We start from the raw sequence: 57,088 nt of genomic DNA, 5'->3' as shown, positions 1-57,088 counted from the left end.
GGAATTGCTGTCGCCGATGGCGGATAAATCCCGCTACAGCGGCCACCTGATTGACTTCAACGTACGAGCTGAGCGCATGGGCTGGCTGCCGTCTGCGCCTCAGCTGGGCACCAACCCGCTGCGCATCGCGGAAGAGGCGAAGAAGGCGGGGATGTCGCCGGTGGATTACACCGTGAAATCACTGAAGGATGGCTCAATCCGTTTCGCGGCAGAACAGCCGGAAAACGGGAAAAACCATCCGCGTAACCTGTTTATCTGGCGCTCCAACCTGCTGGGCTCGTCCGGTAAAGGCCACGAGTACATGCTGAAATACCTGCTGGGTACCGAAAACGGCATTCAGGGGAAAGATCTCGGCAAGCAGGGCGGCGTGAAGCCGGAAGAGGTGGAGTGGAAAGACAACGGTCTCGACGGCAAGCTGGATCTGGTGGTAACCCTCGATTTCCGTCTCTCCAGCACCTGCCTGTATTCCGACATCGTGCTGCCTACCGCCACCTGGTACGAAAAAGACGACATGAATACTTCGGATATGCATCCGTTTATTCATCCGCTGTCTGCGGCCGTTGACCCGGCGTGGGAATCGAAAAGCGACTGGGATATCTACAAGGACATCGCGAAGAAATTCTCTGAGGTCTGCGTGGGGCACCTCGGCAAAGAGACCGACGTGGTGACGCTGCCAATCCAGCACGACTCCGCTGCTGAACTGGCGCAGCCGCTGGACGTGAAGGACTGGAAAAAAGGCGAGTGCGATCTGATCCCGGGCGTGACTGCGCCGCACATTATTCCGGTTGAACGTGATTACCCGGCAACGTACGAACGCTTTACCTCTATCGGCCCGCTGATGGAGAAAATCGGTAACGGCGGGAAAGGGATTGCCTGGAACACCCAGAGCGAAATGGATCTGCTGCGTAAGCTTAACTACACCAAAGCGGACGGCCCGGCGAAAGGCCAGCCCTGCCTTAACACGGCGATTGATGCCGCAGAGATGATCCTGACCCTGGCACCGGAAACCAACGGCCACGTCGCGGTGAAAGCCTGGGCGGCGCTGAGTGAGTTTACCGGTCGCGACCTTACGCACCTGGCGAAGAATAAAGAGGAAGAGAAAATCCGCTTCCGCGATATTCAGGCGCAGCCGCGCAAGATTATCTCCAGCCCGACCTGGTCTGGCCTCGAAGATGAGCATGTCTCTTACAACGCTGGCTACACCAACGTTCACGAGCTGATCCCATGGCGCACCCTCTCCGGTCGTCAGTCGCTGTATCAGGATCACCAGTGGATGCGCGACTTCGGTGAAAGCCTGCTGGTTTACCGTCCGCCAATCGACACCCGCTCCGTGAAAACCGTAATGGGTGCGAAATCGAACGGTAACCCGGAGAAGGCGCTGAACTTCCTGACACCGCACCAGAAGTGGGGGATCCACTCCACCTACAGCGACAACCTGCTGATGCTGACCCTGTCGCGCGGTGGTCCGATTGTCTGGATGAGCGAAACGGACGCCAAAGATCTGGGTATCGAAGATAACGACTGGATCGAAGTGTTCAACAGCAACGGTGCCCTGACGGCGCGTGCGGTGGTGAGCCAGCGCGTACCGGCCGGGATGACCATGATGTACCACGCGCAGGAGCGTATCGTGAACCTGCCGGGGTCAGAAATCACCGAGCAGCGCGGCGGGATCCACAACTCCGTGACCCGTATTACGCCGAAACCGACCCATATGATCGGTGGCTATGCCCAGCTGGCCTACGGCTTTAACTACTATGGCACCGTAGGTTCGAACCGCGATGAGTTCGTGGTGGTACGTAAGATGAAGAATATTAACTGGTTAGACGGCGAAGGTAATGACCAGGTACAGGAGAGCGTAAAATGAAAATTCGTTCACAAGTCGGCATGGTGCTGAATCTGGATAAATGCATCGGCTGTCATACCTGCTCGGTCACCTGTAAAAACGTCTGGACCAGCCGTGAAGGTATGGAGTATGCCTGGTTCAACAACGTGGAAAGTAAGCCGGGCACCGGCTTCCCGACCGACTGGGAAAACCAGGAGAAGTGGAAGGGCGGCTGGATCCGCAAAATCAACGGTAAGCTGCAGCCGCGCATGGGTAACCGCGCTTTGCTTCTGGGAAAAATCTTCGCTAACCCGCATCTGCCGGGCATTGAGGATTATTACGAGCCGTTTGACTACGACTACCAGAACCTGCACAACGCGCCGGAAAGCAAACACCAGCCTATCGCCCGTCCTCGCTCGCTGATCACCGGTCAGCGCATGGACAAAATTACCAGCGGTCCAAACTGGGAAGAGATCCTGGGCGGCGAGTTCGAAAAACGCGCCAAAGACCAGAATTTCGAGAACATGCAGAAGGCGATGTACGGCCAGTTCGAAAACACCTTCATGATGTATCTGCCGCGCCTGTGCGAGCACTGCCTCAACCCGGCGTGCGTGGCGACCTGCCCGAGTGGTGCCATCTACAAGCGTGAAGAAGACGGCATTGTCCTTATCGACCAGGACAAGTGCCGCGGCTGGCGGATGTGCATCACCGGCTGCCCGTACAAAAAAATCTACTTCAACTGGAAGAGCGGCAAGTCTGAGAAGTGCATCTTCTGCTACCCGCGTATTGAAGCCGGTATGCCGACCGTTTGCTCCGAGAGCTGCGTAGGCCGTATCCGCTACCTCGGCGTGCTGCTGTACGACGCGGACGCAATTGAAAACGCTGCCAGCACCGAGCACGAGAAAGATCTGTATCAGCGTCAGCTGGACGTGTTCCTCGACCCGAACGATCCGAAGGTGATTGAGCAGGCGCTGAAGGATGGCATTCCGCAGAGCGTGATTGACGCCGCGCAGCAGTCTCCGGTGTACAAAATGGCGATGGACTGGAAGCTGGCCCTGCCGCTGCACCCTGAATACCGCACGCTGCCGATGGTCTGGTACGTGCCGCCTCTGTCGCCGATTCAGTCAGCCGCGGATGCGGGCGAGCTGGGCAGTAACGGCATTCTGCCGGACGTGGAAAGCCTGCGTATCCCGGTTCAGTATCTGGCAAACCTGCTGACCGCAGGCGATACCCAGCCGGTACTGCTGGCGCTGAAACGTATGCTGGCGATGCGCCACTTCAAACGTGCCGAAACCGTGGACGGCGTGACCGATACCCGCGCGCTGGAAGAGGTCGGTCTGACCGAAGCGCAGGCGCAGGAAATGTACCGCTATCTGGCGATTGCCAACTACGAAGATCGTTTCGTGGTGCCGAGCAGCCACCGAGAACTGGCCCGCGAAGCCTTCCCGGAGAAAAATGGCTGTGGCTTTACCTTTGGCGACGGCTGCCACGGGTCAGACAGCAAATTCAATCTGTTCAACAGCCGCCGCATCGACGCCATGGATGTGACCAGTAAAACGGAGCCGCACTCATGATTGATCTCGTCATTGTTTCGCGTCTGCTGGAGTACCCGGATGCTGCGCTGGTGCAGCATCAGCAGGAGCTGTTTGATGCACTCGCGTCATCCGAAAACCTGGATAAAGAGGATGCCCAGCGGCTTGGGGTTTTCCTCCGCGACCTGTTAGCGCGCGATCTTCTCGATGCGCAGGCGGACTACAGCCAACTGTTTGACCGCGGGCGGGCAACCTCGCTGCTGCTGTTTGAACATGTTCACGGTGAGTCGCGCGACCGCGGTCAGGCGATGGTCGACCTGATGGCGCAGTACGAGCAGCACGGCCTGCAGCTCGACAGCCGCGAGCTGCCGGACCATCTGCCGCTCTATCTGGAATATCTGGCGCAGCTGCCGAAAGAGGAGGCGCTGGGTGGTCTGCAGGACATCGCGCCGATCCTGGCGCTGCTCGGCGCGCGGCTTCAGCAGCGCGAGAGCCGCTACGCGGTGCTGTTCGACCTGCTGGTGAAGCTGGCCAACGCGTCGGTCGACAGTGAAAAAGTGGCGGAGAAAATCGCCGATGAAGCCCGGGACGATACCCCGCAGGCGCTGGATGCCGTCTGGGAGGAAGAACAGGTGAAATTCTTTGCTGACCAGAGCTGTGGCGAGTCTGAAATCTCTGCTCACCAGCGTCGTTTTGCCGGTGCCGTTGCCCCGCAATATTTGAATATCTCTAACGGAGGACAGCAATAATGCACTTCCTGAATATGTTCTTCTTTGACATCTACCCGTATATCGCGGGCACCGTGTTCCTGGTGGGAAGTTGGCTGCGTTATGACTACGGCCAGTATACCTGGCGCGCTGGCTCCAGCCAGATGCTGGATCGTAAAGGGATGCATGTGGCCTCTAACCTGTTCCACATCGGTATTCTGGGCATTTTTGCCGGCCACTTCCTCGGCATGCTGACGCCGCACTGGATGTACGAAGCGTGGCTGCCCATTGAGGTGAAGCAGAAGATGGCGATGATCGCCGGGGGGGCCTGCGGGGTGATGACCCTGGTGGGGGGCCTGCTGTTGTTGAAACGTCGTCTGTTCAGCCCCCGCGTGCGGGCAACCACCACCGGGGCGGACATCCTGATCCTCTCCCTGCTGATGGTGCAGTGCGCGCTGGGTCTGCTGACCATTCCGTTCTCGGCGCAGCATATGGACGGCAGTGAAATGATGAAGCTGGTGGGCTGGGCGCAGTCTGTGGTGACTTTCCACGGTGGTGCATCTGAACATCTGGACGGCGTGGCGTTTATCTTCCGCGTTCACCTGGTGCTGGGGATGACGCTGTTTGTGTTATTCCCGTTCTCTCGCCTGGTGCACATCTGGAGCGCGCCGGTGGAATACCTGACGCGCAAATACCAGATTGTACGCGCCCGTCGCTAATTTGCCGTTTTGATACCAACCCCGCACTCGCGGGGTTTTTTTTCGCCCCAGCCCAGGTTATTGCCCGCTGCAGCAAACAGGATCAGCGCGCCGCCTGCCAGTTGTGTCAGGTTCAGCGAGTGTCCAAATACCAGATTATCAACAACGATCGCCACCACCGGATAGATAAACGACAGCGAGCCGGTAATGGGCGTCGGCAGCTTCTGAATCGCACTGTAGAGCAGTTGATACATAATGCCGGTATGGACAATGCCCAGCGTAAGCAAGATCGGCCAGGGGAAATCGGCGGACAATGACGGCATGCGGGCAAACGGCAGAAGCATGACGACGCCCGTCAGCACCTGGATGAAGGCAATGTGCTGCGGCGCAACCGATCGCAGCTTGCGGGCAATCATGGCCGTTACCGCATAGAAGAAGGCAGCGGCCATTGCCAGCCCGATCCCGGCGAGCCAGTCGGCGCCATGTGCGCTGGTCAATTCACTGGAGAGCAAAATGACCACGCCGCCAAAGGCGAGCACCAGCCAGCCCCATTTCACCAGGCTGACACGCTCGCCGAAAAGCATCCCCATCAATACCAGCATAAACGGCTGAGTGTTATACACCACGGTCGAAAGACCAATTGAGATCCGTTCATAGGCGGCGAAGAGCAGCAGCCAGTTCACCACTAATGCCGCTCCGCCGAGGATCGCCAGTAGCAGCGTCGTGCGGGTGAGGGGGCTAAACGGCTTTCGACTCATGCGAATAAAAATGAACAGTGCTACTGCCCCAATCAGGCAGCGCCAGAACACCACTTCCGTTACCGGCAGACCGGACAGTAAAACAAACGCGCCAATTGAGCCGGAAATTAACATCGCCAGGCTCATTTGCCAGACGCCTTTATGGAAATCACGCATCATTCACCTCCTGATTGATGACGTTATTGTCGAAAATGGCTGTCGTGTTTTACAGGGGTGATATAAGGTTGAAGAGGTAAATGACTTTTTAAAATTAGGTGAAAATGATGGAATGCCTTCTTGATGATATCGACCGACAAATCTTAGCCTGTCTGGTTGAGGATGCGCGTATGTCCCTGAAGGTGCTCAGCGGGCGTATCGGGCTGACGTCACCCAGCACGGCGGAGCGCCTGAAAAGGCTGGAAGAGCGCGGTGTGATTCAGGGGTATGGCGCGCGGGTGAACCTGGCGGCGTTAGGGTATACGCTGCAGGCGCTGGTGCGCGTACGGCCACTGCCGGGGCTGTTGCATAAAGTGGATAAGTACATTCAGGCAATGCCGGAGTGTATTGAGAGCGACAAAGTGACCGGGGAGGACTGCTTTGTTATCCGGCTGGTGGTGCGGTCTATCGAACAGCTTGATGCGCTGCTGGACGGGCTGGCGGAGCATGCCCAGTGCAATACGTCGATTGTGAAAAGCACGCCGGTGACGCGACGTTTGCCACCGATATAGCCATCTGTCGCCGGGTGGCGGCTGCGCCTTACCCGGCCTACAACGGATTCATATATCGAAAAATTGTGGAGCGTTAAGGTAAGGAAGATTTTACAGCGCATGGAAATGATGGTGGTGGGGGAAGGATTCGAACCTTCGAAGTCGATGACGGCAGATTTACAGTCTGCTCCCTTTGGCCGCTCGGGAACCCCACCAGGGGTAATTCAAATTTTGAGGTGATGCTGAGAGATGGTGGTGGGGGAAGGATTCGAACCTTCGAAGTCGATGACGGCAGATTTACAGTCTGCTCCCTTTGGCCGCTCGGGAACCCCACCACGGGGTAATGCTATTAACTGGCCTGCTTCCTGCTGGAAGCGGGGCGCATCATATCAAATGAGGCGCCCCTGTAAAGCATTCCTTTAGTGAAATGACGTCGTTTGCCTGCTTTTTATCCGTAAAGGTGCAAAGCTAATCAATTCATTTCCCTGGGATTAAAGAATAATGGTTCTGTTACCGTAAACGAATACCCGCTGCGCCAGCACCTGATACAGCGCACGACTGAGCACATTCTTCTCAACGTCGCGCCCGGCGCGCATCATGTCCTCAGCCGTGTAGGTGTGATCCACATGAATTACGTCCTGCATGATGATAGGACCTTCATCCAGGTTATCATTCACGTAGTGCGCCGTGGCTCCGATGATCTTCACGCCACGCTCATAGGCCTGATGGTAAGGACGCGCACCGATAAAGGCCGGCAGGAACGAGTGGTGAATGTTGATGATCTTATTCGGGAAGCGCGCCACGAAGGATGGCGTCAGCACGCGCATATATTTCGCCAGCACCACGTAGTCCGGGTTGTGGGCTTCAATGGCCTGCGCCATCAGGTTGTCGTGTTCTTCACGGGTGTGGCCTTCATGGCTGACCAGCTCGAACGGAATATCAAAACGCTCGACCAGCGTGCGCAGAGTCTCGTGGTTGCCGATAACGGCCGCAATTTCGACGTCCAGACCGCCGTAGTTGGCTTTCATCAGCAGATCGCCCAGGCAATGCGCCTCTTTGGTCACCAGAATCACGATGCGGCGTCGGCCTGCGGGGGTCAGTTCACGCACGGAGCCTTCCGGCAGCGCGCTGTCCAGATCGGCAAGCAGGGTGGTGTCGTTGAAAATACCTTCCAGTTCGGTACGCATGAAGAAACGTCCGGTACGGTGGTCAACGAACTCGTTGTTCTGCACGATATTCAGTTCATGTTTGTAACAAATGTTGGTAATTCGTGCGATCAGTCCTTTTTGATCGGGACAGATGGTGCGCAGAACTTTACGTTGTAGTGATTGCATCGCCGGGAAATCCTGTTTGTATTTGCGAAGTCTGGGTTGTCAGGCGTTACTGCCCGCAACACTTTTTAAATTTTTTACCTGAACCACACGGGCAGGGATCGTTACGACCAAATTGTGGGCGCGTTCCGTCAATATAATACCATTGCCCGCTTTCCTTTAAGAACCGGGAACGTTCGATTATGGCGCCAGGCTTATTATTCTCGGTAAAGCGGGCCACAAAGCTGACATAACCCTCATCAGCATGACTCCCGGTTGAGGATTCATAGACGGTAAGGCCAAGCCATTGCGTACTGGCGAACCCGGCTTCGATCTCCTGTCTGAATTCCGCCGCGTGGCAGGACGGGTGCCAGGTTTTAATCAGGTAGTCTGCGTCTTTGATCACAAAAGCAGTGTACCGTGAACGCATGAGGTGTGACGGGTCTGGTGCAACCTGATCGCCAGAAAGATATCGCTGGCAACATAGGCTATACTCCAGAGCGCTACCACAAGGGCAGAGTTGAGACACGATTCTCTTCCTGGAACAATAAATAAAGGCGTTAAACGCTTCGGGTAGCACTATGTTAACTGAGCTGTTGCGTTGATGCTATGTCAGGAATCCAGGGGACGTAAAACAGGGCTAATGAGAAAGGTTAAAATAGGACTGGCGCTGGGCTCAGGTGCAGCCCGCGGATGGTCACATATCGGCGTGATTAACGCGTTAAAACAGATGGGTGTTGACGTCGATATTGTTGCAGGGTGTTCAATCGGCTCGCTTGTCGGCTCCGCTTACGCGTGCGGGAAGCTGCCGGAGCTCGAGACCTGGGTGCGTTCCTTCAGTTACTGGGACGTGCTTCGTCTGATGGATCTCTCATGGCAGCGTGGCGGACTCTTACGCGGCGAACGCGTCTTTAACCAGTTCCGTCAGGTTATGCCTCTCGAAGACTTCACGGATTGCCAGATGCCGTTCGGCGCCGTCGCGACGAATCTTAGCACCGGTCGCGAGCTTTGGCTGACCGAAGGGGATATCCATCTTGCCGTTCGCGCCTCCTGCAGTATACCAGGCTTAATGGCGCCTGTGCCGCATAACGGCTACTGGCTTGTCGACGGTGGCGTCGTTAATCCGGTCCCCATCTCTCTGACGCGTGCCATGGGGGCAGACATCGTGATTGCCGTGGACCTGCAGCATGATGCCCACCTGATGCAACAGGATCTTATGCCGGTCAATCTGCAGAGCGACGAACCTGAGGGCGACAAACTGGCCTGGCATGAGCGCCTGCGTGGTCGACTTGGGCGTATGACTGCACGACGCGCGGTGGCGGCCCCGACAGCCATCGAAATCATGACCACCTCAATCCAGGTACTTGAGAACCGCCTCAAGCGAAATCGTATGGCCGGCGACCCGCCAGACATTCTTATTCAACCGTACTGTCCACAAATCTCTACCCTCGATTTCCATCGGGCTGAGGCCGCCATCGCAGCGGGCTCGTTAGCCGTCGAAAAGAAAATGAACGAACTGTTGCCTTTTGTGCGAACAGCACGTTAAGCACCTTTTTTTGACTACTTCAGCAAAATCTGACAGGCGATAGTGCCGATCGCATGCCACTATTTAGTTACTGTCAGCCAGGGGAGGAACCATGACGCAGCCATTGGCCGGAAAACATATTTTGATTGTAGAAGACGAGCCCGTTTTCCGATCGCTACTGGATTCGTGGTTGTCCTCACTGGGCGCTAACACGTCACTGGCTGAAGATGGCATCGACGCCCTGGAGAAAATGAACAGCATCACGCCCGATTTGATGATTTGCGACATTGCGATGCCGCGGATGAATGGGCTGAAGCTGGTTGAACATCTGCGTAACGAAGGCAACCAGACGCCGATTCTGGTGATATCCGCCACTGAGAATATGGCGGATATCGCGAAAGCGTTGCGTCTTGGGGTGCAGGATATTCTTCTTAAGCCGGTCAAGGATCTGAACCGGTTACGGGAAACGGTATTAGCCTGCCTTTATCCGAATATGTTTAATTCCCGGGTAGAGGAAGAGGAGCGTCTTTTCCAGGACTGGGATGCCCTGGTCAGCGATCCGCCCGCTGCGGCGAAGCTTTTACAAGAACTCCAGCCGCCCGTTCAGCAAACCATTTCGCATTGCCGTATCAATTATCGTCAGCTGGTGGCGGCAGACCAGCCTGGGCTGGTGCTGGATATTGCGCCACTGTCTGATGTCGATCTTGCGTTTTATTCCCTGGATGTCACCCGGGCGGGGGATAACGGCGTATTAGCGGCGTTACTCCTTCGTGCGTTATTTAACGGTTTGCTGCAGGAACAGTTATCGCATCAGGGACAACGGTTGCCGGAGTTAGGCAGTTTACTCAAACAAGTCAACCAGCTTTTTCGTCAGGCGAATTTACCCGGACAGTTTCCGCTGCTGGTCGGTTATTACCACAGCGGTTTAAAAAATCTTATCCTCGTTTCAGCCGGCCTCAACGCTTCACTGAATACCGGTGAGCACCATATTCAGGTGAGTAACGGTGTGCCGCTTGGGACATTGGGAACGGCGTATCTTAATCAAATAAGCCACCGCTGTTCCTCCTGGCAGTGCCAAATTTGGGGCGCCGGGGGACGGCTACGCTTAATGTTGTCCACGGAATAAGCAATTGGATCTTAATTTTAAGATTGCTTTACCTGTGTTTTACGGGGAGTGCTACTATCGCTGCCCAGATTCATGCGTATTTATCCTAATTGATCGGCAACGCGTTCTTTTCAGACCCGAACTGCGGGGCGAGACTGATATACTCAACGCGTTATTTATTGCATAAAAGTTCAAAACTTGAACAGCTCAGGAGAATTTGAATGGCTGCCCTAAATTCGAAAGTCAGAAAGGCCGTCATCCCGGTAGCGGGATTGGGGACCAGGATGTTACCAGCAACTAAGGCGATTCCTAAAGAGATGCTGCCTCTGGTTGATAAGCCATTAATCCAGTATGTCGTCAACGAATGTATCGCAGCCGGCATTACGGAAATTGTGCTGGTTACACATTCATCAAAAAACTCTATCGAAAACCATTTCGATACAAGCTTTGAACTTGAAGCCATGCTGGAAAAACGTGTTAAGCGTCAGCTGTTAGAGGAAGTTCAGTCTATTTGTCCTCCGCACGTTACTATTATGCAGGTTCGTCAGGGGCTGGCGAAAGGTCTGGGCCACGCCGTCATGTGTGCACACCCTGTTGTGGGTGACGAGCCTGTGGCGGTGATTCTGCCAGACGTAATTCTGGATGAATACGAATCCGATCTCTCTCAGGATAACCTTGCTGAGATGATCAAACGTTTCGACGAAACGGGCAGCAGCCAGATCATGGTTGAGCCGGTGGAAGACGTGACGGCTTACGGTGTGGTTGACTGCAAAGGCGTTAACCTTGAGCCGGGTGAAAGTGTGCCAATGGTTGGCGTCGTAGAGAAGCCTAAAGCCGACGTAGCGCCTTCAAACCTGGCTGTAGTGGGTCGCTATGTCCTGAGCGCCGAAATCTGGCCGCTGCTGGCGAAAACGCCTCCAGGAGCGGGTGATGAGATCCAGTTGACCGATGCCATTGATATGCTGATCGAGAAAGAGACCGTTGAGGCTTACCATATGAAAGGTAAGAGCCATGACTGCGGTAATAAGCTCGGTTATATGCAGGCATTCGTGGAATATGGCATTCGCCACAATACCCTTGGTGAAGAATTTAAAACCTGGCTCAAAGAGAGCGTAGGTATTAAGAAATAAGCCATAGTGGTAAATGTTCAAAACCGGTGAGGCCTGGCCCACCGGTTTTTTTATGCCTATAAGATCCAGAGACCAGCCGGGAGTAACTGCGGCGAAACAGGTGAATAACGCTTTATGACAGAGTGTAAGGGGATGTTTGCGACAAATTTTGGTTAAAAAAAATCCCGCATTATGCGGGATTTTTCTGAATGCGGCTTGATTAATCCTTGATCAGGAAGTCATCCAGCTGTTTACCTTGCTCATCCATGGCTTTCTTGATAACAGCAGGAGTACGACCCTGGCCAGTCCAGGTTTTAGTTTCGCCGTTCTCGTCAACATAGCTATATTTAGCAGGACGAGCAGCACGCTTAGCTTTAGTACCGGTTTTAGCTGCAGCCATGCTGTTCAGCAATTCATTTGGATCGATACCATCAGCAATCAGCATTTCACGATATTGCTGCAGTTTACGAGTACGTTCTTCGATTTCAGCAGCAGCAGCGCTTTCTTCTTCACGACGTTCATTAACTACAACTTCTAATTTTTCCAGCATTTCTTCAAGCGTTTCGAGGGTGCATTCTCTTGCCTGCGCACGAAGAGTACGGATGTTGTTCAGAATTTTAAGTGCTTCGCTCATTGTAGTAATCTCAAACTTATAATGGGGGGTGGTTTGTTGACCTAATAATAGAGCCATAAATTCAGATGTGCAATAGCCAGGAATGTAAGGAATTCAAAAAATACTAAATAATGCCGCTATTATTAATTACGCTAACTTAAATTTCATCGCCCGACAGTCTCGCTTGTTATCACGCAAACCAGCTTTACCCGGCCGCTCGCCTGTTTTTTTGTGACATTTACCGCAGGAATTATAGTTGCGGCGGAGAAATATCAGCCTTTCGTATTAGTTCCCGTCAGGGATGCTAAGACTGGAATAGTTAATAAATAGTGAATTTTAATGAACGATGATTCCACTATAAAAAGAAGTGTTATGTTTGGTTGAACTTATAACATATCAGCCGTGCTGAATGGGTTTACCTCCTGTTTTAACGCACTATTTTCGTCAACCGTCGTTCCTGAAAACCGCCCTCGACCGCAGGGGCTGTGCGCCGCATCGCGGATGACCAGACAAAATATGGTACAATCAATCATCGGGAATATTACACATTGATTAGGGTTTTACGGCCAATGGCACAACTTTATTTCTACTATTCGGCAATGAATGCCGGGAAATCCACCGCGTTGCTGCAATCCTCATACAATTACCAGGAACGAGGAATGCGTACCGTTGTTTATACGGCGGAAATTGACGACCGCTTTGGTGCAGGGAAAGTAAGCTCCAGAATAGGGCTCTCGTCGCCTGCGAGACTGTTTAACCCCAAAACGGACCTGTATGAGGACATTCGCACAGCTCATGCCGCGCAGCCCATTCACTGCGTTCTGGTAGATGAGAGTCAGTTTCTGACGCGTGAACAGGTTCATGCGCTTTCAGAGGTGGTGGATGAACTCGATATTCCCGTGCTTTGTTACGGGCTGCGTACGGATTTCCGCGGTGAACTCTTTGCCGGGAGCCAGTATTTGCTCGCCTGGTCGGATAAACTCGTTGAACTGAAGACTATCTGTTTTTGCGGTCGTAAAGCCAGCATGGTGCTTCGTCTCGACCAGGCCGGGAAACCTTATGCAGATGGTGAGCAGGTGGTGATAGGCGGGAATGAACGTTATGTATCGGTCTGCCGTAAGCACTATAAGGAAGCGCTGGCCGTAGGCTCGCTGACGGCGATTCAGCACGATAACAGAAAATAACGTCGGCCTTATCATTCAGACATAAAAAAACCCGCCATAAAGGCGGGTTTTTCATCAGCAGTCAATTAAGCGCTTTTCTTCGCTTTCTTGTCAGCTTTAATGACAGGCGCTTCTGTTTTCACAGCGGCAACGTCACCTTCTTTGAACTCACGACCGTAGTAGGTATCCAGCAGGATCTGTTTCAGCTCGGAGATCAGTGGGTAGCGTGGGTTAGCACCGGTACACTGGTCATCGAATGCATCTTCAGACAGCTTATCTACGTGAGCGAGGAAGTCAGCTTCCTGCACGCCCGCTTCACGGATTGATTTAGGAATACCCAGTTCAGCTTTCAGGCTTTCCAGCCATGCCAGCAGTTTCTCGATCTTAGCGGCAGTACGGTCGCCCGGTGCGCTCAGACCCAGGTGGTCTGCGATTTCAGCATAACGACGACGAGCTTGCGGACGGTCGTACTGGCTGAAAGCAGTCTGCTTGGTTGGGTTGTCGTTCGCGTTATAACGGATAACGTTGCTGATCAACAGGGCGTTCGCCAGGCCGTGAGGAATATGGAACTGTGAGCCCAGTTTGTGCGCCATTGAGTGACAAACACCCAGGAAGGCGTTAGCAAACGCGATACCGGCGATGGTTGCGGCACTGTGGACACGTTCACGAGCAACCGGGTTTTTAGAGCCTTCGTTGTAAGACGCTGGCAGGTTTTCTTTCAGCAGTTTAAGTGCCTGCAGAGCCTGACCGTCAGAGAACTCAGATGCCAGTACTGAAACATAAGCTTCCAGGGCGTGAGTCACGGCATCCAGACCACCGAACGCACACAGTGACTTCGGCATATCCATGACCAGGTTCGCATCAACGATAGCCATATCTGGCGTCAGCGCGTAGTCAGCCAGTGGGTATTTCTGACCGGTTGCATCGTCGGTAACAACCGCAAATGGGGTGACTTCTGAACCGGTACCGGAAGTGGTCGTTACCGCGATCATCTTCGCTTTCACGCCCATTTTCGGGAACTTGTAGATACGTTTACGGATGTCCATAAAGCGCAGCGCCAGTTCTTCGAAGTGGGTTTCCGGATGCTCGTACATCACCCACATGATTTTCGCGGCGTCCATTGGGGAACCACCACCCAGTGCGATAATCACATCAGGCTTGAAGGAGTTAGCCAGTTCAGCACCTTTACGTACTACGCTCAGGGTTGGGTCAGCTTCAACTTCAAAGAACACTTCAGTTTCAACGCCAGCTGCTTTCAGCACAGAGGTGATCTGGTCAGCGTAGCCGTTGTTGAACAGGAAACGGTCAGTCACGATGAGCGCACGTTTGTGGCCATCAGTAATCACTTCATCCAGCGCGATTGGCAGAGAGCCACGGCGGAAGTAGATAGATTTCGGAAGTTTGTGCCACAACATGTTTTCAGCTCGCTTAGCAACGGTTTTCTTGTTGATCAGATGTTTTGGACCAACGTTTTCAGAGATGGAGTTACCACCCCAGGAACCACAACCCAGAGTCAGGGAAGGTGCGAGTTTGAAGTTGTAAAGGTCACCGATACCACCCTGAGAAGCAGGGGTGTTGATCAGGATACGCGCCGTTTTCATCATCTGGCCGAAGTGAGCCACACGTTCTGGCTGGTTATCCTGGTCGGTGTACAGGCAAGAGGTGTGACCGATACCGCCCATAGCAACCAGTTTCTCGGCTTTCTCTACCGCGTCTTCGAAATCTTTCGCACGGTACATAGCAAGCGTAGGAGACAGTTTTTCGTGTGCAAACGGCTCGCTTTCGTCGACAACTTTCACTTCACCGATCAGGATTTTGGTGGTTGCCGGCACAGTAAAGCCTGCCAGTTCAGCGATTTTATACGCTGGCTGACCGACGATAGCGGCGTTCAGCGCGCCATTTTTCAGGATGATGTCCTGAACCGCTTTCAGCTCTTTACCCTGCAGCAGGTAGCCGCCGTGGCTGGCGAAACGTTCGCGAACGGCATCGTACACGGAGTCTACAACGACAACAGACTGTTCAGATGCGCAGATCACGCCGTTATCGAAGGTTTTAGACATCAGTACAGACGCAACAGCACGTTTAATATCAGCGGTTTCGTCGATGACTACAGGCGTGTTACCCGCACCCACACCGATAGCCGGTTTACCGGAGCTGTATGCTGCTTTAACCATGCCAGGACCACCGGTCGCGAGGATCAGGTTAATGTCAGGGTGATGCATCAGCGCGTTAGACAGCTCAACAGAAGGTTGGTCGATCCAGCCAATCAGATCTTTTGGTGCGCCCGCAGCGATAGCAGCCTGCAGAACAATATCCGCAGCTTTGTTGGTCGCGTCTTTCGCACGTGGGTGTGGAGAGAAGATGATTGCGTTACGGGTCTTCAGGCTGATCAGCGATTTGAAGATGGCAGTAGAGGTTGGGTTGGTTGTCGGAACAATACCGCAAATGATGCCGATAGGTTCGGCGATAGTGATAGTACCGAAGGTGTCGTCTTCGGACAGCACGCCACAGGTTTTCTCATCTTTATAGGCGTTGTAGATATACTCAGAAGCGAAGTGGTTTTTGATCACTTTATCTTCAACGATACCCATGCCGGATTCGGCAACGGCCATTTTAGCGAGAGGGATTCGAGCATCTGCAGCAGCCAGTGCGGCCGCGCGGAAGATTTTATCAACCTGTTCTTGGGTGAAATTGGCATATTCACGCTGGGCTTTTTTAACGCGCTCGACGAGGGCGTTCAGTTCAGCGATATTAGTAACAGCCATAATGCTCTCCTGATAATGTTTAAACTCTTTTAGTAAACCAGCGCTCGATACGTCACACAGTATAGACAGAGCCGAAACCACTTGCGTAACTTAAAATAAAACAAAGAGTTACTTTCTGCACCAGCACACTAATTTACTAAAAGAGCCTTACCTTAGCATCATCCTTTTTTGGCAGGTGACCTCCCTGGGGGCGTAACCAAGATTACTCACTTCTGAGTACGGAAATCATGATCTGCGTCAATTTTCCCCCAAGCTGATACCTTTCAGCAGGGTTATTTCGTTGAGATTTTTCCAGTGTTAAATAATTACGTAAGTATTGGAAGCGGCGCTATCATTGATTATACAAATGTTTAACATCCTGAAATGATAACGTTTTGGTACAGATTTCAAGTGAAGTATGCTGATAAAAAAGGTATCTTCAGCGCGATTTCTCACGACAATTTGTCAGTCCCGGGCATCTGTATAAGCGGAGCAAAACGTGATCCAAACGCTCTTTGATTTTCCAACGTATTTTAAATTTTTTATTGGTTTGTTTGCCCTGGTCAACCCGGTGGGGATCATTCCTGTCTTCATTAGTATGACGAGTTACCAGACGGCGGCGGCCAGGAATAAAACCAACCTGACCGCTAACCTGTCAGTGGCGATCATATTGCTGACCTCCCTTTTTCTCGGGGACACGATTCTTCAGCTGTTCGGGATTTCGATTGATTCTTTCCGCATAGCGGGTGGGATCCTGGTGGTGACCATCGCCATGTCTATGATCAGCGGAAAGCTGGGCGAGGATAAACAGAACAAACAGGAGAAGTCGGAAACCGCTATCAGAGAGAGCATTGGCGTGGTACCGCTGGCATTACCGCTGATGGCCGGTCCTGGTGCCATCAGTTCAACCATTGTCTGGGGCACGCGTTACCATAGCCTGATGCACCTGATTGGCTTTTCTGTCGCCATTGCCATTTTCGCGCTCTGCTGCTGGGGAGTATTCCGCATGGCCCCCTGGCTGGTACGCCTGCTGGGGCAGACGGGCATCAACGTCATTACCCGTATCATGGGCCTGTTGTTGATGGCGTTAGGCATTGAATTCATCGTTACGGGGATTAAAAGCATTTTCCCCGGCCTGTTACACTAATATTTCGTATGAAAGAACGGGGCGACGGCTCCGTTTTTTTACGTAATTATCAGCAAATCATATAACTAAAGTTGAAAAGCTCACATGTCATAATAAATTCTACTAATAATGTTCACTTCTTGTATTTCAATAAGTTATTAAACCCGCCTGACTTCCTCTGTGCAGAAAACCTGCGATCGCTCTGTTATTTTACTCACATGATACTCTGGGGCTTGCTGAGTGATAACCGAAATGATATTAGTAATTTCAACATTCCCTTAGAGGAATGTGCTAAATAATAACCAGTTGTTAAATTTTTGTACAAAACCACTCGTTGAGAGCGCAACGACGCGCTCGCAGAGAAAATTTTCTCTATCACATTGAATCTCTGATGTTTTTAAGGGTGTTCAATGTCTGGCAGGGCTGCCCACAAAGATACGGTGTTCACCGTAAAAGAGAATTGCTTAACAAATTTGCAAAATGTATTGGCGCGCGTTTACGCCATTTGATACTTTCCGGCCTAATATTTTGCAGCATAAAACAACCAGATGAGAATTATTTTCATATCGTTCTCTTCTCAGATATCCAACGCGGGTCTCAAACAGGGGAGGCCTGTAAAGAATCGACGCAAGACGGCCATACGAGCGGTCAGTAATAAAAAAGTCGGTGATAGCAAGCAGTAAAGAAGAACCTGACAGCAGCAAAAAAAACTCCTGCGCTGTACAGGCCCCAACAGGGGATTACACAGCTGGCGAAGGCCAGTAATTATAATGAGTGGAGTACCAACACAATGTCCATCATCACAAAAAAAAATCTGGTAGCGGCGGGGATTTTAACTGCGCTAATCGCGGGCAACGCTGCAATGGCTGCGGACGTTCCTGCAGGTGTTCAACTGGCTGAGAAGCAGACGCTGGTGCGTAACAACGGTGCGGAAGTTCAGTCCCTTGACCCGCACAAAATTGAAGGTGTTCCTGAGTCTAACGTTAACCGCGACCTGTTCGAAGGTCTGCTGGTCACCGACGTAGACGGCCACCCGGCTCCGGGCGTGGCAGAAAAATGGGAAAACAAAGATTTCAAAGTCTGGACTTTCCATCTGCGTAAAGATGCGAAATGGTCTGACGGTACGCCGGTAACGGCGGAAGATTTCGTTTATAGCTGGCAGCGTCTGGCGAATCCAACGACCGCCTCTCCGTATGCGAGCTACCTGCAATATGGCCACATCGCCAATATTGATGACATCATCGCGGGCAAAAAACCGGTAACCGAACTGGGCGTAAAAGCGATTGATGCCAATACTTTTGAAGTGACGTTGAGCGAACCTGTTCCGTACTTCTATAAGCTGCTGGTTCACCCGTCCGTCTCCCCGGTACCAAAATCCGCTGTGGAAAAATTTGGTGAAAAATGGACCCAGCCTGCCAATATCGTGACCAATGGTGCGTATAAACTGAAAGACTGGGTGGTCAACGAACGTATGGTCCTGGAGCGTAACCCGCAGTACTGGGACAACGCCAAAACCGTAATTAACCAGGTCACCTACCTGCCAATCTCTTCTGAAGTGACTGACGTAAACCGCTACCGCAGCGGCGAAATCGACATGACCTATAACAACATGCCGATTGAACTGTTCCAGAAACTGAAAAAAGAGATCCCGAAAGAAGTTCACGTCGATCCATACCTGTGCACCTATTACTATGAGATCAACAACCAGAAAGCACCGTTCACCGACGTACGTGTCCGTACTGCGCTGAAGCTGGCACTGGATCGCGACATCATCGTGAACAAAGTGAAAAACCAGGGCGATCTGCCGGCATACAGCTACACCCCGCCATACACCGATGGCGCAAAACTGACCGAGCCAGACTGGTTCAAACAGACGCAGGAACAGCGTAACGCGGAAGCGAAGAAACTGCTGGCCGAAGCAGGCTACACCGCGGACAAACCGCTGACCTTCAGCCTGCTGTACAACACCTCCGATCTGCACAAAAAACTGGCTATCGCTGTCGCCTCGATCTGGAAAAAGAACCTGGGCGCAAACGTGAAGCTGGAGAACCAGGAGTGGAAAACCTTCCTCGACAGCCGTCATCAGGGCACCTTTGATGTGGCGCGTGCAGGCTGGTGTGCGGACTATAACGAGCCGACTTCTTTCCTGAACACCATGCTGAGCGACAGCTCAAACAACACCGCGCACTATAAGAGCCCGGCGTTTGACAAGCTGATTGCCGACACGCTGAAAACCACTGACGAAGCACAACGTACTGAACTGTACTCTAAAGCTGAGCAGCAGCTGGATAAAGATTCCGCGATCGTTCCGGTTTACTACTACGTTAACGCCCGTCTGGTGAAACCGTGGGTAGGTGGCTACACCGGTAAAGACCCGATGGATAATATCTACGTTAAAAACTTGTATATTATCAAGCATTAATGGCAATGAGTGGGGCGAGCTTGCTCGCCCCACGGTGTCTAACCAACGTCACATTATATAGGCACACGCCAGAAGGTACGGGCAATGTTGAAATTTATCCTACGTCGCTGTCTTGAAGCGATTCCAACGTTATTTATTCTCATCACGATTTCCTTCTTCATGATGCGTCTTGCGCCGGGCAGTCCTTTTACCGGTGAACGTACGCTGCCGCCAGAAGTGATGGCGAATATCGAAGCGAAATACCACTTAAACGATCCTATCTCCACGCAGTACTTCAATTATCTGAAGCAGCTGGCTCACGGTGATTTTGGACCGTCATTTAAATATAAAGACTATTCCGTTAACGACCTGGTCGCGTCCAGCTTCCCGGTTTCAGCTAAGCTGGGTGCGGCCGCATTCATTCTGGCTATCGTTTTCGGGGTCACCGCCGGCGTTATCGCCGCGCTCAAACAAAATACCAAATGGGATTATGCCGTAATGGGGGTAGCAATGACCGGGGTAGTAATACCCAGCTTCGTTGTAGCGCCATTACTGGTGATGATATTTGCCATCACGCTGAAGTGGCTGCCGGGCGGCGGCTGGAACGGCGGGGCATTAAAGTTCATGATTTTGCCAATGGTGGCCTTATCTCTGGCGTATATCGCCAGCATCGCGCGTATCACCCGTGGTTCGATGATCGAAGTGCTGCACTCAAACTTCATTCGCACCGCGCGCGCTAAAGGACTGCCGATGCGCCGGATTATTTTCCGCCACGCGCTTAAACCGGCGCTGTTGCCAGTGCTCTCCTACATGGGACCGGCTTTTGTCGGGATCATCACCGGTTCAATGGTTATCGAAACGATCTACGGTCTGCCGGGGATTGGCCAGCTGTTCGTTAACGGCGCGCTCAACCGCGACTATTCGCTGGTGCTGAGCCTGACTATTCTCGTCGGTGCGCTGACCATCCTCTTTAACGCTATCGTCGATGTGCTGTACGCCGTCATCGATCCGAAAATCCGTTACTAACACTGGAGCACGCCATGATGTTGAGTAAGAAAAACAGCGAGGCGCTGGAAAACTTCAGTGAAAAACTGGAAGTAGAAGGTCGTAGCCTCTGGCAGGATGCGCGCCGTCGTTTTATGCACAACCGTGCTGCGGTTGCCAGCTTGATTGTTCTGGTAATCATCGCCCTGTTTGTGACCCTGGCGCCGATGCTGTCGCAATTTACCTATTTCGACACCGACTGGGGAATGATGTCCAGCGCGCCGGATATGGAATCCGGCCACTATTTTGGCACGGACTCTTCCGGTCGTGACCTGCTGGTACGCGTCGCCATCGGTGGCCGTATCTCGCTGATGGTGGGTATCGCGGCGGCGCTGGTGGCGGTGATCGTGGGGACGCTCTACGGCTCACTTTCCGGCTACCTTGGCGGCAAAGTGGACTCAGTAATGATGCGTCTGCTGGAAATTCTGAACTCCTTCCCGTTTATGTTCTTCGTGATCCTGCTGGTGACCTTCTTCGGCCAGAATATCCTGTTGATCTTCGTGGCCATCGGGATGGTGTCATGGCTGGATATGGCGCGAATTGTTCGCGGCCAGACGCTGAGCCTCAAACGCAAAGAATTCATCGAAGCTGCGCAGGTGGGTGGCGTATCGACCGGAAATATCGTGGTTCGCCATATCGTACCTAACGTGCTGGGCGTAGTGGTGGTCTATGCCTCACTGCTGGTGCCAAGCATGATCCTGTTTGAATCCTTCCTGAGCTTCCTCGGTCTGGGTACGCAAGAGCCGCTGAGCAGCTGGGGTGCGCTGCTGAGTGACGGGGCAAACTCAATGGAAGTTTCACCGTGGCTGCTGTTGTATCCGGCTGGCTTCCTGGTCGTTACCCTGTTTTGTTTTAACTTTATCGGCGATGGCCTGCGTGATGCCCTCGACCCGAAAGACCGTTAAGGAGCGCCGTGATGACAATAATTGAAACGGCAACAGCGCCACAGGCGCAACAGCGCAGCGACCTTCTGCTGGATGTAAAAGATCTCCGCGTCACCTTTAAGACGCCGGACGGGGATGTGACCGCCGTAAACGATCTCAACTTCAACCTGCGTGCCGGTGAAACGCTGGGCATCGTGGGCGAATCGGGTTCCGGGAAATCGCAAACGGCCTTCGCGCTGATGGGACTACTGGCGGCTAACGGGGTGATTGGCGGTTCCGCCAGGTTCAACGGCCGTGAGATCCTCAACCTGCCAGAGCATGAGCTGAACAAGCTGCGTGCCGAGCAGATTTCGATGATTTTCCAGGATCCGATGACCTCGCTTAACCCTTACATGCGCGTGGGTGAGCAGCTGATGGAAGTGCTGATGCTGCACAAAGGCCTGAGCAAAGCCGAAGCCTTTGAAGAGTCCGTTAAAATGCTCGATGCGGTAAAAATGCCGGAAGCGCGTAAGCGTATGCGCATGTTCCCGCATGAGTTCTCTGGCGGTATGCGCCAGCGTGTGATGATTGCGATGGCGCTGCTGTGTCGGCCAAAACTGCTGATTGCTGATGAACCAACCACTGCGCTGGACGTGACCGTACAGGCGCAAATCATGACCCTGTTAAACGAGCTGAAGCGTGAGTTCAACACGGCGATTATCATGATCACCCACGATCTGGGGGTAGTGGCGGGCATCTGTGACAAGGTGCTGGTGATGTATGCCGGTCGTACCATGGAATATGGCAAAGCGCGCGATGTCTTCTATCACCCCGCGCATCCGTACTCGATTGGCCTGTTGAATGCGGTTCCGCGCCTCGATGCGGAAGGGGAATCCCTGCTGACCATTCCGGGCAACCCGCCGAACCTGCTGCGTCTGCCGAAAGGCTGTCCGTTCCAGCCGCGTTGTCCGCACGCGATGGAGATCTGCAACAGCGCGCCGCCGCTGGAAGAGTTTGCACCAGGCCGTCTGCGCGCCTGCTTTAAGCCGCAGGAGGAGCTGGTATGAACGCATTAGATGAAAAACGCAACGTGCTGCTCGAAATCGCCGATCTTAAAGTGCATTTCGACATCAAAGATGGCAAACAGTGGTTCTGGCAGCCGCCTAAAACCCTGAAAGCGGTGGATGGTGTTACGCTTCGTCTGTATGAAGGGGAAACCCTGGGCGTGGTGGGCGAGTCTGGCTGCGGCAAATCGACCTTCGCGCGTGCCATTATCGGTCTGGTGAAAGCGACCGGCGGTAAAGTGGCGTGGCTGGGCAAAGATCTGCTGGGCATGAAACCCGACGAGTGGCGCGACGTGCGCAGCGATATCCAGATGATTTTCCAGGATCCGCTGGCGTCATTAAACCCGCGTATGACCATCGGTGAAATCATTGCCGAGCCGCTGCGCACCTATCACCCGAAGATGCCGCGCCAGGAAGTCCGCGATCGTGTTAAAGCGATGATGATGAAGGTGGGGCTGTTACCCAACCTCATCAACCGTTATCCGCACGAGTTCTCCGGCGGTCAGTGCCAGCGTATTGGTATTGCGCGTGCGCTGATCCTCGAGCCGAAACTGATCATCTGCGATGAGCCGGTTTCCGCGCTGGACGTGTCCATTCAGGCGCAGGTAGTGAACCTGCTGCAGAAGCTGCAGCGCGAGATGGGGCTGTCGCTGATCTTCATTGCGCACGACCTGGCCGTGGTGAAACATATCTCTGACCGCGTGCTGGTGATGTATCTGGGTCATGCCGTGGAGCTGGGCACCTACGATGAGGTGTACCATAATCCGCTGCACCCCTACACCAAAGCACTGATGTCGGCAGTGCCGATCCCCGATCCCGATCTGGAAAAGAATAAAACCATTCAGCTTCTGGAAGGGGAATTACCTTCACCGATCAACCCACCATCGGGCTGCGTGTTCCGTACGCGGTGCCCAATGGCCGGGCCGGAATGCGCCAAAACGCGACCGGTTCTGGAAGGCAGTTTCCGACATGCGGTTTCCTGCCTGAAAGTAGACCCGTTATAATCGCAAGGGCTGACATGATGTCAGCCCTTATTTTTTGCGAGGTCACTGTGTCGCGTATATTCACGTCAGCCCGTCGGCGGCTCTATCATTTATTATTCGATCCTGAAACGCTGTCCGGACGACGCGTCGAAGGGCTCTGCGGATTATTTGCGCTCCTCAGCGTGATTGTCATCTTTATAGAGTCCGGTGCCGGAACGCAATATCACCTGACGTTTGACGAATGGCATATCTTTGTCTGGCTTGAACTGATAATAACCCTGGTCTTTACCGCGGAATATCTTCTCAGAGTGATTGCCTGGCCCAACCCGGCCCGATATGTTTTCAGCTTTTGGGGATTTATCGATTTAGCCACAATTCTGCCTCTCTATGTGATGTGGCTGTGGCCGGAAATCAGCCTGAGCTATGTCTTTGCCTGGCGAGCGATGCGCGTTATTCGGGTATTACGCATCCTGAAATTACTGCGTTTTATGCCGTCTCTGCACATATTCTGGAGCGCGATCGTCAGCGCCCGCCATCAGCTTATTCTCTTCTACTCGTTTATTGCCATCGTCATGATTGTTTTCGGTGCGCTGATGTACCTGATAGAAGGACCTAAATATGGTTTCACGACGCTCAACGCCTCTGTCTACTGGGCAATTGTTACCGTCACGACGGTGGGGTATGGGGATATCACACCGCATACGCCGCTGGGACGTATTGTCGCATCGGTACTGATACTGATTGGATATTCGGTGATTGCCATTCCAACAGGGCTGATTACCACGCACATGAGCAGTGCCTTTCAGACCCGCAAGCAACAGCGTAAATGCCCGCGCTGCCACCAGGCGGAACATGAGCTTAACGCCCGGTTCTGCAACCGGTGCGGAAATGAATTAGCGGATTAAATAAAAAAGGCTGCAATCGCAGCCTTTTTTATTATTCGCGCCAGAGAATATGGCACAGCTTGTGGTTTTTTTCGCGACACAGCAGGACGCGGGCGAAGATATCGTTAATTTCGCCGCCGTCTTCATCGGCCAGTCCAATCACCACTTCAGCAAAGAAGTCCGGATTGAGGTCGAAATCCACATGCTCGGCCCAGTCTTCAGCAGGATCGAACAACTCGGCGCCGCCGCGCTCTTCGAACTGCAGATTAAAGAGGATCACGTCCGCGGGATCGAGGTTATCAACCGCCAGTTCGAGAAAAATGTCATAGGCCTGCTCGAGCGTTTCGTCTTCGGTCAGGCGATTGTTCAGATCCATTTCCATGATGACTACCTGTTTAACATCGTTGGGCACGTTTTACAGCAACGGACTAAAGAAGTAAAACAGTCGTTCGGCAATTCTCTGCCACAGCGGACGTTTTACCCACAGTCTGGCATCCAGCAGGCGGGAGCGGGAGATATAATCATCCTGCACCGCCGCGAGGTCGCCGCCAAAGCCGGCATCATCAATCACCAGCGTGATTTCAAAGTTTAGCCACAGGCTGCGCATATCCAGGTTCACCGTTCCCACCAGGCTCAGTTCGCCGTCCACCAGCACGCTCTTGGTATGCAGCAGCCCGCCCTCAAACTGGTAAATTTTTACCCCTGCAGCCAGCAGTTCGCTAAAGAAGGCGCGGCTGGCCCAGCCCACCAGAAGCGAGTCATTTTTGCGCGGCAAAATGATGCTCACATCAACACCGCGCTGCGCTGCGGTACAGATCGCGTGCAGGAGATCGTCGCTGGGGACAAAGTAGGGCGTGGTCATGATCAGGTATTCACGCGCGGAGTACGTAGCCGTCAGCAGCGCCTGATGGATCAAATCTTCCGGGAAGCCCGGGCCAGAGGCAATGGTATGAATGGTGTGACCGCTGGCCTCTTCGAACGGCATTATATTGCCGTCGGGCGGCGGCGGCAGGATACGCTTACCGGTCTCGATCTCCCAGTCACAGGAGTAGACGATGCCCATCGAGGTGGCAATTGGCCCCTCCATGCGCGCCATCAAATCCACCCACTGGCCCACGCCCGAGTCCTGTTTGAAGAAACGGGGGTCAACCATGTTCATGCTGCCGGTATAGGCAATATAGTTATCGATCATGACCATCTTGCGGTGCTGGCGGAGATCCATCCGGCGCAGAAACACACGCAGCAGATTGACCTTCAGCGCCTCAACCACCTCGATGCCGGCATTACGCATCATGCCTGCCCAGGGGCTACGGAAGAAGGCCACGCTGCCTGCGGAGTCGAGCATCAGGCGGCAATGAATACCGCGTCGCGCGGCGGCCATTAGCGATTCGGCCACCTGGTCGGCCATGCCGCCGGGTTGCCAGATATAAAACACCATCTCGATATTGTGCCGGGCCAGCTGGATATCGCGGATCAGCGCCTGCATGACGTCATCGGAGGAGGTCAGCAGCTGGAGCTGGTTGCCTTTTACGCCGCCAATCCCCTGACGGCGCTCGCAAAGCTTAAACAGCGAGGAGGCTACGCTGCTGTTCTCCTCGGCAAAGATGTGTTTGCAGGCTTTAAGGTCGTGGAGCCACTTCGCGGTCGAAGGCCACATGGCGCGGGCCCGCTCGGCGCGGCGTTTCCCCAGATGAAGCTCACCGAAAGAGAGATAGGCAATAATTCCTACCAGCGGCAGGATGTAGATTATCAGAAGCCAGGCCATGGCAGAGGGTACGGCTCTGCGCTTCATCAGGATGCGTAATGTCACACCCGCGATTAACAGCCAGTATCCCAGAATGACCAGCCAACTCACCACGGTGTAGAAGGTTGTCATGAGTAAAAAATCCTTTTGAAAGCGTATTGTTATGAGTGTACGCATCAGGAATCATCTGGCAAATAAAAACGCCAGCTAAAAGCGCTGGTTTGCTGCGGGGTTGGGTTTATAATGGCCTTTCTTTTAGAGAAAAAGTGTTAGAGAAAGAGTTGTAGACATGAAGCGCAGTAGAACAGAAGTAGGGCGCTGGCGCATGTTGCGACAGGTGAGTCGTCGCAAGGCTCGTTGGCTGGAAGCACAATCCCGCCGCAATATGCGTATTCACGCCATCAGGAAATGTGGGATGACCCGGCACCGCAACGCGTTGTTGTTCGCCGTCCAGGATTTCTGAGAACCATGAGGGCACCGTAATGGTGCCCACTGTTTTTATAGCGTCTTTTTTTTGGAATAGCGTATTTGCAGCGCTGTTCCTGTTGTGTTCAGCAAAAGGAGGGAGAAGTGTTTGCGGAGTTTGGTGTACTGAATTTCTGGACGTACGTGGTCGGCGCATTTTTTATCGTGCTGGTGCCAGGACCCAATACCCTGTTTGTACTGAAAACCGGAATAGGCCACGGCGTGAAAAAAGGCTATCTCGCCGCGACAGGGGTATTTATCGGTGATGCGGTACTGATGTTTCTGGCCTGGGCGGGTGTTGCTGCATTAATTCAGACTACCCCGGTGCTGTTTAATATCGTGCGTTATCTCGGCGCGTTTTATCTGCTGTGGCTGGGGGGCAAAATGCTCTGGTCGGTGGTGAACCGTCAGAATAATGCTCAGGAGAGCGGCCCTGAGCCAGCCAGTATGATCATGAAGCGCGCGCTGGTATTAAGCCTGACGAACCCCAAGGCGATTCTGTTCTACGTCTCGTTCTTCGTTCAGTTCATTGACGTGAATGCGAAAAACACCGGAACCTCTTTCCTGATCCTCGCGACCACGCTTGAGTTGATTAGCTTTATCTATATGAGCTTCCTGATCTTCTCCGGCGCGTTTGTCACGCGTTATCTGAAAACCAAAAAGAAACTGGCAAAGCTGGGCAATGGCCTGATCGGGCTGCTGTTTGTCGGGTTTGCGGCGAGGTTAGCGTCGCTGCATTGATTGAATGTAAGGCTCCCGCGGGAGCCTTTTTAATTTGATTGACAACCCCTCATCATTTAGTTGTATAGTACAACTAAATGATGAGGGCATACTATGCACAGCGAAACCCCTGTAGTCAGCGTTATCCGTCGTTCCTCGCGTCTGATGGTGAGAGAGTTGGGCTTTATGGCTTCCACTCTGGCCTCTACCCCTTATTCGCCCTCGGCCGTTCACACGCTCGTCGAAATCGCCTTGCGCAAAGAGATGACCGCAGGTCAACTGGTGCAACTGCTGGGGCTGGAAAAATCCAGCGTTAGCCGGATGCTGGCTCGCCTGATTGCCGCGGGTGAACTTGAAGAGGTGGTGTCCACTGACGATGCCAGATCAAAATGCCTCAGGCTGACGGCGAAAGGCCATGACACGGTCCATAAAATTAATACTTTCAGCAACGCGCGCGTCGTATCAGCGATAAAGTCTCTGGCACCCGCGCAGCAGGAAACCATCTCCCGGGGATTGTCCCTGTACGCCGACGCGCTGCTGGCGTGTCGGGAGAAGGGTGTTGCTATGCCCCCTGATGAGCTTAAGATCGTGCAGGGCTACCTTCCCGGCATGATTGGCCGCATCGCAGAGATGCACGGATGCTATTACGCGCGCGAGCATCATTTCGGCCGCTTCTTTGAGGCCAAAGTGGCCTCCGGTCTGGCAGAGTTTAGTGGCCGGCTGGATAAACCCTGTAACCAGGTCTGGCTGGCGGTGATGAACGACAGGATTGTCGGGTCAGTGGCAATCGATGGTGAGGATTTAGAACAGGGCGAAGCCCACCTGCGCTGGTTTATTATCGACGACGGCTGCCGGGGCCATGGCGCTGGAAAAAAATTACTCACCGAAGCGATGCGTTTTTGCGACGACGTCGGGTTTTCAGCCGTACATCTCTGGACATTCAATGAGCTGACCACCGCCCGGCGCCTGTATGAATCGTTTGGTTTTACGCTGGTTAAAGAGTGGGAAGGCGACCAGTGGGGCAGCCTCATAACGGAGCAGCAGTTTACTCGACGACGGGACGCGTAGCCGCCATGATAAAAAAGGCTCCTTTCGGAGCCGATTTTGTCTCAGAACACTTTCTTATACGGGCGAACCGTCACTTTCGCATACACACCCGCGGCAACGTACGGGTCTGCATCAGCCCAGGCCTGAGCGGCTTCCTGGGATTCAAACTCAGCAATGACCGTGGAACCCGAAAAACCGGCGGCGCCCGGGTCGTTGCTGTCTACCGCAGGCATGGGGCCCGCGGTCAGTAAGCGGCCCTCATCCTGGAGCAACTGCAAACGTGCCAGATGAGCAGGGCGTACAGACTGACGTTTATCGAGGGAATCAGCAACATCTTCAGAGTAAATCACGTAAAACACGGCGAAGCTCCTTAACCGGTAAAAGTGTCAGTTACGTTATGTGAAAGGGCATACGACTGCAATGTAAAATAAAAACAATGTTAATGCCCTGATCTGAATGCGCCTTTTTTGGCCTCTCATGCGCTAAAGTTGCGCCAGGACAAAGTGTCTTATTGAATATGATTGCTATTTGCATTTAAAATCAGGGTTCGGTTTTTTAACGTTGATGACTATGACTTCGATGACCCTTGATTTACCTCGCCGCTTTCCCTGGCCGACGCTGCTTTCTGTCGTGATTCACGGTGCTGTTGTGGCGGGTTTGCTCTATACCTCGGTTCATCAGGTTATTGAAATGCCCGCGCCCGCGCAGCCGATCTCGGTGACGATGGTATCGCCTGCGGATCTCGAACCCCCGCAGGTTGCACCGCCGCCGCCACAGCCGGTTGCTGAACCGGAGCCAGAACCCGAGCCTGTTCCGGAGCCACCGAAAGAAGCGCCGGTGGTGATCCACAAACCTGAACCAAAACCGAAACCTAAGCCGAAGCCCAAACAGGTGAAGAAGGTCGAGGAGCGTCCGAAACGCGAAGAGCGTCCGGTTGAACCACGCGCAACCCAGCCGGTAGAAAATGCAGCCCCTTCACGTCCGGTGATGAACAATACGGCAACGACCACCAAACCAACGGTCGCCGCACCAGCGGGCCCGCGTGCCGTGAGCCGCAGTCAACCGCAGTATCCGCCTCGCGCTCGTATGTTGCGTATTGAAGGCCGCGTGCGGGTAAAATTTGACGTCACGGCAGATGGGCGCGTTGATAACGTGGAGATCCTGTCAGCGCAGCCTTCGAATATGTTTGAGCGCGACGTGAAAGCGGCAATGCGCAAATGGCGTTATGAGCCAGGCAAACCGGGTAGTGGGTTGGTCATTAATATTGTTTTCCGCCTGAACGGCGGGGCGCAGATGGAATAAAAAAAGCCTCCGTAAGGAGGCTTTTTTTTGTCGGTGGTTCAGGCCTGCGGGAGCTGGCGAGGTTTACCTTCACTGTCGACAGCCACATAAATAAACAGTGCTTCTGTTGCTTTATAACGCTGTCCAATCGGCTCAGAAGAGACTTTTTTCACCCAGACTTCGATGTTAATCGAAATAGAGGTGTTGCCGCGTTTTACGCAGCGCGCGTAGCAGCACACCACATCACCGACCGCCACCGGGCGCAGGAAGGTCATGCCGTCTACTCTCACGGTCACCACACGCCCGTGGGCGATCTCTTTTGCCAGAATGGCGCCGCCCATATCCATCTGCGACATCAGCCAGCCGCCAAAAATATCGCCATTGGCATTGGTGTCAGCGGGCATTGCCAGTGTGCGTAAAACCAGTTCGCCCTGAGGGGCGTTAGTTGTTGTCATTGTTTTAACTCGTAACGGAAGACTTCAGGCGGGATGCTACTATGATTTCACAGCGGTGAGAATAGACCAGAACGCCTGTTGCAGACGCTCTGGTCAGTCATTAATCAGTGCTTGTCGTCCTGGGGCATATGGCGATAGATATATACGCCGCTTAGCAGCGTGAAGATAAGCGTCAGGGCGGTCAGGCCGAAGACCTTAAAGTTGACCCAAATATTCTGCGGCAGCCAGAAAGCGATATAGATATTGGCGAGACCGCAGAGAATAAAGAACACCGCCCAGGCAAAATTCAGACGCGACCAGACTTCCTGAGGCAACGTCAGCTCTTTGCCCAGCATGCGCTGGATCAGCGGCTTTTTCATTACCCACTGGCTGATTAACAGTGCGCCTGCAAACAGCGCGTAAATCACAGTCACTTTCCACTTAATAAATTCATCATTGTGGAAGAACAGCGTAAGCCCGCCGAATACGGCGACCAGCACAAACGTGACCAGCGCCATTTTTTCGACTTTACGATAGCGAACCCAGCTGTAAATCAGAACAACAGCGGTCGCAACGATCAGCGCAGTGGTCGCGGCATAAATGTCGTACAGCTTATAAAAAGCAAAAAAGACCACGAGCGGTAAAAAATCAAGAAACTGCTTCATTCTGTGATTCCATTTTCTGAGCGGGGCGGGAGGCCTGGATGCCCCCCGCCTCAGGGTTACTGGCGAATTAACATATACAGGCGGAACAGGTAGACCAGCAGTACCGCTGAAATCAAATTGCTCAGCGTATTCGCCACTACCGCACCCACATTTGGCGTTAATACCGCAAAATTCGGTGCAAACAGTAACAGGAGCGTTTTGGCCAGCAGCCAGCCGACTACGGCAGGCGCTACCAGACGCATATTAGCCCATGCGAGACGGATGCTGCTGCGCATCGCGGTAAAAATACCCATTTTATCCTGCACAATCATCACAGGCGCAAAGGAGAGCACGATAGCCAGTAACACACCCGGCACCACCACCAGCATGATCCCCATTTGCACCAGCAGGGTGGTTAAAAAGATCAGGATAAACAGTTTAGGTAAGACCGGGGCGCTGGCACCAATCGCCCGTAAGGCGCTAACCCGATGACCCGCCGACACCAGCTGAATCAATAGCAACACGCCGCCGGCCAGAATGGCGTTACCAATCAGTCCGGAGAACGTGGATGCGGCAGACGCGCGCAGCAGAATTTGTTGCTGCTCCGGCGTCATGTTTTGCACCAGTTCAAACAAGCCTACGCTTCCCGCCAGATGGTCGCCCTGGCTCAGGCTGGCAATCTGTTCGTCACTCGGTGAGAACGCATGACCCAGCACCACCGTGATAAAGGCGCATAACAACGCGATCAGTAAAAAGGTTATGAACTGATTGCGGAAAAAGTTTCCCGTGTCACGGTAGACAGACTTCGCCGTGATAGACATGCACTCTCCTTGAGTATTGCAGGTGTTAATTAGCCGGCAATTGTACACCGGATGCGCCTGCTGTGGCAGCATCAAGGCTTGTATGGAAAAGCATATCTTTGTAAAGCGGCGGTAATCCAACGCGCGCCCGGGCGCGATTACAGGCTTCGTTAACCTGACCCTCTTCACCCGACATCGCAAACTCGCGGCACGGGCTGGGGCGATTTTCATAGATGGAACATCGGGTCGAGACCCCAGGTTCACCCTCCAGCGCCACACAGCGTGCCTGCTTTTGATTGGTGCCGCTCATGCAGCGCAGAAAGGGGGTTAACGGCTCAGTGAGATGAACCGGAACGGTACCGCCGCCATCGCTGGCTTCGGCCCAGTAGAAAGAGACTCGAAAATACGCACAACAGGCTCCGCACGTCATGCACGGGTTGATATCACTCATGGCACACCTGCAAAAGAAGAACGCATCAAATCAATTTGTGAGAGCGCTAAATTATCCAGCCGCCAGAGGAAGAGCAAGAGGGGGAAAAGAGAAAATTTTGTAACCGTGAAATGCCAAAAATTGACATGGAAACAACTTATCGGTTTTTAGTGCGTAACAAAAAATTAATCCAGATCAATGAATGTTAAGTTACTGGTTTTAATGTGATCTGGGGCAGATCACTTATTACTCTTTTGTGAGTATATTCTCATCCGCGATTAAAACCACAACGATGGAGCGGATATGAAAAAATTAGCGGTGGCAGCCCTTGTATTAAGCAGTCTCTCTGGTGGCGCGTACGCGCATGAAGCAGGCGAATTCTTTATTCGTGCCGGTTCGGCCACGGTTCGTCCAACCGAAGGTTCGGATAACGTGCTGGGGATGGGCGGTTTTAACGTCAGTAATAACACCCAGCTGGGGTTAACCTTTACCTATATGGCGACGGATAACATTGGTGTTGAGCTTCTTGCCGCAACGCCTTTCCGTCATCGCGTGGGCCTTGGGCCAACCGGTGATATCGCCACGGTGCACCATCTGCCGCCAACGCTGATGGCGCAGTGGTACTTTGGTGATGCCAGCAGCAAGGTGCGTCCGTATATTGGTGCGGGTGTGAACTACACCACGTTCTTTGATGAGAAATTTAACGATACAGGAAAAGACGCCGGTCTGACTGACCTCAGCCTGAAAGATTCGTGGGGGATGGCGGGACAGGTCGGGCTGGATTATCTGATTAACCGCGACTGGTTAATTAACGCCTCCGTCTGGTATATGGATATCGATACCGATGTACGTTTCAAAGCGGGCGGTCAGCAGCAAAGCATCAGCACGCGTCTGGATCCGTGGGTATTTATGTTCTCTGCGGGTTATCGCTTCTAGTCGCTTCTGTTCAATGCGCCCCCGGCGGGGCGCATATCCTTTCTTACTTTTGAATCAAATAGCGAATGGTCGGGCCATCCTGCTGGATATCCAGCACCGTGTACCCATGGTTTTTGGCATCCAGCGGTATATTGTTGATGGACTGCGGGCAGTCGCTGACCACCTCCAGAATTTCGCCTTTCTTAAGCTGCGGTAACGCTTCAAGCGTAGCAACCGCCGGATAAGGGCAGGGTTCACCGACCATATCAAGACGGTAATCAGGCACAATCTGTTTCATGCAGCGTTCTCCTGCGTTTCTGTTTTGACACTCCCACGGCGGAAGAAACGTTTCTCCTGCGCGATAACCAGTAAAAACGCGACCAGCAGCAGGGCATAGGTGACCAGCAGGCCGCCGAGAGGGCCGAAGGTGTTCAGCAGGTTGACCTTGTCCCAGTTGGTGGCGAGCGCCGGGGACAGGTCGTCCCAGAAGTACGCCAGGAGCGTCGAGCCGATAACATTTCCCAGCCCCACCCACCAGTAATGCACCTGACCTTCAACGGCGCGGTACATCCAGCCGGTTTCACACCCGCCAGCCAGCACAATCCCGAAGCCAAACAGCAGGCCGCCAATCACCGCGTTAGGACCGGCCCACATGATTTTGGGTTCGACGCCTAACTGCACATAGCTGAAGATGCCGATGGCGCTGACCGCCATCCCGGCGATTATCGCTTTTGCCATCATCGTGCGCCCGGTGATCCACATATCGCGAAACGCGGAGGTAAAGCAGATCTGCGCGCGTTCAATCAGCAGACCAAAACCCACACCGAACAGCATCGCCAGACCGAGTTTGGGCTGGTTCAGGGCCGTGCAGAGCGCCCATGCCACCATCGCGAAAAAGACCAGCATTCCGAGGCGGAAACGGCGACGCGCCTGCGAGGGCTTTTGCGTAAGCGGCGACGCGGCGCTCACTTTCACCATTTTGACGGGAATACGGAACAGCGGAAGAAGAGTGAATTTTGCGCCAAAGTAAGAGCCGATCGCTGTAGCAACAGCAAAGAACCAGGCATGGAGCGAAAACTGTGGGATCCCGGTAAAGAAGGCGGCAAGGTTGCAGCCCATCGCCAGGCGCGCGCCGAATCCGGCAATCATGCCGCCGACAATTGCCTGCAAAATACGGATCCGGCTTTTAGGCAGCCTGAGCTTTACGTTGTTTGCCCACAGCGCGGCGGCAAAACAGCCCCCGAACATGCCAATGATCATCATCCCGTCAATGCGGGTTAGCGGCGTGCCGTCGAGATGGATGAGTTTGAAGTAACCCCACGCTTCGGTATGCACGCCCGCGAGTTGCAGCAGTTGCCCACCCCAGCGGGTAAACTCGCCGGTCACGGCCCAGAAGGTACCGGTGATGCCGAAATAATAAGTAGAGAGAATGCCAGCTGCGATAACGGCTGGAACAGGTGACCAGAACTTAACCAGGTAAGTCTGTTTAAAGGATTGCCATGACATGAATAAGCCTCTGAACTCAGAAGGATTAAAGATAAAAAAGAGTCCAGATCATACGCTTACATGACCGTTTGAAAAGCCATTCACACCGAAAATATCGAAAGGATCAATTTTGACGTAATTCTTTGTAGATAGCGGGAAAGGAAGGGTAACCGTCTGGCAGGGATGCCAGACGGTGGAAGGTTCAGGATTTACGCGTCGCGGCCTTCATGTCGCTGACGAACGTTTTCAGCTCGGCCAGCATCTGCTCTGGCTTGTCCACGTTCTTCTCGATGATCTTCACAATCGCGGAGCCGGAAATGGCACCTGCCGCCTTCGCGCCAATCGCCGCGGTGACCTGATCCGGAGATGAAATCCCGAAGCCCTGCAGCGGTGGTGCGGCGTGATATTCAGCCAGCTTTTCCACCAGATGATGCAGAGGCAGCGCCGCTTTGTTCTCCGCACCGGTCACACCTGCGCGGGAGAGCAGGTAGGTATAACCGCGTCCGTAGGAGGCAATCTGGCGCAGCAGTGCGTCATCCGCATTTGGCGGGCAGATGAAAATCGGGGCCACATTATGGCGCATCGCCGCCTGGCGGAACGGCGCGGACTCTTCAACCGGCACGTCGGCTACCAGCACCGAGTCGACGCCCACCCGCGCGCACTCGGCATAAAATTCGTCGATTCCGCGGTTGAATACCAGGTTGGCGTACATCAGCAGACCAATCGGAATGCTCGGGTGCTTCTGGCGGATCGCCGCCAGCATCTCGAAGCACTGGGTTGGCGTCACGCCTGCGGCAAACGCTCGCAGCGTCGCGTTCTGAATGGTCGGGCCATCCGCCAGCGGGTCAGAGAACGGGATCCCCAGCTCCAGCGCATCGGCACCAGCTTCAATCAGGGCGTCGATAATCTTCAGCGACTGCTCAGGGCCCGGATCGCCCAGGGTGACGAAGGGAACGAACGCGCCTTCCTGGCGGGATTTCAGCTCTGCAAATACGTTATCGTAGCGTTCCATCAGATTTCCCCTCGTGCTTTCAGAATATCGTGAACGGTGAAGATATCTTTGTCACCGCGACCGGAAAGGTTTACCACCAGCAGTTGCTCTTTTTCCGGGTTTTCTTTCATCATTTTCAGCGCGTGCGCGAGGGCATGCGAAGACTCCAGCGCCGGGATGATCCCTTCGCTGCGACACAGCGTTTTGAACGCTTCAAGGGCTTCGTCATCGGTAATGGAAACGTAATCCGCACGACCGGTGCTGTTCAGGAATGCATGCTGGGGCCCGACGGACGGGAAGTCCAGACCGGCAGAAATGGAGTACGACTCTTCAATCTGGCCTTCATCGGTCTGCATCATCGGCGCTTTCATGCCGAAGTAGATGCCCACGCGGCCATGCTTCAGCGGCGCTCCGTGCTCGCCGGTTTCGATGCCGTGGCCAGCAGGCTCCACGCCAATCAGGCCGACGTTCGTTTCGTCGATAAAATCAGCGAACATGCCGATAGCATTAGAGCCGCCACCCACACAGGCGATAACGGCATCCGGCAGGCGACCCTCTTTTTCGAGGATCTGCGCTTTGGTCTCTTCGCCGATCATGCGCTGGAATTCGCGGACAATCGTCGGGAACGGATGCGGACCCGCAGCGGTACCCAGCATGTAGTGTGCGGTCTCATAACTGCCAGACCAGTCGCGCAGCGCTTCGTTACAGGCATCTTTCAGCGTGGCGGAGCCGCTGTGCACCGGGATCACTTCAGCACCCATCAAACGCATACGGAAAACGTTCGGCGATTGACGCTCAACGTCTTTCGCACCCATGTAGATGCGGCATTTCAGGCCGAGCAGGGCACTGGCGAGCGCAGAGGCTACGCCATGCTGGCCTGCGCCGGTTTCTGCGATGATTTCGGTTTTGCCCATCCGCTTCGCGAGCAGCGCCTGACCCAGCACCTGGTTGGTTTTATGGGCGCCGCCGTGCAGCAGGTCTTCACGCTTGAGATACAGCGTGGTTTTGGTGCCTTCGGTCAGGTTGCGGCATTTGGTCAGCGCCGTTGGACGGCCTGCATAGTTTTTCAGCAGATCGGTAAATTCAGCCTGAAACGCTGGATCTTTCTGCGCGCTGACAAAGGCTTCTTCCAGCTGGCGCAGTGCGGGCATCAGGATTTGCGGGACGTACATCCCACCAAACTCACCAAAATACGGGTTAAGTAATGTCGTCATCTTCTCTTCCTTAATATGCACGCAGAGTTTTAAATACGGAGGCCAGTTTGCTGGCATCTTTTATGCCGGGCTGGGACTCTACGCCTGAATTGAAATCGAGGCCCGCACAGCCCATTTTGGCGGCTTCCACGCAGTTATCCGGGCTTAAACCTCCCGCCAGCAGGACGTTGTCCAGCTTTTCACCGTTCAGCAGTGACCAGTCAAATCGCTGGCCCGTGCCGCCCTGGCCGTTGTCGAGGACGTATTTGTCCACATGGCTCAGGTTTCGCGCGGGTAACGTCTTATCGACGCGTTGTGCTTTCCAGATTTGCACCTGCGGTGCCAGCGCGGCGCGCAGGTCATTGATATACGCCTGATCCTCATCACCGTGGAGCTGTACCGCGCTCAGCGATAACGCGTCGGTTTTCGCCGCAACCTCGGCGATGTCCGCATTACGGAAGACGCCGACATAGCTGAGTGGAGCCGCGGCTATCACCTTACGCGCCTGCTCTTCGCTTATCGCGCGCGGGGAGGTCTCCACAAAAATCAGTCCACCATAAATGACGCCCGCTTCATAGGCGGCCTGGGCGTCCTGCTCGCGGGTTAAGCCGCACACTTTGTTTTCACCGAGCAGCACGCGACGCACTGCCGCATTGAGATCGTCATGCGCCATCAGGGCGGAGCCAATCAGAAAACCGTTGGCAAAGTGGCTCAGCTCGCGCACCTGAGCGTAGCTGTTAATGCCAGACTCGCTGATAACGGTTACGCCGGAACCCAGACGCGGCGCCAGCTGGCGCGTGCGGTTGAGGTCGATGGACAGATCGCGCAGGTCGCGGTTGTTAATCCCGACCACTTTGGCCCCGAGCGCGATGGCGCGTTCCAGCTCCTCTTCGTTGCTTACTTCGGTCAGCACGCCCATGTTCAGGCTGTGGGCCACGGCAGCAAGCTGGCGATACTGTTCGTCATCCAGAACCGAGAGCATCAGCAGGCAGGCATCCGCCTGATAGAAACGCGCCAGCCAGATCTGATACGGGTCAATAATAAAGTCTTTGCACAGGATCGGCTGCGGCGCGATGCCGCTGACGATCGGCAGAAAATCGAAGCTTCCCTGGAAATATTTCTCATCCGTCAGCACGGAGATAGCGGACGCATGATGCTTATAAATACCGGCAATACGTGCCGGGTCGAAATCGTCACGGATAACGCCTTTAGACGGGGACGCTTTTTTGCACTCAAGAATAAATGCGGTGCGCGCACCCTGCAGGGCGTCATAGAAACGACGGCTGCTCGGAACGACGTCATTCTGAAAACTGGCAAGCGGCTGCTGTTGCTTGCGGGCTTCCACCCAGATGGCCTTATCGGCAACGATTTTCGCTAAAACGGTCTGCATTCTTTACCCTCTTGCCGCAAGTGCGGTAACGCGATCGTAAGCTGCACCGGAGCGCAGTACATCCAGAACTTTTTGAACGTTGGCCTTCAGGTCTTCCTCGCCGTGCAAACGCATCAGCATGGCGACGTTGGCAGCAACGGCGGCCTCATGGGCGACCTCTCCCTTACCTTGTAATAAGCGCGTCAGAATGTCACGGTTTTCTTCCGGCGTACCGCCTGCCAGCGCCTCCTGGTGATACGGGGTTAAACCAAAGTCTGCGGCTTCCAGCTGGTAGCTCAGGATTTCGCCGTCACGCAGTTCGGCCACCAGCGTAGGGGCATGCAGCGACACTTCATCCATCCCGCCGCTGTGTACTACGGCAGCCCGTTGATAACCGAGCACGCGCAGCGTCTCAGCAATCGGCAGAACCAGCTCCGGGCTGTAGACGCCAATCAGCGCCAGTGGCGGGTGCGCCGGGTTGATCAGTGGACCGAGCACGTTAAACAGCGTGCGGGTTTTGAGCTGCTGACGAACCGGCATCGCGTGGCGGAAACCGGTGTGGTATTTCGGCGCAAACAGGAAGCAAACGCCCAGGTCATCCAGCGATTCACGGGAACGTTCGGCGTTCATATCGAGATTAATGCCGAATGCCGCGAGCAAATCCGACGATCCGGAGCGGCTGGAAACGCTGCGGTTACCGTGTTTCGCCACTTTTAAACCACACGCCGCCGCCACAAAGGCGCTGGCGGTGGAGATATTGATACTGTTGCTGCCATCACCCCCGGTACCGACGATATCCGCAAACGGATAGTCGGGGCGCGGGAACGGGGCGGCATTTTCCAGCAGGGCCGTGGCGGCGCCCGCGATCTCCTGCGGGCTTTCGCCACGCACTTTCATGCTCACCAGCGCAGCCGCCAGCTGTTCAGGCTTCAGCTCACCGCGAACCACGGCAGAGAAGAGCTGATGGCTCTCCTGCTGGCTCAGGGTTTGTGCCTGGTACAGTTTTTCCAGAATCGGTTGCAGGGTGTTGGTCTGCTCCAGTTTCTGCAACGCCCAGTCCAGGGTCTGTTCCAGCAGACGGGCACCGTGTGAGGTCAGGATCGATTCCGGATGGAACTGCATACCACAGACGCGGTCGGCATCGTGACGCACCGCCATCACCATCCCTTCAAACGAGGCGTTAATGGTCAGCCCGGCAGGAATGTTGCTTCCGACCAGCGAGTGGTAGCGTGCCACCGGGAGCGGGTTCGGCAACCCGGCAAACATTGCCTGGCCGTCATGTTCGATGCTGGACGCTTTACCGTGCAGGATTTCACCCGCCTGGCCGACGTAGCCGCCATAGGCTTCCACAATCGCCTGATGACCGAGGCAGATGCCGATAATCGGCAGCTTGCCGCGCATGCGGGTTAGCAGCTCCGGCATACAGCCCGCTTCACTCGGTGCGCCAGGGCCCGGGGAGAGCATCAGCACCGGGTTTTGCATGGTAGCCAGACGGTCAATCAGGGTCTGTGCCGGGACGTGGTTACGATAGATAACAACGTTATGTCCATTCGCTCGCAGCTGGTCTGCCAGGTTATAGGTAAATGAGTCGATGTTATCGAGCAGCAGAATGTCAGCCATCAGAAAATCTCCTGTGCATGATGTGCGGTAGCAATGGCGCGAAGGACCGCACGCGCTTTACTGCGTGTTTCGTCAGCTTCAGACTGCGGAACAGAATCAAGAACAATCCCGGCACCCGCCTGTACGGTGGCGATACCGTCTTCGACGTAAGCGGAGCGGATAACGATGCAGGTATCCAGATCGCCATGGGCGGTGAAATAGCCCACCGCGCCGCCATAGCTGCCGCGACGACGTCCTTCGGCGGCGGCAATCAGCTGCATGGCGCGCACTTTCGGCGCACCGCTCAGGGTGCCCATGTTCATGCAGGCGCGATAGGCATGCAGCACGTCGAGGTCATGGCGTAACTCACCGACCACGCGGGAGACCAGATGCATGACGAAGGAGTAACGGTCAACTTTGGTCAGGTCCGCCACGTAACGGCTGCCAGGGGTGCAAATGCGGGCCAGATCGTTACGCGCCAGGTCAACCAGCATCAGGTGCTCGGAGAGCTCTTTGTGGTCGGTTCGCATTTCCAGTTCGATGCGGCTGTCGAGATCGCGATCCAGTGAACCGTCTGCGCGACGTCCGCGTGGACGGGTACCGGCGATCGGGTAGATTTCAATCTGGCGGCTGGTGGCGTCGTACTTCAGCGAGCTTTCCGGCGACGCGCCAAACAGGGTGAAATCGTTATCCTGCATAAAGAACATGTACGGGCTTGGGTTGCTCTTTTTCAGCACATCATAGGCCGCCAGCGGCGACGGGCAGGGCAGAGAGAAGCGACGGGAAGGCACCACCTGGAAAATTTCCCCGGCGCGAATCGCTTTTTGCATCTGGCGAACCACGGCACCGTACTGATCGTCGGTCTGGTTAACATCACAGGTCATTTTTTCCACGCGCTGCACCGGCAGCGCAGGCGGCGCTTCGGTCATCTGCTGCTGCAGCTGCATGATGCGGTGTTCGAGACGCTGCTTCTCTGAGGAAGACGGCGTGAACAGGCTTGCCTGAATGCGGGTATATTTTTTCTGATGGTCGATCACCAGCAAGGTTTCAGCCAGATAGAAGCAGTAATCCGGGCAGCGGTTACCCTGTTCGGTTTCTGGCAAATCTTCAAAACCGGCGACCAGGTCGTAAGCAAACAGTCCACCGAAGAACATCGCCTCGCGTTCATCTTCCGGTACAGTGACCAGATTCTGCAGCAGGCGGAAAGCATCAAAGACGGACAGGGAGCAGAGGCGCGCGTCTTCATCCAGCAGCTGGCTGACTGGCGGGAAGTGCAAAATACGCATTTCCGGATGACGTTCATTTTCAATGCCGGCAGGCAGAGTGGCATCCAGCAATGGCAGCAATGACGCACCGTTCTCAGACAGCGCTTTGATGGTCACGGTGCTATCTAACGCCGTAATACGCAGCGCACTGTCGACCAGCAGCAGGCTCTTCAGATCGTCCTTGCTGTCGATATCCGCCGACTCCAGCAGCAGTGTTGCCGGACGGGCACCGCATACCTGATGAAACAGCGCGGTAGGGTTGTGACGATAGACCGCCTCGCAGGTCAGCAGTTCGAGGTGTGGTTTGGCTGTTTGCATTATTGTGTTCTCATTTTCTGTTCAAAAAAAAGCCCGCTTAGTCGCGGGCTGGGTATCTGTTTGCATTTCGCAGACGCGTGACACTGCCCGATAATCAGGAAGTACGCCACCAACCGTGCAGAGTGAAATGTGCTGTCATTTTCAGATACCTTTCTCGTGTGAACTTGCGTACTAGTTAACTAGTTCGATGGCGTGTTGTCAACCCTTGATTTCAGAATTTCGTTTTAAGTCGGTATCATGGTGGTTTCGGATGTCTCCAACCTGTTATGGGAAGTGCTTTGAGCGATACCACCTACGCGATTATTTATGATTTACACAGCCATACTCAGGCCTCTGATGGCCTGCTGACACCCGAAGATCTGGTTCATCGTGCCGTTGAAATGCGCGTCGGCACGCTGGCGATAACCGATCACGATACGACAGATGCCATCCCGGCGGCGCGCGCCGAGATTGCCCGCAGCGGACTGGCGCTGAATCTGGTGCCAGGCGTCGAGATCTCGACGGTCTGGGAAAACCACGAAATTCATATAGTTGGCCTGAACATCGATATAGACCATCCGGCACTTCGGGCCTTTTTGCAAGAACAAAAAGCACGCCGTCATCAGCGTGCTGAGATGATCGGCGAGCGGCTGGAAAAGGCGCATATTCCGGGCGCGCTGGAAGGCGCGCAGAAACTGGCGAACGGCGGGGCGGTCACGCGCGGCCATTTCGCCCGTTTTCTGGTTGAAGCAGGCAAGGCCACGACGATGGCGGATGTCTTTAAAAAGTATCTTGCACGGGGGAAAACCGGATACGTTCCGCCGCAGTGGTGTACAATAAAACAAGCTATTGATGTGATTCATCATTCTGGCGGTAAGGCCGTGCTGGCTCATCCGGGGCGGTATAATCTTTCTGCTAAATGGCTGAAAAGGCTGCTGGCGCACTTTGCCGAATGCGGTGGGGAAGCGATGGAAGTCGCCCAGTGTCAGCAGGCGCCCAATGAGCGTGCGCAGCTCGCGACCTATGCGCGTCAGTTCGGCCTGCTTGGGTCGCAGGGGTCTGATTTCCACCAGCCCTGCGCCTGGATTGAACTGGGGCGCAAGCTCTGGTTGCCCGCAGGCGTTGAGCCGGTCTGGCAGCTCTGGGAACAGCCGCAGCAAATTGAAGAGAGGGAAGTATGAGTCAGTTTTTCTATATCCATCCGGATAACCCGCAGCCGCGCCTGATTAATCAGGCCGTGGAGATCGTCCGCAAAGGCGGCGTGATTGTCTACCCAACCGATTCAGGCTATGCGCTGGGCTGCAAAATTGAAGATAAAGGGGCGATGGAGCGTATTTGCCGCATTCGCCAACTGCCGGACGGCCATAACTTTACCCTGATGTGCCGCGATCTCTCCGAGTTGTCGACCTATGCTTATGTCGATAACGTGGCGTTTCGCCTGATCAAGAACAACACGCCGGGTAATTACACCTTCATCCTGAAAGGGACCAAAGAAGTGCCGCGTCGTCTGTTACAGGAAAAACGTAAAACCATCGGTATGCGCGTGCCGTCGAACCCGATAGCGCAGGCGCTGCTGGAAACCCTCGGCGAGCCGATGCTTTCGACCTCACTGATGCTGCCGGGAAGTGAGTTTACGGAGTCGGATCCGGAAGAGATTAAAGATCGTCTGGAGAAGGTCGTTGAGCTGATTATTCACGGTGGCTATCTCGGACAACAGCCAACCACCGTGGTTGACTTAACCGAAGACACGCCGGAAGTGATTCGTGAAGGCGTGGGCGATGTAAAGCCTTTCTTGTAATGGTATAAGCAGATATACTACGCGGCCATCAAAGCAGGGCGCGGCCCTTTTTTGACCTGATTCGACGCCTGTGAAGGCGACACCTGAGGAAGCTCAATGAGCGAGAAGTTACAGAAAGTGCTGGCGCGTGCCGGCCACGGCTCGCGCCGTGAAATCGAAGCCATTATTGAAGCGGGCCGCGTGAGTGTGGACGGTAAAATCGCCACGCTGGGTGACCGCGTAGAAATCGTACCGGGGCTGAAGATCCGTATCGACGGTCATCTTATCTCCGTGAAAGAGTCCGCTGAGCAGATCTGCCGCGTGCTGGCTTACTATAAGCCGGAAGGCGAGCTGTGCACCCGCAACGACCCGGAAGGTCGCCCGACGGTGTTTGACCGTCTGCCAAAACTGCGTGGCGCTCGCTGGATTGCCGTCGGTCGTCTGGACGTGAACACCTGCGGTCTGCTGCTGTTTACCACCGACGGTGAGCTGGCAAACCGTCTGATGCACCCAAGCCGTGAAGTGGAACGTGAATACGCCGTGCGTGTCTTTGGCCAGGTTGATGAAAATAAACTACGCGATCTGTCGCGTGGCGTTCAGCTGGAAGACGGTCCTGCGGCGTTCAAAACCATCAAATTTACCGGTGGGGAAGGCATTAACCAGTGGTACAACGTAACCCTGACCGAAGGCCGTAACCGCGAGGTGCGTCGTCTTTGGGAAGCGGTCGGCGTCCAGGTTAGCCGTCTGATCCGCGTTCGCTACGGTGATATTCTGCTGCCAAAAGGTCTGCCTCGTGGGGGGTATACCGAACTGGATCTGACGCAAACGAACTATCTTCGTGAGCTGGTCGGCCTGACGCCAGAAACCACCTCGAAGGTGGCGGTGGAGAAAGATCGTCGTCGCATGAAGGCGAATCAGATCCGTCGTGCGGTGAAACGTCATAGCCAGGTGAACAGTAATCGCCGCGCCGGCAGCCGCAATAACAACGGTTAAAAACAGAAGCCCGGTCACAGTGACCGGGCTTTTTTTTAGTAATCAATCCCTATTTGCGCTTTGATACCTGCGTCAAAGGCATGCTTTACCGGACGCAGTTCGCTGACGGTATCGGCCAGCTCCAGAATATCCCGATGACAGCCGCGCCCCGTGATGATGACCGTCTGATGGACAGGCCGGTTCTTGAGGGCAGTTAGTACGGCGTCCAGCGGCAGATAGTCGTAGGCGACCATGTAGGTGATCTCATCCAGCAGAACCATATTCAGTGTGGGATCGGTCAGCATTCTTTTTGCGTGCTCCCAGACGGCGAGACAGGCTGCGGTATCGGTTTCCCGGTTCTGGGTGTTCCATGTAAACCCGGTCGCCATTACCTGAAACTCTACGCCGTGAGGCTCAAGCAAGTTGCGCTCACCGTTGGGCCACTCGCCTTTAATAAACTGGATAACGCCGACTTTCTGCCCGTGTCCGACCGCACGGGTGGCGGTACCAAACGCGGCGGTGGTTTTTCCTTTACCGTTGCCGGTAAAAACGATGACGATCCCGCGCTCGTCCTGCGCGGCCGCGATGCGAGCGTCAACCTGTTCTTTCAGCCGCTGCTGGCGTTGCTGATGGCGTTCTTCACTCATTGCGAAATTCCCGGCTTACGGCCCGGCTGGGCGTCAAAGGTCATCCCGGTTTTGCGGCGACTGTCGTCACCCATCAGCCAGAGATAAAGCGGCATGATATCGGCCGGGGTTTTCAGCTTCTGCGGATCTTCACTCGGGAAGGCGCTGGCGCGCATTTTGGTGCGCGTTCCACCCGGATTAATGCAGTTTACGCGCAGATGACGGCTCTGATACTCCTCCGCCAGTACCTGCATCATGCCTTCGGTCGCGAATTTTGATACGGCATAGGCGCCCCAGTTCGCGCGCCCCTCCCGGCCAACGCTGGAAGAGGTGAACACCAGTGAGCCAGAATCCGATTTGAGTAATAAAGGAAGCAGTGCCTGGGTCAGGAAAAACGTCCCGTTGACGTTGACCTGCATGACCTCCTGCCAGATCGCGGGATCCTGTTCATCCATCGGGCGAACCTCTCCAAGCAAACCGGCATTGTGCAGTACGCCGTCCAGTCTCGGGTAGTGCGTGCTGATGCGGTGAGCCAGCTCCTGACATGTCGCGGGGGTACAGGTGAGCAGATCCAGCGTGTACCAGCGGGCAGGAAGGCCACCTGCGGCTTCAATCTCCTGCGCCACCCCTTTCAGTTTTTCTTCGTTACGGCCGGTCAGGATGACGCTCGCGCCATACTCAGCGTAGGTCAGCGCCGCTTCACGGCCAATCCCATCGCTGGCCCCGGTGACAAGGATGATGCGGTTCTGCAGCAGATTTTTTTGCGGTTGATAATGCACGGTGACTCCTCGGCGCACAGTGACTCAAAGACGCCTTCTTTTATGACTTTTCGGCTTTATGCCCGAATTAGCATGAGAATTCAATCAGTCTACAGGACGCATTACTGTAAAATTAACAATTTGCAAATATTTAAACTCCAGACCGGGGATTCCTGAAGGCGGCTCGCAGAGGTAATGTCACGAGCGAGACGCATGGGCAGGGCTGTTGTACACTGCCGTGAAAGATTCGTGGTTAAATCAAGGTGGAACGCGTGGAATTACTTTCTCAATATGGGTTGTTTTTGGCCAAAATCGCAACGGTGGTGATTGCCATTGCGGTGGTTGCCGTTCTGATTGTTAACCTGACGCAACGCAAGCGTCAGCGTGGGGAGTTACGCATCACCCGCCTGAGCGAGCAGTATCAAGAGATGCAGGAAGAGATGTCTCTGGCTCTGCTGGATACGCATCAACAGAAACTGTGGCACAAAGCGCAGAAGAAAAAGCATAAACAGGAAGCCAAAGCGGCGAAAGCAAAAGCTAAGCTCAATGCACCGCAGGATAAGGTCACGCCACGGGTTTACGTGCTCGATTTTAAAGGCAGCATGGATGCGCATGAAGTCGCGTCTTTGCGCGAAGAGGTCACTGCCGTGCTGGCCGTGGCGACACCGCAGGATCAGGTTATCGTGCGTCTTGAAAGCCCGGGTGGCGTGGTTCACGGTTACGGACTGGCGGCGTCACAGCTGCAGCGTTTGCGTGAAAAACAGATCCCATTGACCGTGGCCGTGGATAAAGTGGCGGCGAGCGGTGGCTATATGATGGCCTGCGTGGCGGATAACATTGTTGCCGCGCCGTTCGCCATTATTGGCTCGATTGGCGTGGTCGCGCAAATCCCGAACTTTAACCGCTTCCTGAAAAATAAAGAGATTGATATCGAACTTCACACGGCGGGTCAGTACAAACGTACCCTGACGCTGCTGGGGGAAAACACGGAAGAAGGGCGTCAAAAATTCCGTGAGGATCTCAATGAAACGCATCACCTGTTTAAAGATTTTGTGCACCGTATGCGCCCGACGCTGGATATCGAACAGGTGGCAACGGGTGAGCACTGGTACGGCGTCCAGGCGCTGGAGAAAGGGCTGGTGGATGCCGTTGGCACCAGTGACGATTTGCTGCTCAACCTGATGGACGGCCGTGAGCTGGTTGGGGTGCGCTTTACCCAGCGTAAGCGACTGCTTGACCGCTTTACCAACAGCGCGGCAGAGAGTGCGGACCGCCTGCTGCTCCGCTGGCTACAACGCGGGCAGAAACCGCTGCTGTAAACAAAAACGCGAGGCCTGTGCCTCGCGTTTTGCGTTAATCGACCAGGTGATATTTCTCTGAAAGCGTATGCGCCAGGTATTTAAACATGTTAAACACGGCGGTGCTTTTCGGGGTCGGTAACCCCTGTTCGTCAAGGAAGTATTCACCGCTGAACACCAGCACGCCATTACGCTGCTCTACGCCGGTGGCTTCAATGCCCGCCAGCGTGTCTTCATGGTCACGGATAAGCTTGTTTGCTTCGATAAGCAGAGAGGCTCGGTCAATGGGTTGGGTCGTATTCTGCATAATCCACTCCTTAAACAGTGACAATAGTCTACGCCGGGGGCGCTTTGGGGGCAAATTTTCCCTGTATTGTGAGGGGATAAGGTACGGGGGCCTGGCTGGCAGGATTTGCTTTTGCATGCTAATAAAGTTGCGTAACGAATTTTATCAGGTAGAGTGTGCGCTTTCGTCATTCTGGCAACAGAATTGCTTGACATTCAACCGGGAATTCGTCACGAATTACACGAGATGTGAGAAAAATACCCGAGAACTCAATCACCTGGGCGTGTTTTCTTTGATGCCCGGTAAGACAAAGGGGTTGATATCTCCTGACGCAGTCGCAATATCATTGGCTCGTCGTCAGCGGAAGGGAAATCAACGTGCGGCGTATTCCTGGAAGAATTAAATTAGGTAAAGGTGAATATGGGTAAAGCTCTCGTCATCGTTGAGTCCCCGGCAAAAGCCAAAACGATCAATAAGTATCTGGGTAATGACTACGTGGTTAAGTCCAGCGTCGGTCATATCCGCGATTTGCCGACCAGTGGCTCAGCCAGCAAAAAGAGCGCAGACTCTACCTCCACCAAAGGGGCTAAAAAGCCTAAAAAGGATGAACGTAGCGCGCTTGTCAACCGCATGGGTGTTAACCCATGGCATAACTGGGATGCACACTATGAAGTGCTGCCAGGAAAAGAAAAAGTCGTTAACGAACTGAAGCAGCTGGCTGAAAAAGCAGACCACATCTATCTCGCAACCGACCTTGACCGCGAAGGGGAGGCCATTGCATGGCACCTGCGGGAAGTGATCGGGGGCGATGACAAACGCTACAGCCGTGTAGTGTTTAACGAAATTACGAAGAATGCGATTCGTCAGGCGTTTGAGAAGCCGGGCGAGCTGAATATTGACCGTGTCAACGCCCAGCAGGCGCGTCGTTTTATGGACCGCGTTGTGGGCTATATGGTCTCTCCACTGTTGTGGAAGAAGATTGCCCGTGGCCTGTCCGCAGGACGCGTGCAATCTGTTGCCGTGCGCCTGGTCGTTGAGCGTGAGCGCGAAATTAAAGCCTTCGTGCCGGAAGAGTTCTGGGAAGTGGACGCCAGCGTGACCACGCCGGGCGGAGACGCGCTGCCGCTGCAGGTCAGCCATCAGAACGACAAGCCTTTCCGTCCAGAAAACCGCGACCAGACCATGGCCGCCGTGGCGCTGCTGGAAAAGGCTCGCTATCAGGTACTGGAACGCGAAGACAAACCGACCAGCAGTAAGCCTGGGGCGCCGTTTATTACCTCCACGCTGCAACAGGCGGCAAGTACCCGTCTGGGTTACGGCGTGAAGAAAACCATGATGATGGCCCAGCGCCTGTATGAAGCGGGTTACATCACCTATATGCGTACTGACTCAACTAACCTGAGCCAGGATGCGGTTAACATGGTGCGTGGCTATATCAGTGACAATTTCGGCAAGAAATACCTGCCGGAAACTGCCAACCAGTTCGCCAGCAAAGAGAATTCCCAGGAAGCGCACGAAGCAATTCGTCCTTCTGATGTCTCTGTGTTAGCCGAATCGCTGAAGGATATGGAAGCGGACGCGCAGAAGCTGTATCAGCTGATCTGGCGTCAGTTCGTGGCGTGTCAGATGACGCCAGCGCAGTACGATTCCACCACGCTGACCGTCGGCGCGGGGGATTTCCGTCTCAAGGCGCGCGGTCGCATCCTGCGCTTCGACGGCTGGACGAAAGTGATGCCCGCGCTGCGTAAAGGCGATGAAGACCGGACGCTGCCTGCGGTGAACAAAGGGGACGAACTCTCTCTGGTCGAGCTGATCCCGGCTCAGCACTTCACCAAACCACCTGCGCGCTTTAGCGAAGCCTCGCTGGTAAAAGAGCTGGAAAAACGCGGTATTGGCCGTCCGTCAACCTACGCGTCCATCATCTCGACAATTCAGGACCGTGGTTACGTACGCGTTGAAAACCGTCGTTTCTATGCGGAAAAAATGGGGGAGATCGTCACCGATCGCCTGGAAGCCAACTTCCGCGAGTTGATGAACTACGATTTCACCGCGCAAATGGAAGACAGCCTCGATCAGGTTGCCAGCCATCAGGCAGAGTGGAAAAAAGTACTCGATAGCTTCTTCAGTGACTTTACCGATCAGCTTGAAAAAGCGGAGAAAGATCCTGAAGAGGGCGGCATGCTGCCTAACCAGATGGTCCTGACCAGCATCGACTGCCCAACCTGTGGCCGCAAGATGGGGATTCGCACCGCAACGACGGGTGTATTCCTCGGCTGCTCCGGCTATGCGCTGTCGCCAAAAGAGCGCTGCAAAACCACCATCAACCTGGTGCCTGAGAATGAAGTTCTTAACGTGCTGGAAGGTGATGATGCAGAAACCAACGCCCTGCGTGCCAAACGCCGCTGCAAAAAATGCGGCACGGCAATGGACAGCTACCTGATCGATCCAAAACGTAAATTGCACGTCTGCGGTAACAACCCAACGTGTGACGGCTATGAGATCGAAGAGGGTGAGTTCCGCATTAAAGGCTATGACGGTCCGATTGTGGAGTGCGAGAAGTGTGGTTCTGAAATGCATCTGAAAATGGGGCGTTTCGGTAAGTACATGGCGTGCACCAACGACGAGTGTAAAAACACGCGCAAAATTCTGCGTAACGGTGAAGTGGCTCCGCCGAAGGAAGACCCGGTTCCGTTGCCAGAGTTACCGTGTGAGAAATCCGATGCCTATTTCGTGCTGCGTGACGGCGCTGCAGGGGTTTTCCTTGCAGCCAACACGTTCCCGAAATCGCGCGAAACCCGCGCGCCGCTGGTGGAAGAGTTACACCGTTTCCGCGATCGTCTGCCTGAGAAACTGCGTTACCTGGCCGATGCGCCTCAGCAGGATCCGGAAGGCAACAAAACCGTGGTACGTTTTAGCCGTAAAACGAAGCAGCAGTATGTGGCGGCAGAGAAAGAGGGTAAAGCGACCGGATGGTCAGCCTTCTTTGTCGATGGCAAATGGGTTGAAGGCAAGAAATAATCTTCCCTTACCGTAACTTACCTGCAAAAGGGCCGGCATTCCGGCCCTTTTTTATTGCCTTGTTATTATTTTTTGTTCCGTACTATACAGTCAGGCTATAAATGATATAGTGGTTATAGTTAACCTGTTTCTTATTATTAAATCGTCTTAAGCGATTGACCGCATGCGCTAAATCGGATGGTCTGGCATGAAATTACAGCAGCTTCGTTATATCGTTGAGGTGGTGAATCACAACCTTAACGTCTCTTCTACCGCCGAGGGGTTGTATACCTCGCAACCGGGTATCAGCAAACAAGTTCGTATGCTGGAGGACGAGTTAGGTATCCAGATATTTGCCCGCAGCGGTAAGCACCTGACACAGGTGACGCCTGCAGGGCAGGAAATCATCCGTATTGCGCGGGAAGTCCTCTCCAAAGTCGATGCGATTAAGTCTGTGGCCGGGGAACACACCTGGCCGGATAAAGGCTCGCTGTATATCGCCACGACGCATACCCAGGCACGCTATGCGCTACCGGGTGTGATTAAGGGCTTTATCGAACGTTATCCTCGCGTCTCGCTGCATATGCATCAGGGCTCGCCAACGCAGATTGCGGAGGCAGTATCGAAGGGTAATGCGGACTTTGCTATCGCAACGGAGGCGCTGCATCTGTATGACGATCTGGTAATGCTTCCATGCTACCACTGGAACCGTTCCATTGTGGTCACCCCTGATCACCCGCTGGCGGGGAAAGGGTCGGTGACGATCGAAGAGCTGGCGCAATATCCTTTAGTGACCTACACGTTTGGTTTTACCGGGCGCTCGGAGCTTGATACGGCGTTTAACCGGGCAGGACTGACGCCGCGTATTGTGTTTACCGCAACCGATGCCGACGTGATTAAGACCTATGTCCGACTGGGGCTGGGGGTGGGCGTCATCGCCAGCATGGCGGTCGATCCGGTGTCAGACCCTGACCTGGTACGCCTTGATGCGCACGATATTTTCAGCCATAGCACCACAAAAATTGGGTTCCGTCGCAGCACCTTCCTGCGTAGCTATATGTATGATTTTATTCAGCGCTTTGCCCCGCATTTAACGCGTGATGTGGTGGATACCGCCGTTGCATTACGCTCTAATGAAGATATTGAAGAGATGTTTAAAGATATCAAACTCCCGGCAAAATAATCACACCCGGTATCTTTCCCCTGCGGAAAGATACCGAAATAACCCCTCAAAGCTAAATTAGAATTATCATCATCTACCCTCCCTGCCATATAATGTCATTAGCCTTTTGTTTTGTGTGGTTTTAATGTCGTGAATTGGCGACAAAAGTAGAAACTATTTTACGGCTTCGCAAATTTTTCTTTTCAATTATTTATTTCTGGTCAAAAGATTGAATATTTCATACCTACCGATGCGTAAATTCACTGGCTTTTCGGCTAAAGTTTCTTTAGGATTTATCTCAACAGATGATTAATTGTACCAATTGTTTGGTCCTAAATGATAAGCGATGTCGATTGTATGAGGTTAGCAATGCCTTCAGGAAGTGAAGAACCGCAAAGGGATCCTGCGCTCAAGCGTAAAGCCTGGCTGGCGGTCTTTCTCGTCTCCGCCCTGTTTTGGGTGGCTGTTGCTCTCCTGGCCTGGAAATATTGGGGTTAAATATGGCAGTGACGGTTCGTACAGCTTCGGTGAAACAGATGTGTCAGCATCGTGACAATGGCCACAGAGGGCGTAAAGCACCGGTGACGGTTGTCCCCGCGTCCTGGAAACTGACGCCGCAGCAGCAAGCGTTTATTGATGTGTTCGCAGAAGACGAACCCAAAAAACAATAATTTACTTTATTGCGTAACGATGCAAATAGTCTGAATAAGACTCTGCACCTTTGTACTCTTTAATAAATACACATCAGCAATATAGCGCTGAGGACAAACCTCGGAACTTTTTATAAATAATGCCTGGTGTCCCTATGATGAATAACATGACGTCTCACAAATACTGGTCATGGATCGGCGTTTTTACCGTGTCGATTCTGTTCTGGAGCCAACTCATCTGGCTGGCCCTAAGCTAAATTGTAAAACCTCGCTACGGCGGGGTTTTTTGTTTCCGCCCTTCTGGACCAGTCCGAAATTTATCAATTTGGGTTGTTATCAAAACGTTACGACATCTTTGTGTTATCTTTAATTACAGCCCTGATGATTGTCGGGACATCTCTGTGATTAAGGAGGAGCTTATGTCGTTAACCCTACGCGAAGCCAGTAAGGACACATTACAGGCAGAAAATAAAACCTGGCATTACTACAGCCTGCCGCTGGCTGCCAGAACGCTTGGGGACATTTCGCGTTTACCCAAGTCATTGAAAGTTTTACTTGAAAATCTCCTGCGCTGGCAGGATGGTGACTCCGTTACCCTCGAAGATATTCAGGCCCTGGCAGGGTGGCTCAAGAATGCCCATGCTGACAGAGAAATCGCCTACCGCCCGGCAAGGGTCCTGATGCAGGACTTTACTGGTGTTCCTGCGGTGGTTGACTTAGCCGCCATGCGCGAGGCCGTTAAGCGTCTCGGAGGGGACACGGCAAAAGTTAATCCACTCTCTCCGGTTGATCTTGTCATTGACCACTCCGTCACCGTAGATCACTTCGGCGATGACGATGCCTTTGGCGAGAACGTCCGTCTGGAAATGGAGCGTAACCACGAGCGTTACGTCTTTCTGAAGTGGGGACAGCAGGCGTTCAGCCGGTTTAGCGTGGTACCGCCAGGAACCGGTATTTGTCACCAGGTGAACCTTGAGTACCTGGGTAAAGCCGTCTGGAGCGAATTACAGGATAAAGAGTGGGTGGCTTACCCGGACACGCTGGTAGGCACGGACTCGCATACCACCATGATCAACGGTCTGGGTGTGCTGGGCTGGGGCGTAGGCGGTATTGAAGCGGAAGCCGCTATGCTCGGCCAGCCGGTCTCTATGCTCATCCCTGATGTGGTGGGCTTCAAGCTGACCGGCAAGTTGTCCGAAGGCATTACCGCCACCGATCTGGTGCTCACCGTCACCCAGATGCTGCGTAAGCATGGCGTGGTGGGCAAGTTTGTTGAATTCTACGGCGACGGACTGGATTCGCTGCCGCTGGCCGACCGCGCCACCATCGCCAATATGGCGCCGGAATATGGCGCGACCTGCGGCTTTTTCCCTATCGATGACGTCACGCTGGAATATATGCGTCTCAGTGGCCGCAGCGAAGAGCAGGTGGCACTGGTAGAGGCGTATACCAAAGCCCAGGGGATGTGGCGAAATCCGGGTGATGAGCCAGTATTTACCAGCACCCTGGAACTGGACATGGGAACGGTAGAGGCGAGCCTCGCCGGGCCTAAACGTCCTCAGGATCGCGTCGCACTGACCGATGTGCCGAAAGCGTTTACCGCCAGCAATGAGCTGGAAGTGAACGTGGCGAAGAAAGACCATCGTCCAGTCGACTATGTTCTGAACGGTCATCAGTATCAGCTTCCGGACGGCGCGGTGGTGATTGCCGCCATTACCTCCTGCACCAACACGTCGAACCCCAGCGTATTGATGGCTGCCGGTTTGCTGGCAAAAAAAGCGGTCGAGCTTGGGCTCAAACCCCAGCCGTGGGTCAAGGCCTCGCTGGCACCGGGCTCCAAGGTGGTGTCGGATTACCTCGCTCAGGCCAAACTGACGCCGTATCTCGACGAACTGGGCTTTAATCTCGTGGGCTATGGCTGTACTACATGTATTGGTAACTCCGGTCCGCTGCCTGAGCCGATTGAAACGGCGATTAAGCAGGGCGACCTGACGGTTGGCGCTGTGCTTTCCGGGAACCGCAACTTTGAAGGGCGCATTCATCCGCTGGTAAAAACCAACTGGCTTGCCTCGCCGCCGCTGGTGGTAGCTTATGCGCTGGCAGGGAATATGAATATCAATCTCGTGACCGATCCGATTGGTCACGATCGCAAGAATGACCCTGTTTATTTGAAAGATATCTGGCCGTCCTCGCGGGAAATCGCGCTGGCCGTTGAAAAGGTCTCCACCGAGATGTTCCGCAAGGAGTATGCGGAAGTCTTTGAAGGCACGCCGGAATGGAAAGCCATTAACGTTGCAGGTTCGGATACCTATGACTGGCAGGATGACTCGACCTATATACGTCTGTCGCCATTCTTTGATGAGATGCTGGCCGAGCCAGCGCCGCTCAAGGATATTCACGGCGCGCGTATCCTGGCGATGCTGGGGGATTCTGTCACGACTGACCATATCTCTCCGGCGGGTAGTATCAAAGCCGATAGCCCTGCAGGCCGGTATCTGCAAAGCCGTGGCGTAGAGCGCCGTGATTTTAACTCCTACGGTTCGCGCCGTGGTAACCATGAAATCATGATGCGCGGCACGTTTGCTAACATCCGTATTCGTAACGAAATGGTACCGGGTGTGGAAGGGGGCATGACGCGTCTTCTGCCGGGAACGGAAGTCGTTTCGATTTATGACGCGGCCGTCAAATATCAGCAGCAAGGTACGCCGCTGGCGGTGATCGCCGGGAAAGAGTACGGTTCTGGCTCAAGCCGTGACTGGGCAGCGAAAGGTCCGCGCCTGCTTGGCGTGCGCGTGGTTATCGCGGAATCGTTCGAACGTATTCACCGGTCGAATCTGATTGGCATGGGGATCCTGCCGCTTGAGTTCCCGCAGGGCGTGACGCGCAAAACCCTGGGCCTGACGGGGGAAGAGCAGATTGACATCAGCGGGCTGCAAAACCTGGCGCCGGGGAAAACGGTGCCGGTGAAATTAACGCGGGCAGACGGGAAAACCGAGGTGGTGGAATGCCGGTGTCGTATTGATACGGCCACCGAGCTGACCTATTACCAGAACGACGGCATTTTACATTATGTGATTCGTAAGATGCTGGACTGATGAAAGAGCCCGGCCTGTGCCGGGCTTTTTTACATCACTCTTTCAGAAGATGGCCCATCTTGGCGGCTTTGGTATCGAGATAGTGGGCGTTTTTCGGGTTACGGCCGACAATCAGCGGAACACGCTCGACGATATTGATCCCCGCTTCGGTCAGGATCTCCACTTTTTTGGGGTTATTGGTCAGCAGTCGAACTTCATCCACGCCCAGCAGTTTGAACATATCGGCACACAGGGTGAAGTCACGCTCATCAGCGGCGAAACCGAGTTGATGATTCGCTTCTACCGTATCGTAGCCCTGGTCCTGAAGCGCGTAAGCGCGAATTTTATTCAGCAGACCAATATTGCGGCCTTCCTGACGGTGATAAAGCAGCACACCACGGCCTTCTTCAGCAATATGAGAGAGGGCCGCTTCCAACTGGAAACCACAATCACAGCGCAGGCTGAACAGTGCATCGCCGGTAAGACACTCCGAATGTACACGGGACAGCACCGGCGTCTGCCCTGAAATGTCGCCATAAACCAGTGCGACATGATCCTGTCCGGTTGCCAGTTCTTCAAATCCGACCATCAGGAAATCGCCCCATGGGGTTGGCAGTTTGGCTTCTGCCACACGTTTAAGCTGCATGTGATTCTCCAGAGTAGGCTGACACGTTTCGTGTCCTGGCCCTGTTTTACTTTCTGTATCTGTTCATTTTGCCACAAGCCCGGCATGTTCGCCTAATGGGCGCCACGCTATATGAACGTTAAACGCACGATCCGACATCTCCACCCGGCGGATAAATTTCAGTTATGATTGTGACGCTTAGCGAAAAAGGAGAAGACATGCTTTCAATCGCCAGACGTACGGCAGCAGGTGCGGCCATTTTACTGATTATGCCTCTGGCCGTATGGGTTTCAGGCTGGATGTGGCAGCCCGGGCACAATACCGCGTGGCTGAAAACGTTATACTGGATTACTGAGACGGTGACCCAGCCGTGGGGAATTATTACTCATGTGCTTCTCTGTGCCTGGTTCCTGTGGTGCCTGCGCTTTCGTCTGCGCGCGGCGCTGATGCTGTTTGCGATCCTCGCGGGAGCGATCGTAATTGGCCAGGGCGTTAAGTCCTGGGTAAAAGATCGCGTTCAGGAGCCGCGACCTTTTGTCGTCTGGCTGGAAAAAGCACATCATATTCCTGTCGATGAGTTCTACACTTTAAAGCGTAAAGATCGCGGGGCGCTGGTAAAGGAACAGCTTTCGGAACAGCAGGATATCCCCAGGTTCTTGCGTAAACACTGGCAAAAAGAGACCGGGTTCGCGTTTCCTTCCGGTCACACCATGTTTGCGGCCAGCTGGGCATTACTGGGGGTCGGGCTGCTTTGGCCACGACGCCGGACGGTCACCATCGCGATTCTGCTGGTCTGGGCAACGGGGGTGATGGGGAGCCGCTTACTGCTGGGGATGCACTGGCCACGGGACCTGGTCGTCGCTACGCTTCTCTCATGGATGCTGGTGACGCTGGCGACCTGGCTTGCTGAACGCTTCTGCGGGCCGCTTACGCCACCGCCAGAAGAGAAACAAGAAATAGCCGAACGGGAGCAAAACGACGCCTGACGGTTGATATTCCGTATTTTGCCCATAAATCCATGACTGGCGCGTCACTTTTTCCGTTTCGCGCCCGTCACTAAAATGGTAGTTTATAAGGCTGATTGCGGTGAGTTGAACACACTTTATTCGCTTGAACCACATAACGGGAAGTAATGTGAAATATTTACTCATTTTCTTACTGGTCTTGGCGATTTTTGTCATTTCAGTCACATTGGGTGCGCAAAACGATCAACAGGTGACGTTTAACTATCTGCTGGCTCAGGGCGAGTATCGTGTATCGAGCCTGCTGGCGGTCTTATTTGCTGCGGGCTTTGCCATCGGCTGGCTGGTTTGCGGTCTGTTCTGGTTGAAAGTCCGTGTCTCTCTTGCGCGCGCTGAACGTAAAATTAAACGACTCGAAAATAACATTGCGCCTGCGTCCGACGTGCCGGAAAGCTCCGGTGTGCCGGTCGTGAAGGAATAATCGACGATGCTGGAGTTGTTGTTTCTGCTTTTGCCTGTCGCCGCAGCTTATGGCTGGTACATGGGCCGCAGAAGTGCGCAACAAACAAAACAGGATGAGGCCAACCGTCTCTCCCGCGACTACGTGGCGGGGGTTAACTTCCTCCTGAGTAATCAACAGGACAAAGCGGTAGACCTGTTCCTCGACATGCTGAAAGAGGATACCGGGACCGTTGAAGCGCATCTCACCTTAGGCAACCTGTTCCGCTCGCGCGGCGAGGTCGATCGCGCCATTCGTATCCACCAGACCCTGATGGAAAGCGCCTCACTGACCTACGAGCAACGCCTCCTCGCCGTACAACAGCTGGGGCGGGATTACATGGCCGCAGGGCTTTACGATCGCGCTGAAGATATGTTCTCGCAGCTGGTGGATGAAACGGATTTCCGCATCGGCGCGCTGCAGCAGCTGTTGCAAATATATCAGGCCACCAGCGACTGGCAGAAAGCCATTGATACGGCCGAACGTCTGGTGAAGCTGGGAAAAGACAAGCAGCGCGTTGAGATAGCCCATTTCTACTGCGAGCTTGCCCTTCAGCAGATGGGCAATGACGACATGGACAAAGCCA

General features: G+C 54.1%; 58 protein-coding genes, 2 tRNA genes and 1 other annotated feature (2 of these 61 only partly in view). Of the genes, 34 read left to right on the top strand and 26 right to left on the bottom strand.

From position 1 onward, the window contains the following. The 4 genes in view from SP99_RS12850 to narI are tightly spaced (each overlapping or abutting the next) and all read left to right on the top strand, a layout consistent with a single transcriptional unit that may run on beyond the window. On the top strand, positions 1-1,864 hold the 3' end of the coding sequence (locus SP99_RS12850; RefSeq protein ID WP_047958844.1) for a nitrate reductase subunit alpha. Its footprint begins 1,880 nt before the window's first position; the window shows 1,864 of its 3,744 coding nt (coding positions 1,881-3,744); the start codon falls outside the window, past its left edge; the stop codon is at positions 1,862-1,864. Beyond that, entirely contained in the window at positions 1,861-3,396 is a 1,536-nt protein-coding gene (narH, locus tag SP99_RS12845; protein ID WP_025756543.1) for a nitrate reductase subunit beta, read from the top strand. The genes SP99_RS12850 and narH overlap by 4 nt, the downstream gene beginning before the upstream one ends. Then, positions 3,393-4,103: a nitrate reductase molybdenum cofactor assembly chaperone gene (gene narJ / locus SP99_RS12840; protein ID WP_047958843.1), complete on the top strand. Its 711-nt coding sequence runs from the start codon at positions 3,393-3,395 to the stop codon at positions 4,101-4,103. Before narH ends, narJ begins: the two co-directional genes overlap by 4 nt. Beyond that, complete coding sequence (narI, locus tag SP99_RS12835) at positions 4,103-4,780, top strand: respiratory nitrate reductase subunit gamma (protein ID WP_045286274.1); 678 nt, start codon at positions 4,103-4,105, stop codon at positions 4,778-4,780. The genes narJ and narI overlap by 1 nt, the downstream gene beginning before the upstream one ends. Here narI and SP99_RS12830 read toward each other — a convergent pair. After that, a complete protein-coding gene (locus SP99_RS12830) occupies positions 4,777-5,673 on the bottom strand; it encodes a DMT family transporter (RefSeq protein ID WP_047958842.1) in 897 nt (298 codons plus the stop codon). The genes narI and SP99_RS12830 overlap by 4 nt on opposite strands. 107 nt (positions 5,674-5,780) lie before the next feature. On the opposite strand from SP99_RS12830, the gene SP99_RS12825 reads away from it, so the two are divergent. Beyond that, a complete protein-coding gene (locus tag SP99_RS12825) occupies positions 5,781-6,224 on the top strand; it encodes an Lrp/AsnC family transcriptional regulator (protein ID WP_047959819.1) in 444 nt (147 codons plus the stop codon). Between the two features lie 109 nt (positions 6,225-6,333). Here the strand turns inward: SP99_RS12825 and SP99_RS12820 are convergent. The 4 genes from SP99_RS12820 to SP99_RS12805 form a co-directional block, all read right to left on the bottom strand. Then, positions 6,334-6,418, bottom strand: a tRNA-Tyr gene (locus tag SP99_RS12820). Positions 6,419-6,453: 35 nt separating this feature from the next. After that, positions 6,454-6,538 (bottom strand) — tRNA-Tyr (locus tag SP99_RS12815). Between the two features lie 156 nt (positions 6,539-6,694). After that, positions 6,695-7,537 (bottom strand): formyltetrahydrofolate deformylase, encoded by an 843-nt coding sequence (purU, locus tag SP99_RS12810; RefSeq protein WP_014832256.1) that lies wholly within the window; start codon positions 7,535-7,537, stop codon positions 6,695-6,697. A gap of 46 nt (positions 7,538-7,583) precedes the next feature. Then, positions 7,584-8,042, bottom strand: a complete 459-nt coding sequence (locus SP99_RS12805; RefSeq protein WP_047958841.1) for a YchJ family protein — start codon at positions 8,040-8,042, stop codon at positions 7,584-7,586. Positions 8,043-8,156: 114 nt separating this feature from the next. On the opposite strand from SP99_RS12805, the gene rssA reads away from it, so the two are divergent. The 3 genes from rssA to galU all read left to right on the top strand — a co-directional run bounded on the left by rssA (position 8,157) and on the right by galU (position 11,273). Continuing rightward, positions 8,157-9,059 carry a patatin-like phospholipase RssA gene (gene rssA, locus SP99_RS12800; protein ID WP_047958840.1) on the top strand — a complete coding sequence of 301 codons (903 nt, stop codon included), beginning with the start codon at positions 8,157-8,159 and terminating at the stop codon, positions 9,057-9,059. 91 nt (positions 9,060-9,150) lie between these two features. Then, a complete protein-coding gene (rssB, locus tag SP99_RS12795) occupies positions 9,151-10,164 on the top strand; it encodes a two-component system response regulator RssB (RefSeq protein WP_045286278.1) in 1,014 nt (337 codons plus the stop codon). A gap of 200 nt (positions 10,165-10,364) precedes the next feature. Beyond that, positions 10,365-11,273 (top strand): UTP--glucose-1-phosphate uridylyltransferase GalU, encoded by a 909-nt coding sequence (gene galU / locus SP99_RS12790; protein ID WP_008502780.1) that lies wholly within the window; start codon positions 10,365-10,367, stop codon positions 11,271-11,273. Between the two features lie 199 nt (positions 11,274-11,472). On the opposite strand, the gene hns is transcribed toward galU, so the two are convergent. Then, complete coding sequence (gene hns / locus SP99_RS12785; RefSeq protein ID WP_008502781.1) at positions 11,473-11,886, bottom strand: histone-like nucleoid-structuring protein H-NS; 414 nt, start codon at positions 11,884-11,886, stop codon at positions 11,473-11,475. 548 nt (positions 11,887-12,434) lie between these two features. Between hns and tdk the strand changes: the two genes are divergently transcribed. After that, positions 12,435-13,049, top strand: coding sequence for a thymidine kinase (gene tdk / locus SP99_RS12780; protein WP_025756552.1), 615 nt, complete (start codon positions 12,435-12,437; stop codon positions 13,047-13,049). A gap of 65 nt (positions 13,050-13,114) precedes the next feature. Here tdk and adhE read toward each other — a convergent pair whose 3' ends face one another. Continuing rightward, positions 13,115-15,793 carry a bifunctional acetaldehyde-CoA/alcohol dehydrogenase gene (gene adhE / locus SP99_RS12775; RefSeq protein WP_025756553.1) on the bottom strand — a complete coding sequence of 893 codons (2,679 nt, stop codon included), beginning with the start codon at positions 15,791-15,793 and terminating at the stop codon, positions 13,115-13,117. A 478-nt stretch (positions 15,794-16,271) separates the two neighbouring features. Here adhE and SP99_RS12770 point away from each other — a divergent pair, with 478 nt between their 5' ends. The 7 genes from SP99_RS12770 (at position 16,272) to SP99_RS12740 (ending at position 24,158) form a co-directional block, all read left to right on the top strand. Beyond that, on the top strand, positions 16,272-16,919 hold the full coding sequence (locus tag SP99_RS12770) for a YchE family NAAT transporter (protein ID WP_008502784.1): 648 nt from the start codon (positions 16,272-16,274) through the stop codon (positions 16,917-16,919). A 769-nt stretch (positions 16,920-17,688) separates the two neighbouring features. Further along, entirely contained in the window at positions 17,689-19,320 is a 1,632-nt protein-coding gene (gene oppA / locus SP99_RS12765; protein ID WP_047958839.1) for an oligopeptide ABC transporter substrate-binding protein OppA, read from the top strand. 84 nt (positions 19,321-19,404) lie between these two features. After that, positions 19,405-20,325, top strand: a complete 921-nt coding sequence (gene oppB / locus SP99_RS12760) for an oligopeptide ABC transporter permease OppB (protein WP_047958838.1) — start codon at positions 19,405-19,407, stop codon at positions 20,323-20,325. 14 nt (positions 20,326-20,339) lie between these two features. Then, entirely contained in the window at positions 20,340-21,248 is a 909-nt protein-coding gene (gene oppC, locus SP99_RS12755) for an oligopeptide ABC transporter permease OppC (protein ID WP_025756556.1), read from the top strand. A gap of 11 nt (positions 21,249-21,259) precedes the next feature. Further along, entirely contained in the window at positions 21,260-22,273 is a 1,014-nt protein-coding gene (locus SP99_RS12750) for an ABC transporter ATP-binding protein (RefSeq protein ID WP_025756557.1), read from the top strand. Continuing rightward, positions 22,270-23,274: a murein tripeptide/oligopeptide ABC transporter ATP-binding protein OppF gene (gene oppF / locus SP99_RS12745; protein WP_025756558.1), complete on the top strand. Its 1,005-nt coding sequence runs from the start codon at positions 22,270-22,272 to the stop codon at positions 23,272-23,274. The genes SP99_RS12750 and oppF overlap by 4 nt, the downstream gene beginning before the upstream one ends. 14 nt (positions 23,275-23,288) lie before the next feature. Beyond that, positions 23,289-24,158 (top strand): ion transporter, encoded by an 870-nt coding sequence (locus SP99_RS12740; protein WP_047958837.1) that lies wholly within the window; start codon positions 23,289-23,291, stop codon positions 24,156-24,158. A gap of 31 nt (positions 24,159-24,189) precedes the next feature. Here the strand turns inward: SP99_RS12740 and SP99_RS12735 are convergent, their stop codons facing one another. Both SP99_RS12735 and cls read right to left on the bottom strand, forming a co-directional pair. Further along, the gene (locus tag SP99_RS12735; protein WP_025756560.1) at positions 24,190-24,519 is read right to left on the bottom strand and encodes an HI1450 family dsDNA-mimic protein; all 330 of its coding nucleotides are present in this window, start codon (positions 24,517-24,519) and stop codon (positions 24,190-24,192) included. 33 nt (positions 24,520-24,552) lie between these two features. After that, positions 24,553-26,013, bottom strand: a complete 1,461-nt coding sequence (gene cls, locus SP99_RS12730) for a cardiolipin synthase (RefSeq protein WP_025756561.1) — start codon at positions 26,011-26,013, stop codon at positions 24,553-24,555. Positions 26,014-26,170: 157 nt separating this feature from the next. On the opposite strand from cls, the gene SP99_RS24650 reads away from it, so the two are divergent. The 3 genes from SP99_RS24650 to SP99_RS12720 all read left to right on the top strand — a co-directional run bounded on the left by SP99_RS24650 (position 26,171) and on the right by SP99_RS12720 (position 28,134). Further along, a complete protein-coding gene (locus SP99_RS24650) occupies positions 26,171-26,344 on the top strand; it encodes a YciY family protein (protein ID WP_088244222.1) in 174 nt (57 codons plus the stop codon). Positions 26,345-26,451: 107 nt separating this feature from the next. Beyond that, positions 26,452-27,087 carry a leucine efflux protein LeuE gene (gene leuE, locus SP99_RS12725; protein WP_047958836.1) on the top strand — a complete coding sequence of 212 codons (636 nt, stop codon included), beginning with the start codon at positions 26,452-26,454 and terminating at the stop codon, positions 27,085-27,087. A gap of 93 nt (positions 27,088-27,180) precedes the next feature. Continuing rightward, the gene (locus SP99_RS12720) at positions 27,181-28,134 is read left to right on the top strand and encodes a bifunctional helix-turn-helix transcriptional regulator/GNAT family N-acetyltransferase (protein ID WP_047958835.1); all 954 of its coding nucleotides are present in this window, start codon (positions 27,181-27,183) and stop codon (positions 28,132-28,134) included. Positions 28,135-28,175: 41 nt separating this feature from the next. On the opposite strand, the gene SP99_RS12715 is transcribed toward SP99_RS12720, so the two are convergent. Beyond that, positions 28,176-28,472 (bottom strand): YciI family protein, encoded by a 297-nt coding sequence (locus SP99_RS12715; protein ID WP_025756564.1) that lies wholly within the window; start codon positions 28,470-28,472, stop codon positions 28,176-28,178. Between the two features lie 220 nt (positions 28,473-28,692). Here SP99_RS12715 and tonB point away from each other — a divergent pair, with 220 nt between their 5' ends. Then, the gene (gene tonB, locus SP99_RS12710; RefSeq protein WP_047958834.1) at positions 28,693-29,415 is read left to right on the top strand and encodes a TonB system transport protein TonB; all 723 of its coding nucleotides are present in this window, start codon (positions 28,693-28,695) and stop codon (positions 29,413-29,415) included. A 38-nt stretch (positions 29,416-29,453) separates the two neighbouring features. Here the strand turns inward: tonB and yciA are convergent, their stop codons facing one another. From yciA to SP99_RS12690, 4 genes are all read right to left on the bottom strand, one after another. After that, on the bottom strand, positions 29,454-29,849 hold the full coding sequence (gene yciA, locus SP99_RS12705; protein ID WP_008502796.1) for an acyl-CoA thioester hydrolase YciA: 396 nt from the start codon (positions 29,847-29,849) through the stop codon (positions 29,454-29,456). Positions 29,850-29,953: 104 nt separating this feature from the next. After that, entirely contained in the window at positions 29,954-30,493 is a 540-nt protein-coding gene (locus SP99_RS12700; RefSeq protein WP_047958833.1) for a septation protein A, read from the bottom strand. A gap of 56 nt (positions 30,494-30,549) precedes the next feature. Further along, positions 30,550-31,293 (bottom strand): YciC family protein, encoded by a 744-nt coding sequence (locus SP99_RS12695; RefSeq protein WP_025756567.1) that lies wholly within the window; start codon positions 31,291-31,293, stop codon positions 30,550-30,552. Between the two features lie 25 nt (positions 31,294-31,318). Next, positions 31,319-31,723: a YkgJ family cysteine cluster protein gene (locus tag SP99_RS12690; protein ID WP_047958832.1), complete on the bottom strand. Its 405-nt coding sequence runs from the start codon at positions 31,721-31,723 to the stop codon at positions 31,319-31,321. A 282-nt stretch (positions 31,724-32,005) separates the two neighbouring features. Between SP99_RS12690 and ompW the strand changes: the two genes are divergently transcribed. Next, complete coding sequence (ompW, locus tag SP99_RS12685; protein ID WP_047958831.1) at positions 32,006-32,638, top strand: outer membrane protein OmpW; 633 nt, start codon at positions 32,006-32,008, stop codon at positions 32,636-32,638. Between the two features lie 43 nt (positions 32,639-32,681). Here ompW and yedF read toward each other — a convergent pair whose 3' ends face one another. From yedF to trpL, 8 genes are all read right to left on the bottom strand, one after another. Further along, positions 32,682-32,915 (bottom strand): sulfurtransferase-like selenium metabolism protein YedF, encoded by a 234-nt coding sequence (gene yedF / locus SP99_RS12680; RefSeq protein WP_025756570.1) that lies wholly within the window; start codon positions 32,913-32,915, stop codon positions 32,682-32,684. After that, entirely contained in the window at positions 32,912-34,123 is a 1,212-nt protein-coding gene (gene yedE, locus SP99_RS12675; protein ID WP_045285934.1) for a selenium metabolism membrane protein YedE/FdhT, read from the bottom strand. Before yedE ends, yedF begins: the two co-directional genes overlap by 4 nt. Before the next feature lie 181 nt (positions 34,124-34,304). Then, the gene (gene trpA, locus SP99_RS12670) at positions 34,305-35,114 is read right to left on the bottom strand and encodes a tryptophan synthase subunit alpha (protein ID WP_047958830.1); all 810 of its coding nucleotides are present in this window, start codon (positions 35,112-35,114) and stop codon (positions 34,305-34,307) included. Further along, positions 35,114-36,307 (bottom strand): tryptophan synthase subunit beta, encoded by a 1,194-nt coding sequence (trpB, locus tag SP99_RS12665; protein ID WP_047958829.1) that lies wholly within the window; start codon positions 36,305-36,307, stop codon positions 35,114-35,116. The genes trpA and trpB overlap by 1 nt, the downstream gene beginning before the upstream one ends. Positions 36,308-36,317: 10 nt before the next feature. After that, positions 36,318-37,676, bottom strand: a complete 1,359-nt coding sequence (gene trpCF / locus SP99_RS12660) for a bifunctional indole-3-glycerol-phosphate synthase TrpC/phosphoribosylanthranilate isomerase TrpF (RefSeq protein WP_047958828.1) — start codon at positions 37,674-37,676, stop codon at positions 36,318-36,320. 3 nt (positions 37,677-37,679) lie between these two features. Further along, positions 37,680-39,275, bottom strand: coding sequence for a bifunctional anthranilate synthase glutamate amidotransferase component TrpG/anthranilate phosphoribosyltransferase TrpD (trpD, locus tag SP99_RS12655; RefSeq protein WP_047958827.1), 1,596 nt, complete (start codon positions 39,273-39,275; stop codon positions 37,680-37,682). After that, positions 39,275-40,837, bottom strand: coding sequence for an anthranilate synthase component 1 (locus SP99_RS12650; protein WP_047958826.1), 1,563 nt, complete (start codon positions 40,835-40,837; stop codon positions 39,275-39,277). Before SP99_RS12650 ends, trpD begins: the two co-directional genes overlap by 1 nt. Before the next feature lie 23 nt (positions 40,838-40,860). Then, positions 40,861-40,955 (bottom strand) — a sequence feature (Trp leader region). Beyond that, positions 40,932-40,976, bottom strand: coding sequence for a trp operon leader peptide (gene trpL / locus SP99_RS25350; RefSeq protein ID WP_106993556.1), 45 nt, complete (start codon positions 40,974-40,976; stop codon positions 40,932-40,934). (Overlaps the previous feature by 24 nt.) A 127-nt stretch (positions 40,977-41,103) precedes the next feature. On the opposite strand from trpL, the gene rnm reads away from it, so the two are divergent. The 3 genes from rnm (at position 41,104) to rluB (ending at position 43,586) form a co-directional block, all read left to right on the top strand. After that, positions 41,104-41,997, top strand: a complete 894-nt coding sequence (gene rnm, locus SP99_RS12645; RefSeq protein ID WP_071994025.1) for an RNase RNM — start codon at positions 41,104-41,106, stop codon at positions 41,995-41,997. Next, complete coding sequence (locus SP99_RS12640; protein ID WP_025756578.1) at positions 41,994-42,614, top strand: L-threonylcarbamoyladenylate synthase; 621 nt, start codon at positions 41,994-41,996, stop codon at positions 42,612-42,614. Before rnm ends, SP99_RS12640 begins: the two co-directional genes overlap by 4 nt. 96 nt (positions 42,615-42,710) lie before the next feature. Continuing rightward, a complete protein-coding gene (gene rluB / locus SP99_RS12635; protein WP_025756579.1) occupies positions 42,711-43,586 on the top strand; it encodes a 23S rRNA pseudouridine(2605) synthase RluB in 876 nt (291 codons plus the stop codon). 35 nt (positions 43,587-43,621) lie between these two features. Here the strand turns inward: rluB and cobO are convergent, their stop codons facing one another. Beyond that, positions 43,622-44,212 (bottom strand): cob(I)yrinic acid a,c-diamide adenosyltransferase, encoded by a 591-nt coding sequence (gene cobO / locus SP99_RS12630; RefSeq protein WP_047958825.1) that lies wholly within the window; start codon positions 44,210-44,212, stop codon positions 43,622-43,624. Continuing rightward, positions 44,209-44,970, bottom strand: a complete 762-nt coding sequence (locus SP99_RS12625; protein WP_045285942.1) for a YciK family oxidoreductase — start codon at positions 44,968-44,970, stop codon at positions 44,209-44,211. Before SP99_RS12625 ends, cobO begins: the two co-directional genes overlap by 4 nt. 251 nt (positions 44,971-45,221) lie before the next feature. Here SP99_RS12625 and sohB point away from each other — a divergent pair, with 251 nt between their 5' ends. Further along, positions 45,222-46,268, top strand: a complete 1,047-nt coding sequence (sohB, locus tag SP99_RS12620; RefSeq protein WP_047958824.1) for a protease SohB — start codon at positions 45,222-45,224, stop codon at positions 46,266-46,268. A 34-nt stretch (positions 46,269-46,302) separates the two neighbouring features. Here sohB and SP99_RS12615 read toward each other — a convergent pair whose 3' ends face one another. Beyond that, on the bottom strand, positions 46,303-46,554 hold the full coding sequence (locus tag SP99_RS12615) for a YciN family protein (RefSeq protein ID WP_003856804.1): 252 nt from the start codon (positions 46,552-46,554) through the stop codon (positions 46,303-46,305). 399 nt (positions 46,555-46,953) lie between these two features. On the opposite strand from SP99_RS12615, the gene topA reads away from it, so the two are divergent. The 6 genes from topA to acnA all read left to right on the top strand — a co-directional run bounded on the left by topA (position 46,954) and on the right by acnA (position 54,437). Further along, positions 46,954-49,551, top strand: a complete 2,598-nt coding sequence (gene topA, locus SP99_RS12610; protein WP_025756584.1) for a type I DNA topoisomerase — start codon at positions 46,954-46,956, stop codon at positions 49,549-49,551. Between the two features lie 187 nt (positions 49,552-49,738). Beyond that, a complete protein-coding gene (gene cysB, locus SP99_RS12605; protein ID WP_006175683.1) occupies positions 49,739-50,713 on the top strand; it encodes an HTH-type transcriptional regulator CysB in 975 nt (324 codons plus the stop codon). Positions 50,714-51,049: 336 nt separating this feature from the next. Further along, a complete protein-coding gene (locus tag SP99_RS23180) occupies positions 51,050-51,190 on the top strand; it encodes a YmiA family putative membrane protein (protein ID WP_216689425.1) in 141 nt (46 codons plus the stop codon). 2 nt (positions 51,191-51,192) lie between these two features. Beyond that, complete coding sequence (locus SP99_RS24910; RefSeq protein WP_053060153.1) at positions 51,193-51,363, top strand: hypothetical protein; 171 nt, start codon at positions 51,193-51,195, stop codon at positions 51,361-51,363. Between the two features lie 137 nt (positions 51,364-51,500). Then, entirely contained in the window at positions 51,501-51,599 is a 99-nt protein-coding gene (ymiC, locus tag SP99_RS25055) for a small membrane protein YmiC (RefSeq protein ID WP_032672427.1), read from the top strand. Positions 51,600-51,761: 162 nt separating this feature from the next. Then, a complete protein-coding gene (gene acnA / locus SP99_RS12600; protein WP_047958823.1) occupies positions 51,762-54,437 on the top strand; it encodes an aconitate hydratase AcnA in 2,676 nt (891 codons plus the stop codon). Between the two features lie 34 nt (positions 54,438-54,471). On the opposite strand, the gene ribA is transcribed toward acnA, so the two are convergent. Next, positions 54,472-55,062: a GTP cyclohydrolase II gene (ribA, locus tag SP99_RS12595; protein WP_008501210.1), complete on the bottom strand. Its 591-nt coding sequence runs from the start codon at positions 55,060-55,062 to the stop codon at positions 54,472-54,474. Between the two features lie 197 nt (positions 55,063-55,259). Between ribA and pgpB the strand changes: the two genes are divergently transcribed. From pgpB to lapB, 3 genes are all read left to right on the top strand, one after another. After that, positions 55,260-56,027, top strand: a complete 768-nt coding sequence (pgpB, locus tag SP99_RS12590; RefSeq protein ID WP_047958822.1) for a phosphatidylglycerophosphatase B — start codon at positions 55,260-55,262, stop codon at positions 56,025-56,027. Between the two features lie 148 nt (positions 56,028-56,175). Next, the gene (locus SP99_RS12585) at positions 56,176-56,484 is read left to right on the top strand and encodes a LapA family protein (protein WP_025756587.1); all 309 of its coding nucleotides are present in this window, start codon (positions 56,176-56,178) and stop codon (positions 56,482-56,484) included. A 6-nt stretch (positions 56,485-56,490) separates the two neighbouring features. Continuing rightward, on the top strand, positions 56,491-57,088 hold the 5' portion of the coding sequence (lapB, locus tag SP99_RS12580; RefSeq protein ID WP_025756588.1) for a lipopolysaccharide assembly protein LapB. 572 nt of this gene lie beyond the right edge of the window; the window shows 598 of its 1,170 coding nt (coding positions 1-598); its start codon is at positions 56,491-56,493; its stop codon lies off the right edge, out of view.

Origin of the sequence: Enterobacter sp. BIDMC92 (assembly GCF_001030225.1) — a bacterium.
GTDB classification, from domain to species: domain Bacteria; phylum Pseudomonadota; class Gammaproteobacteria; order Enterobacterales; family Enterobacteriaceae; genus Enterobacter; species Enterobacter sichuanensis.
Note: the sequence above shows the minus strand (reverse complement) of the source record. Positions and strands in the feature narration are given on the sequence as shown.

Bases quoted from the DNA above. Each gene is read 5' to 3' on its own strand.
- SP99_RS12735 (WP_025756560.1), bottom strand. From the start codon at position 24,519: ATGGAAATGGATCTGAACAATCGCCTGACCGAAGACGAAACGCTCGAG.
- cobO (WP_047958825.1), bottom strand. From the start codon at position 44,212: ATGAGTGAAGAACGCCATCAGCAACGCCAGCAGCGGCTGAAAGAACAG.
- acnA (WP_047958823.1), top strand. From the start codon at position 51,762: ATGTCGTTAACCCTACGCGAAGCCAGTAAGGACACATTACAGGCAGAA.
- narI (WP_045286274.1), top strand. From the start codon at position 4,103: ATGCACTTCCTGAATATGTTCTTCTTTGACATCTACCCGTATATCGCG.
- ribA (WP_008501210.1), bottom strand. From the start codon at position 55,062: ATGCAGCTTAAACGTGTGGCAGAAGCCAAACTGCCAACCCCATGGGGC.
- rnm (WP_071994025.1), top strand. From the start codon at position 41,104: ATGGGAAGTGCTTTGAGCGATACCACCTACGCGATTATTTATGATTTA.
- adhE (WP_025756553.1), bottom strand. From the start codon at position 15,793: ATGGCTGTTACTAATATCGCTGAACTGAACGCCCTCGTCGAGCGCGTT.
- cls (WP_025756561.1), bottom strand. From the start codon at position 26,013: ATGACAACCTTCTACACCGTGGTGAGTTGGCTGGTCATTCTGGGATAC.
- rluB (WP_025756579.1), top strand. From the start codon at position 42,711: ATGAGCGAGAAGTTACAGAAAGTGCTGGCGCGTGCCGGCCACGGCTCG.
- oppC (WP_025756556.1), top strand. From the start codon at position 20,340: ATGATGTTGAGTAAGAAAAACAGCGAGGCGCTGGAAAACTTCAGTGAA.
- purU (WP_014832256.1), bottom strand. From the start codon at position 7,537: ATGCAATCACTACAACGTAAAGTTCTGCGCACCATCTGTCCCGATCAA.
- SP99_RS12740 (WP_047958837.1), top strand. From the start codon at position 23,289: ATGATGTCAGCCCTTATTTTTTGCGAGGTCACTGTGTCGCGTATATTC.
- rssB (WP_045286278.1), top strand. From the start codon at position 9,151: ATGACGCAGCCATTGGCCGGAAAACATATTTTGATTGTAGAAGACGAG.
- SP99_RS12690 (WP_047958832.1), bottom strand. From the start codon at position 31,723: ATGAGTGATATCAACCCGTGCATGACGTGCGGAGCCTGTTGTGCGTAT.
- SP99_RS12615 (WP_003856804.1), bottom strand. From the start codon at position 46,554: ATGCAGAATACGACCCAACCCATTGACCGAGCCTCTCTGCTTATCGAA.
- yedE (WP_045285934.1), bottom strand. From the start codon at position 34,123: ATGTCATGGCAATCCTTTAAACAGACTTACCTGGTTAAGTTCTGGTCA.
- narH (WP_025756543.1), top strand. From the start codon at position 1,861: ATGAAAATTCGTTCACAAGTCGGCATGGTGCTGAATCTGGATAAATGC.
- SP99_RS12830 (WP_047958842.1), bottom strand. From the start codon at position 5,673: ATGCGTGATTTCCATAAAGGCGTCTGGCAAATGAGCCTGGCGATGTTA.
- SP99_RS12750 (WP_025756557.1), top strand. From the start codon at position 21,260: ATGACAATAATTGAAACGGCAACAGCGCCACAGGCGCAACAGCGCAGC.
- SP99_RS12695 (WP_025756567.1), bottom strand. From the start codon at position 31,293: ATGTCTATCACGGCGAAGTCTGTCTACCGTGACACGGGAAACTTTTTC.
- ompW (WP_047958831.1), top strand. From the start codon at position 32,006: ATGAAAAAATTAGCGGTGGCAGCCCTTGTATTAAGCAGTCTCTCTGGT.
- SP99_RS24910 (WP_053060153.1), top strand. From the start codon at position 51,193: ATGGCAGTGACGGTTCGTACAGCTTCGGTGAAACAGATGTGTCAGCAT.
- SP99_RS12650 (WP_047958826.1), bottom strand. From the start codon at position 40,837: ATGCAAACAGCCAAACCACACCTCGAACTGCTGACCTGCGAGGCGGTC.
- SP99_RS12700 (WP_047958833.1), bottom strand. From the start codon at position 30,493: ATGAAGCAGTTTCTTGATTTTTTACCGCTCGTGGTCTTTTTTGCTTTT.
- yedF (WP_025756570.1), bottom strand. From the start codon at position 32,915: ATGAAACAGATTGTGCCTGATTACCGTCTTGATATGGTCGGTGAACCC.
- hns (WP_008502781.1), bottom strand. From the start codon at position 11,886: ATGAGCGAAGCACTTAAAATTCTGAACAACATCCGTACTCTTCGTGCG.
- SP99_RS23180 (WP_216689425.1), top strand. From the start codon at position 51,050: ATGAGGTTAGCAATGCCTTCAGGAAGTGAAGAACCGCAAAGGGATCCT.
- SP99_RS12640 (WP_025756578.1), top strand. From the start codon at position 41,994: ATGAGTCAGTTTTTCTATATCCATCCGGATAACCCGCAGCCGCGCCTG.
- SP99_RS12825 (WP_047959819.1), top strand. From the start codon at position 5,781: ATGGAATGCCTTCTTGATGATATCGACCGACAAATCTTAGCCTGTCTG.
- topA (WP_025756584.1), top strand. From the start codon at position 46,954: ATGGGTAAAGCTCTCGTCATCGTTGAGTCCCCGGCAAAAGCCAAAACG.
- pgpB (WP_047958822.1), top strand. From the start codon at position 55,260: ATGCTTTCAATCGCCAGACGTACGGCAGCAGGTGCGGCCATTTTACTG.
- yciA (WP_008502796.1), bottom strand. From the start codon at position 29,849: ATGACAACAACTAACGCCCCTCAGGGCGAACTGGTTTTACGCACACTG.
- SP99_RS12720 (WP_047958835.1), top strand. From the start codon at position 27,181: ATGCACAGCGAAACCCCTGTAGTCAGCGTTATCCGTCGTTCCTCGCGT.
- tonB (WP_047958834.1), top strand. From the start codon at position 28,693: ATGACCCTTGATTTACCTCGCCGCTTTCCCTGGCCGACGCTGCTTTCT.
- tdk (WP_025756552.1), top strand. From the start codon at position 12,435: ATGGCACAACTTTATTTCTACTATTCGGCAATGAATGCCGGGAAATCC.
- oppF (WP_025756558.1), top strand. From the start codon at position 22,270: ATGAACGCATTAGATGAAAAACGCAACGTGCTGCTCGAAATCGCCGAT.
- cysB (WP_006175683.1), top strand. From the start codon at position 49,739: ATGAAATTACAGCAGCTTCGTTATATCGTTGAGGTGGTGAATCACAAC.
- SP99_RS24650 (WP_088244222.1), top strand. From the start codon at position 26,171: ATGAAGCGCAGTAGAACAGAAGTAGGGCGCTGGCGCATGTTGCGACAG.
- oppA (WP_047958839.1), top strand. From the start codon at position 17,689: ATGTCCATCATCACAAAAAAAAATCTGGTAGCGGCGGGGATTTTAACT.
- trpB (WP_047958829.1), bottom strand. From the start codon at position 36,307: ATGACGACATTACTTAACCCGTATTTTGGTGAGTTTGGTGGGATGTAC.
- rssA (WP_047958840.1), top strand. From the start codon at position 8,157: ATGAGAAAGGTTAAAATAGGACTGGCGCTGGGCTCAGGTGCAGCCCGC.
- ymiC (WP_032672427.1), top strand. From the start codon at position 51,501: ATGAATAACATGACGTCTCACAAATACTGGTCATGGATCGGCGTTTTT.
- trpA (WP_047958830.1), bottom strand. From the start codon at position 35,114: ATGGAACGCTACGATAACGTATTTGCAGAGCTGAAATCCCGCCAGGAA.
- trpD (WP_047958827.1), bottom strand. From the start codon at position 39,275: ATGGCTGACATTCTGCTGCTCGATAACATCGACTCATTTACCTATAAC.
- trpCF (WP_047958828.1), bottom strand. From the start codon at position 37,676: ATGCAGACCGTTTTAGCGAAAATCGTTGCCGATAAGGCCATCTGGGTG.
- oppB (WP_047958838.1), top strand. From the start codon at position 19,405: ATGTTGAAATTTATCCTACGTCGCTGTCTTGAAGCGATTCCAACGTTA.
- narJ (WP_047958843.1), top strand. From the start codon at position 3,393: ATGATTGATCTCGTCATTGTTTCGCGTCTGCTGGAGTACCCGGATGCT.
- galU (WP_008502780.1), top strand. From the start codon at position 10,365: ATGGCTGCCCTAAATTCGAAAGTCAGAAAGGCCGTCATCCCGGTAGCG.